General features: G+C 59.1%; 53 protein-coding genes (2 of these 53 only partly in view). 32 read left to right on the top strand and 21 right to left on the bottom strand.

All coding sequences use genetic code 11. The features are described 5' to 3' along the window. The 5 genes from HEP89_RS00505 to HEP89_RS00485 form a co-directional block, all read right to left on the bottom strand. Window positions 1-515, bottom strand: partial view of an N-acyl homoserine lactonase family protein gene (locus HEP89_RS00505; protein WP_062489630.1) — the 5' portion only. Its footprint begins 283 nt before the window's first position; the window shows 515 of its 798 coding nt (coding positions 1-515); the start codon lies at window positions 513-515; its stop codon lies beyond the left edge, outside the window. Next, the gene (locus tag HEP89_RS00500; protein ID WP_168691073.1) at window positions 512-802 is read right to left on the bottom strand and encodes a putative quinol monooxygenase; all 291 of its coding nucleotides are present in this window, start codon (window positions 800-802) and stop codon (window positions 512-514) included. Before HEP89_RS00500 ends, HEP89_RS00505 begins: the two co-directional genes overlap by 4 nt. A gap of 10 nt (window positions 803-812) precedes the next feature. Continuing rightward, a complete protein-coding gene (locus HEP89_RS00495; RefSeq protein ID WP_023000004.1) occupies window positions 813-2,096 on the bottom strand; it encodes a TRAP transporter large permease in 1,284 nt (427 codons plus the stop codon). Beyond that, window positions 2,093-2,623, bottom strand: coding sequence for a TRAP transporter small permease (locus tag HEP89_RS00490; RefSeq protein WP_062489626.1), 531 nt, complete (start codon window positions 2,621-2,623; stop codon window positions 2,093-2,095). Before HEP89_RS00490 ends, HEP89_RS00495 begins: the two co-directional genes overlap by 4 nt. A gap of 176 nt (window positions 2,624-2,799) precedes the next feature. Beyond that, complete coding sequence (locus HEP89_RS00485; protein WP_168691072.1) at window positions 2,800-3,813, bottom strand: TRAP transporter substrate-binding protein; 1,014 nt, start codon at window positions 3,811-3,813, stop codon at window positions 2,800-2,802. Window positions 3,814-4,004: 191 nt separating this feature from the next. Here HEP89_RS00485 and HEP89_RS00480 point away from each other — a divergent pair, with 191 nt between their 5' ends. After that, entirely contained in the window at window positions 4,005-5,063 is a 1,059-nt protein-coding gene (locus tag HEP89_RS00480; protein WP_168691071.1) for a Gfo/Idh/MocA family oxidoreductase, read from the top strand. After that, window positions 5,056-5,730, top strand: coding sequence for a GntR family transcriptional regulator (locus HEP89_RS00475; protein ID WP_168691070.1), 675 nt, complete (start codon window positions 5,056-5,058; stop codon window positions 5,728-5,730). The genes HEP89_RS00480 and HEP89_RS00475 overlap by 8 nt, the downstream gene beginning before the upstream one ends. 74 nt (window positions 5,731-5,804) lie before the next feature. Here the strand turns inward: HEP89_RS00475 and HEP89_RS00470 are convergent, their stop codons facing one another. Next, window positions 5,805-6,359, bottom strand: a complete 555-nt coding sequence (locus HEP89_RS00470; protein ID WP_055658489.1) for a DUF2585 domain-containing protein — start codon at window positions 6,357-6,359, stop codon at window positions 5,805-5,807. Window positions 6,360-6,537: 178 nt separating this feature from the next. Between HEP89_RS00470 and HEP89_RS00465 the strand changes: the two genes are divergently transcribed. Continuing rightward, window positions 6,538-8,139, top strand: coding sequence for a peptide chain release factor 3 (locus tag HEP89_RS00465; protein WP_031268973.1), 1,602 nt, complete (start codon window positions 6,538-6,540; stop codon window positions 8,137-8,139). Between the two features lie 449 nt (window positions 8,140-8,588). Next, complete coding sequence (locus HEP89_RS00460; protein ID WP_168691069.1) at window positions 8,589-10,058, top strand: diguanylate cyclase; 1,470 nt, start codon at window positions 8,589-8,591, stop codon at window positions 10,056-10,058. Between the two features lie 35 nt (window positions 10,059-10,093). Here the strand turns inward: HEP89_RS00460 and minE are convergent, their stop codons facing one another. The 3 genes from minE to minC are packed head-to-tail and all read right to left on the bottom strand — an operon-like array spanning window position 10,094 to window position 12,065. Then, window positions 10,094-10,354, bottom strand: coding sequence for a cell division topological specificity factor MinE (gene minE / locus HEP89_RS00455; protein ID WP_023000012.1), 261 nt, complete (start codon window positions 10,352-10,354; stop codon window positions 10,094-10,096). After that, window positions 10,351-11,172, bottom strand: a complete 822-nt coding sequence (gene minD / locus HEP89_RS00450; RefSeq protein WP_006939389.1) for a septum site-determining protein MinD — start codon at window positions 11,170-11,172, stop codon at window positions 10,351-10,353. Before minD ends, minE begins: the two co-directional genes overlap by 4 nt. A 56-nt stretch (window positions 11,173-11,228) precedes the next feature. Next, window positions 11,229-12,065 (bottom strand): septum site-determining protein MinC, encoded by an 837-nt coding sequence (minC, locus tag HEP89_RS00445; RefSeq protein ID WP_077290470.1) that lies wholly within the window; start codon window positions 12,063-12,065, stop codon window positions 11,229-11,231. Window positions 12,066-12,406: 341 nt separating this feature from the next. On the opposite strand from minC, the gene HEP89_RS00440 reads away from it, so the two are divergent. Next, a complete protein-coding gene (locus HEP89_RS00440) occupies window positions 12,407-12,739 on the top strand; it encodes a hypothetical protein (protein ID WP_139314017.1) in 333 nt (110 codons plus the stop codon). Window positions 12,740-12,773: 34 nt separating this feature from the next. Here HEP89_RS00440 and HEP89_RS00435 read toward each other — a convergent pair whose 3' ends face one another. Further along, window positions 12,774-15,296, bottom strand: coding sequence for an ATP-binding protein (locus HEP89_RS00435; RefSeq protein ID WP_077290469.1), 2,523 nt, complete (start codon window positions 15,294-15,296; stop codon window positions 12,774-12,776). Beyond that, window positions 15,293-16,045 carry a response regulator transcription factor gene (locus HEP89_RS00430; protein ID WP_023000016.1) on the bottom strand — a complete coding sequence of 251 codons (753 nt, stop codon included), beginning with the start codon at window positions 16,043-16,045 and terminating at the stop codon, window positions 15,293-15,295. The genes HEP89_RS00435 and HEP89_RS00430 overlap by 4 nt, the downstream gene beginning before the upstream one ends. Window positions 16,046-16,276: 231 nt before the next feature. Here HEP89_RS00430 and phnD point away from each other — a divergent pair, with 231 nt between their 5' ends. From phnD to HEP89_RS00405, 5 genes are all read left to right on the top strand, one after another. Beyond that, on the top strand, window positions 16,277-17,254 hold the full coding sequence (phnD, locus tag HEP89_RS00425; protein ID WP_208984471.1) for a phosphate/phosphite/phosphonate ABC transporter substrate-binding protein: 978 nt from the start codon (window positions 16,277-16,279) through the stop codon (window positions 17,252-17,254). A 65-nt stretch (window positions 17,255-17,319) separates the two neighbouring features. After that, on the top strand, window positions 17,320-18,093 hold the full coding sequence (phnC, locus tag HEP89_RS00420) for a phosphonate ABC transporter ATP-binding protein (RefSeq protein ID WP_006939395.1): 774 nt from the start codon (window positions 17,320-17,322) through the stop codon (window positions 18,091-18,093). Continuing rightward, window positions 18,090-18,884, top strand: coding sequence for a phosphonate ABC transporter, permease protein PhnE (gene phnE, locus HEP89_RS00415; RefSeq protein WP_023000018.1), 795 nt, complete (start codon window positions 18,090-18,092; stop codon window positions 18,882-18,884). The genes phnC and phnE (HEP89_RS00415) overlap by 4 nt, the downstream gene beginning before the upstream one ends. Then, complete coding sequence (gene phnE, locus HEP89_RS00410; protein WP_023000019.1) at window positions 18,884-19,681, top strand: phosphonate ABC transporter, permease protein PhnE; 798 nt, start codon at window positions 18,884-18,886, stop codon at window positions 19,679-19,681. Before phnE (HEP89_RS00415) ends, phnE (HEP89_RS00410) begins: the two co-directional genes overlap by 1 nt. Window positions 19,682-19,992: 311 nt before the next feature. Next, a complete protein-coding gene (locus HEP89_RS00405; RefSeq protein ID WP_023000020.1) occupies window positions 19,993-20,913 on the top strand; it encodes a DMT family transporter in 921 nt (306 codons plus the stop codon). Window positions 20,914-21,155: 242 nt separating this feature from the next. Here the strand turns inward: HEP89_RS00405 and HEP89_RS00400 are convergent, their stop codons facing one another. The 4 genes from HEP89_RS00400 to HEP89_RS00385 form a co-directional block, all read right to left on the bottom strand. Beyond that, the gene (locus HEP89_RS00400; protein ID WP_075284259.1) at window positions 21,156-22,304 is read right to left on the bottom strand and encodes an ABC transporter permease; all 1,149 of its coding nucleotides are present in this window, start codon (window positions 22,302-22,304) and stop codon (window positions 21,156-21,158) included. Beyond that, window positions 22,301-23,239: an ABC transporter ATP-binding protein gene (locus HEP89_RS00395; protein WP_209014355.1), complete on the bottom strand. Its 939-nt coding sequence runs from the start codon at window positions 23,237-23,239 to the stop codon at window positions 22,301-22,303. The genes HEP89_RS00400 and HEP89_RS00395 overlap by 4 nt, the downstream gene beginning before the upstream one ends. Continuing rightward, a complete protein-coding gene (locus tag HEP89_RS00390; protein ID WP_023000023.1) occupies window positions 23,236-24,192 on the bottom strand; it encodes an HlyD family efflux transporter periplasmic adaptor subunit in 957 nt (318 codons plus the stop codon). Before HEP89_RS00390 ends, HEP89_RS00395 begins: the two co-directional genes overlap by 4 nt. A gap of 263 nt (window positions 24,193-24,455) precedes the next feature. Further along, a complete protein-coding gene (locus tag HEP89_RS00385) occupies window positions 24,456-25,160 on the bottom strand; it encodes a ParA family protein (protein ID WP_035908315.1) in 705 nt (234 codons plus the stop codon). Window positions 25,161-25,747: 587 nt separating this feature from the next. Between HEP89_RS00385 and HEP89_RS00380 the strand changes: the two genes are divergently transcribed. Further along, window positions 25,748-26,656, top strand: coding sequence for a phospholipase (locus HEP89_RS00380; protein ID WP_075284264.1), 909 nt, complete (start codon window positions 25,748-25,750; stop codon window positions 26,654-26,656). A 225-nt stretch (window positions 26,657-26,881) separates the two neighbouring features. Then, window positions 26,882-28,516: a hypothetical protein gene (locus HEP89_RS00375; protein WP_168691068.1), complete on the top strand. Its 1,635-nt coding sequence runs from the start codon at window positions 26,882-26,884 to the stop codon at window positions 28,514-28,516. A gap of 91 nt (window positions 28,517-28,607) precedes the next feature. On the opposite strand, the gene HEP89_RS00370 is transcribed toward HEP89_RS00375, so the two are convergent. Then, window positions 28,608-29,513 carry a LysR family transcriptional regulator gene (locus tag HEP89_RS00370; RefSeq protein WP_077293136.1) on the bottom strand — a complete coding sequence of 302 codons (906 nt, stop codon included), beginning with the start codon at window positions 29,511-29,513 and terminating at the stop codon, window positions 28,608-28,610. A gap of 85 nt (window positions 29,514-29,598) precedes the next feature. Between HEP89_RS00370 and HEP89_RS00365 the strand changes: the two genes are divergently transcribed. The 3 genes from HEP89_RS00365 to HEP89_RS00355 all read left to right on the top strand — a co-directional run bounded on the left by HEP89_RS00365 (window position 29,599) and on the right by HEP89_RS00355 (window position 31,871). Then, on the top strand, window positions 29,599-29,745 hold the full coding sequence (locus HEP89_RS00365; RefSeq protein ID WP_023000028.1) for a hypothetical protein: 147 nt from the start codon (window positions 29,599-29,601) through the stop codon (window positions 29,743-29,745). Window positions 29,746-29,889: 144 nt separating this feature from the next. Next, window positions 29,890-30,555: a class I SAM-dependent methyltransferase gene (locus tag HEP89_RS00360; RefSeq protein ID WP_168691067.1), complete on the top strand. Its 666-nt coding sequence runs from the start codon at window positions 29,890-29,892 to the stop codon at window positions 30,553-30,555. 137 nt (window positions 30,556-30,692) lie between these two features. Next, window positions 30,693-31,871, top strand: coding sequence for an MFS transporter (locus HEP89_RS00355; RefSeq protein WP_209014353.1), 1,179 nt, complete (start codon window positions 30,693-30,695; stop codon window positions 31,869-31,871). Between the two features lie 21 nt (window positions 31,872-31,892). Here HEP89_RS00355 and HEP89_RS00350 read toward each other — a convergent pair whose 3' ends face one another. Beyond that, entirely contained in the window at window positions 31,893-32,816 is a 924-nt protein-coding gene (locus tag HEP89_RS00350; RefSeq protein ID WP_075284260.1) for a LysR substrate-binding domain-containing protein, read from the bottom strand. Window positions 32,817-33,067: 251 nt separating this feature from the next. Between HEP89_RS00350 and katG the strand changes: the two genes are divergently transcribed. The 10 genes from katG to HEP89_RS00300 all read left to right on the top strand — a co-directional run bounded on the left by katG (window position 33,068) and on the right by HEP89_RS00300 (window position 45,619). Beyond that, window positions 33,068-35,239 (top strand): catalase/peroxidase HPI, encoded by a 2,172-nt coding sequence (gene katG / locus HEP89_RS00345; protein WP_168691066.1) that lies wholly within the window; start codon window positions 33,068-33,070, stop codon window positions 35,237-35,239. Between the two features lie 275 nt (window positions 35,240-35,514). Then, the gene (gene fabI, locus HEP89_RS00340) at window positions 35,515-36,279 is read left to right on the top strand and encodes an enoyl-ACP reductase FabI (protein WP_168691065.1); all 765 of its coding nucleotides are present in this window, start codon (window positions 35,515-35,517) and stop codon (window positions 36,277-36,279) included. A 9-nt stretch (window positions 36,280-36,288) separates the two neighbouring features. Beyond that, a complete protein-coding gene (locus tag HEP89_RS00335) occupies window positions 36,289-38,928 on the top strand; it encodes a DUF3141 domain-containing protein (protein ID WP_168691064.1) in 2,640 nt (879 codons plus the stop codon). A 425-nt stretch (window positions 38,929-39,353) separates the two neighbouring features. Then, window positions 39,354-40,715, top strand: a complete 1,362-nt coding sequence (locus HEP89_RS00330) for a DUF2157 domain-containing protein (protein ID WP_209014351.1) — start codon at window positions 39,354-39,356, stop codon at window positions 40,713-40,715. After that, window positions 40,712-41,284 (top strand): GDYXXLXY domain-containing protein, encoded by a 573-nt coding sequence (locus HEP89_RS00325; RefSeq protein ID WP_209014340.1) that lies wholly within the window; start codon window positions 40,712-40,714, stop codon window positions 41,282-41,284. Before HEP89_RS00330 ends, HEP89_RS00325 begins: the two co-directional genes overlap by 4 nt. A 57-nt stretch (window positions 41,285-41,341) precedes the next feature. After that, complete coding sequence (locus HEP89_RS00320; RefSeq protein ID WP_168691063.1) at window positions 41,342-42,385, top strand: class I SAM-dependent methyltransferase; 1,044 nt, start codon at window positions 41,342-41,344, stop codon at window positions 42,383-42,385. A 1-nt stretch (window position 42,386) separates the two neighbouring features. After that, complete coding sequence (locus HEP89_RS00315; protein WP_055658527.1) at window positions 42,387-43,091, top strand: pseudouridine synthase; 705 nt, start codon at window positions 42,387-42,389, stop codon at window positions 43,089-43,091. Window positions 43,092-43,312: 221 nt separating this feature from the next. Further along, window positions 43,313-44,101 (top strand): DUF4394 domain-containing protein, encoded by a 789-nt coding sequence (locus HEP89_RS00310; RefSeq protein WP_168691062.1) that lies wholly within the window; start codon window positions 43,313-43,315, stop codon window positions 44,099-44,101. Between the two features lie 235 nt (window positions 44,102-44,336). Further along, a complete protein-coding gene (locus HEP89_RS00305; RefSeq protein WP_168691100.1) occupies window positions 44,337-44,885 on the top strand; it encodes a sigma-70 family RNA polymerase sigma factor in 549 nt (182 codons plus the stop codon). After that, window positions 44,882-45,619 carry an anti-sigma factor gene (locus tag HEP89_RS00300; RefSeq protein ID WP_055658531.1) on the top strand — a complete coding sequence of 246 codons (738 nt, stop codon included), beginning with the start codon at window positions 44,882-44,884 and terminating at the stop codon, window positions 45,617-45,619. The genes HEP89_RS00305 and HEP89_RS00300 overlap by 4 nt, the downstream gene beginning before the upstream one ends. An 81-nt stretch (window positions 45,620-45,700) precedes the next feature. Here the strand turns inward: HEP89_RS00300 and HEP89_RS00295 are convergent, their stop codons facing one another. Then, window positions 45,701-46,819 carry a TauD/TfdA family dioxygenase gene (locus HEP89_RS00295; protein WP_168691061.1) on the bottom strand — a complete coding sequence of 373 codons (1,119 nt, stop codon included), beginning with the start codon at window positions 46,817-46,819 and terminating at the stop codon, window positions 45,701-45,703. A gap of 255 nt (window positions 46,820-47,074) precedes the next feature. Further along, on the bottom strand, window positions 47,075-47,638 hold the full coding sequence (locus HEP89_RS00290; protein ID WP_031268980.1) for an HdeD family acid-resistance protein: 564 nt from the start codon (window positions 47,636-47,638) through the stop codon (window positions 47,075-47,077). Window positions 47,639-47,763: 125 nt separating this feature from the next. Between HEP89_RS00290 and HEP89_RS00285 the strand changes: the two genes are divergently transcribed. From HEP89_RS00285 to HEP89_RS00270, 4 genes are all read left to right on the top strand, one after another. Next, on the top strand, window positions 47,764-48,201 hold the full coding sequence (locus tag HEP89_RS00285; RefSeq protein WP_209014338.1) for a MarR family winged helix-turn-helix transcriptional regulator: 438 nt from the start codon (window positions 47,764-47,766) through the stop codon (window positions 48,199-48,201). A 100-nt stretch (window positions 48,202-48,301) separates the two neighbouring features. Continuing rightward, window positions 48,302-49,564 carry a beta-ketoacyl-ACP synthase II gene (fabF, locus tag HEP89_RS00280; RefSeq protein WP_168691060.1) on the top strand — a complete coding sequence of 421 codons (1,263 nt, stop codon included), beginning with the start codon at window positions 48,302-48,304 and terminating at the stop codon, window positions 49,562-49,564. Between the two features lie 92 nt (window positions 49,565-49,656). Beyond that, window positions 49,657-50,214 carry an XRE family transcriptional regulator gene (locus HEP89_RS00275; RefSeq protein ID WP_168691059.1) on the top strand — a complete coding sequence of 186 codons (558 nt, stop codon included), beginning with the start codon at window positions 49,657-49,659 and terminating at the stop codon, window positions 50,212-50,214. Then, window positions 50,211-50,783, top strand: a complete 573-nt coding sequence (locus HEP89_RS00270) for a GNAT family N-acetyltransferase (protein ID WP_168691058.1) — start codon at window positions 50,211-50,213, stop codon at window positions 50,781-50,783. The genes HEP89_RS00275 and HEP89_RS00270 overlap by 4 nt, the downstream gene beginning before the upstream one ends. 126 nt (window positions 50,784-50,909) lie before the next feature. Here the strand turns inward: HEP89_RS00270 and HEP89_RS00265 are convergent, their stop codons facing one another. Together HEP89_RS00265 and HEP89_RS00260 are read right to left on the bottom strand one after the other, a co-directional pair. Beyond that, entirely contained in the window at window positions 50,910-51,572 is a 663-nt protein-coding gene (locus HEP89_RS00265) for an FAD-binding oxidoreductase (protein WP_023000048.1), read from the bottom strand. Window positions 51,573-51,790: 218 nt separating this feature from the next. Next, entirely contained in the window at window positions 51,791-53,602 is a 1,812-nt protein-coding gene (locus tag HEP89_RS00260; protein ID WP_168691057.1) for an ATP-binding cassette domain-containing protein, read from the bottom strand. 203 nt (window positions 53,603-53,805) lie between these two features. Here HEP89_RS00260 and HEP89_RS00255 point away from each other — a divergent pair, with 203 nt between their 5' ends. From HEP89_RS00255 to oppB, 3 genes are all read left to right on the top strand, one after another. Next, window positions 53,806-54,288: a BA14K family protein gene (locus HEP89_RS00255; RefSeq protein WP_055658545.1), complete on the top strand. Its 483-nt coding sequence runs from the start codon at window positions 53,806-53,808 to the stop codon at window positions 54,286-54,288. A gap of 222 nt (window positions 54,289-54,510) precedes the next feature. Next, on the top strand, window positions 54,511-56,097 hold the full coding sequence (locus tag HEP89_RS00250; RefSeq protein WP_062489583.1) for a peptide ABC transporter substrate-binding protein: 1,587 nt from the start codon (window positions 54,511-54,513) through the stop codon (window positions 56,095-56,097). A 108-nt stretch (window positions 56,098-56,205) separates the two neighbouring features. Next, window positions 56,206-56,614, top strand: the start of a protein-coding gene (gene oppB / locus HEP89_RS00245) for an oligopeptide ABC transporter permease OppB (RefSeq protein ID WP_031268981.1). Its footprint extends 515 nt past the window's final position; 409 of the gene's 924 nt are visible here — the first part of the coding sequence; it begins with the start codon at window positions 56,206-56,208; its stop codon lies beyond the right edge, outside the window.

The following is a 56,614-nucleotide window of genomic DNA, read 5'->3' as shown; positions in this document are numbered from 1 at the left end:
CTGTGCCCGCCAATGCGATGAACTGTAAGTCCTTCCCGGACTTCGCCATCTCCTTCATGAAAGATTACCCGGCCAGAGTAGAGCCTTTGCACAGCTTCACAGACATGGTCCGCGGTGTAGGGAGCCTTCATCGCGCCCTGGCACATGCAGGGACCTGTGGCGAAAGCCATTTCCGCTGCCTGCAGATGGATGGTGGCATTGGGAAAATGCTTCAAGCCGCCCGCGTGGTCATAATGCAGATGGGTGACGATGATGGTCGTCACAGCCTCAGGTTCTATGCCGAGAGGGGCCAGGGCCTCTACCGGATTGAGCCGGACAGGACGGCCGCGCCGCGCGCCTTCCTCGCCGTCGTAACCTGTGTCGACCAGAATGATCTCGTCCTGCCGCCGCAGCACCCAGATGAAGTAATCCATCTCGTGTGGCTGGTCGTGGTTGTCGTCGAACAGGAAACTGTCCTTGCGCGTGCGCGCATTCCTGTCGGCATATTTGACCGCGAAAACCTGCCAGGGGCTCATGAGGCCACCTTCGCGTAGGTTCGGACCGTTTTCTGCGCGATCATCCCGGCAACCTTTGCATCGAACGACTTGAAGTGAGGGGTTTGCAGGTGCGCCTGAAAGGCGTCGGCATCGTCATAAAGTTCATAGAGAAACACATCGCCGGGGCGATCAGGGTCGGTGCAGACGTCGAATTGCCTGCATCCGGGTTCGTCCTTCAGGGACGCTTCGGCGTTTGCGATCATGAGCGGCAGAAAATCCTCCACCGTCTCGGCCTTGATCTGAAACACCACCGTTACGGCATACATGTTGTTCTCCTCAGCGGAACAGGTTCACCATACCCATCGACAGGAAGGGTATGTAAGTCACGGCGAGCAGGGCGGCGATTGCGGCTATGTAGAGCGGTGCCATGTTGCGGGCGATCGACAAAACACCGACGCCGGATATCCGCGAGGCAACATAAAGCGTTGCGCCAACCGGAGGTGTGAACAGGCCGACGGCCACATTGCAGGTCATGATCACACCCAGATGGACCGGATCGACACCGAAGGCTTGTGCGGTCGGCAGGAACAGCGGTGCCGTCAGCAGGATTGCAGGAACCGGATCGAGAACGAGGCCGAGGACCAGAAGCACGACGTTGACCAGCAACAGGAACATCCAGGGTCCGGTTGAAAACGCCTGCACGAAACCAACCAGGATCTGGGGCATCTGTTCAAGCGTGATCAGCCAGCCAAGGACTGTCGTTGCACCGATCACGACCATCACCACCGCGCTGGTGACAAAGCTGTCGATAAGAAGACGCGGCAGATCGCGGAGTTTGAAGTCCCGGTAGACAACAGTTGTGACGAACAGGCCGTAGACGACGGCAAGGGCCGCGGCTTCCGTAGGTGTTACCCAGCCGGTGAAAATGCCGCCGAGGATCACGATCGGCATGAACAGGGCAGGGGCGGTACCGATGAAGGAACTGGTCAATTCCTTGAAGGTCGTGGTGCGCCCACCGGGGTCGCACTTGGTGGTCTTGCCGACATAATAGCAAACCGCCATGAACAGGGCGCCGAACAGAATGCCGGGAACCATGCCACCGAGAAAGAGATCGGCAACCGAAACGTTGCCGACAAAGCCGTAGATCAGCATCGGAATGGATGGTGGGATGATGATGCCGATCGTCCCGGCTGCAGCCACCAGACCGGCGGCGAAGGCGGTGTTGTAGCCCTCGCGGGACATGTTCTTGATCATGACCGAACCGATGGCTGCACTGTCGGCAATGGCCGAACCCGAAATGCCGCCGAAAATCATGGATGCGCCGACGACGACCATGCCGAGCCCGCCTGCCATGAAGCCGAAGGCAGCCCTTGCAAAGCCGATGATGCGCAGGCCGACACCTCCGCGGCTCATCATTTCCCCGGCGACGATAAAGAGCGGGATCGCAAGGAAGTGGTTCGGCTCCACCCCGCCGATAAAATTCAGGAACAGTGCCTGCAAGGGATAGCCGAGATCAAAGACGATGATCGGCAGGACAGCGGTGATCAGAATTGCCCAGACCAGCGGAATGCCGATGAAAACGGAGGTCAGGAAGACCGCAACAACGAAGATCAGGATCATGAGAGGGCCTCGCCGCCATCTGAGTGTGCTGCATGAGGAACGACAGGATTTTTGAGGTCGTAGACCATGTTGAAGAGATGGAAGATCAGGGTCAGTGTCATGCCGGCTGGCATGGACGCGTAGAGCAGACCGACAGGCCAGTAGAGAACGGTTGTCTTCTGTGCCCAGGTATGGATCGAGATATTGACACCGGTGTAGATCAGGCTGAGCAGCAGGACGACGATGATCACGTCAATTGCGATCGACAAGACACGTTGACCCGTCAGCGGCACCAGTTTCTCGACAACTTCGGTAACGCGCATGTGTGCGCCCCGGGCAACCGCTGCCGCACAGCCGATGAAGGTGCTCCAGAGCAGCAGGAAGCTGGTCACTTCCAGCGACCATGCGAGGTCGAAGCCGGCGAAGCCGCGAAGCCAGGCGTTGCAGAACACCAGGGTGACGATCGAAAAGCCGCCGAGCGCCAGGCATATATCGACCAGGTGACTGAGCCAGCGAAGCGCAGCCGGATAGTGATCTCGGTAATCCAAGGGTCGTCTCTTTTTGAAAAGGGCCGGAACCGCCGCGTGACGTGCGGTTCCGGCAGTTGAGCCCCGGAGCACCCTGCGTTCTTTCGAACGCCGTTCGGCGCTCCGACCCACAAGAAACGATCAACTGTTCTACGGGCAACCGGCTCGATCACCCGTGCGTTGATCTCGTTGCCTGATCAGTTCTGGGCCGGGAGTTTTTCGCGGATCGCTGCAGCATCTGACAGGATCTGGTCGACCGCTTCCTCGCCGTAGACATCCTTGGCCTTTGCGTAGACCGATTGCACCGCCTCGCGGAACGGCGCGATATCGGGAACGTTGACCGTGGCGCCGGATTCCTGCATTTCCGTGAGTTGGCTTTCGACCGAACTCTTGACGAGGTTTCGGCTGAAGGCTGCGGAATCGGCTGCAGCTTTCATCACGGCTTCCTTGTCTTCGTCGGAAAAGGATTGCCAGGTCTTTTCGGCCACCGTCAGGGGCAGAGGGCTGTAGACGTGGCGTGTCAGCGTGATGTAGGGCGCAACTTCATAGAACCGCAGTGACTTGATGGTGTCGACCGGGTTCTCCTGGCCGTTGACGATGCCCTGCTGAATGGAAATGTAGACGTCGGTAATCGGCATGACGACCGTCTGGAAGCCGATGGCTTCCATCGACCAGCGGATCATGTCGTTCGGGAAGACGCGCATTTTCATGGACTTGGCGTCTTCTGGCGAATTCAGCGGTTCGTTGGTGGTGAAGCTGCGGAACCCGGCTTCCCAAGTCGACAGTACCCGGAAACCCTTTTCCGGCAGCTTGGCGAATTCTCCCTGCAGCCATTCGGAATTGTCATAGAGTTCCCAACCCTGCTCGTAGGTGTCGACCAGGAACGGCATGGCCGTGAGGTTCAGCGTCGGCATGTGCGTGGCGTAGCTGCCCGTGGCCGAGACCGTGAAGTCGATGCCGCCAAGCTGCAGCAGTTCAATGGCTTTCGGATCGTTTGCGAGCGATCCGGACGGGAAGATCTGAACTTCGTAACGGCCGTCCGTATATTCCGCGACCTTCTCCGCAAACAGTTCCGCAGCCTGCTGACGGGATCCGCCAGGGTTGTCCGTATGGCTGAATCGCAAGGTTTCGACAGCCTGCGCGCCGCTCATGCCCATTGTGAGAATTGCCGCGCTCATCAGCAGGCGGCTCAAGGATTTCTTGTCAAGCATTTCAATCTCCTCCCACGGCCGCTCCAAGGCCGTATCAATTTACACATTCGATTGCGTATACGCTAACCAATCCCTTGTCAACGGCGCTAATGTCGACTATCAAAAATCCAATGATGGAATTGCCGCTTCGAAACAGGGAAAGCCCTCGGGTCTTCTGCCGATTTCAGGAGTGTGCGGGAGGACGAAAAAAGATGAACGACGGCTCTGCAAAAGACCTGGGCGTCTCGGACACGTTACGCGTTGCCTGTCTTGGAGCGGGCTACTTTGCCCAGTTTCACTATGATGCCTGGCGCAGGGTCGAACGGGTTCGGCTGGTCGGTTCCTGTGATCAGGATCCCGCGAAGGCGAAGGCCACTGGACTGACTGCCTTCAGTGATCTGGAGTGCATGCTGAAGATGGCGAAACCCGATCTGCTGGACATCATCACGCCACCGCCGACGCATTTCAGCGCCATCGAGCTTGCAATCAGGAAGGGGGTGAAGACGATCATCTGTCAGAAACCGTTCTGTACCTCGCTCGAGGAAGCCCGGAAGGCAACCGAGCTGGCAGAAGAAGCCGGCGTGATTATCGTCATCCATGAAAACTTCCGTTTTCAGCCCTGGTACCGGACAATCCGACAGGCTCTGGAACGGCAACTGCTTGGCGATTTGCTGCAGGTAACTTTCCGGCTACGCACAGGGGACGGGCAGGGGCCGAAGGCCTACCTGGACCGGCAGCCATATTTTCAGGAAATGCCCAGGTTGCTGATCCATGAAACCGGCGTTCACTGGATCGATACGTTTCGCTACCTGATCGGCGAGCCCGAGGCGGTCTATGCGGATCTTCGCAGGCTCAACCCGGCCATCAAGGGAGAGGACGCCGGCTATTTCATTTTCGACTATTCAAACGGGGTGAGAGCGCTCTTCGACGGCAACAGGCTTCTGGACCACGCCGCCGAAAATTGCAGAACCACACTCGGTGAAGCTTTGTTGGAGGGCACCCGGGGAACGCTGACATTGAAAGGCGACGGCTCGGTGCGCTTGCGCCATTTCGGCGACAAGGACGAAACTCTTCTGCTGGTGGCACAGGATTGGCCTGGCTTTGGCGGCGATTGCGTCAAGAATCTGATAAGCCATGTTGTAGACGGTCTCCTGGATGGAAAGCCGCTGGAAAACGAGGCGCGGAGCTACCTGAAGGTGATTGCAATCGAACAGGCCATCTATGAGGCGGATCGCAAGGGGCAGAAAATCCGGGAGTTTGACTGTGCTTGAGGCTCCGAAACAAAAGACCATCACCACGCAGGCCATGGAACAGATCCGCCAGCTCATTTTCGACGGTGAACTGGCGGCAGGCTCCGATCATCTCGAAAGCGAACTTGCCGACCGGCTTGGCATGTCCCGCACACCGGTGCGCGAGGCAACCTTGATGCTGGCCCAGCAAGGCCTTCTGGAGGTGCGACCACGCAAGGGTGTTCGCATCGCCACCTTGTCGTTGAAGGACATGGAGGAAATCTACGCCATCCTGACCGAACTGGAGAGCCTTGCTGCCGAAGAAGCCGCTGAACAAGGCTATTCGGAAACGGATCTTGTGGATCTCAAGCAGGCGATCGAGGCCATGGAAGATGCATTGGAGCGTGAGGACCGGGAAGCCTGGGCGATAGCCGATGATGCCTTCCACACGGAACTTGTCCGCCTCGGTGGCAACTCGCGTGTCCAGTCCATCGTCTCGATGATGTCCAATCAGGTGCGCCGGGCACGCGCCATGACGCTTTACATTCGCCCGCTGCCGGTCAAGTCCAACGAAGACCACCGGGCTGTCTTCGACGCGATCCGCAAGGGCGACGCCCAGGCAGCACGCCAGCGCCATCATCTTCATCGTCAGGATGCCCGCGAAGTGCTGATCGAGCTTCTGAAAAAGCACAAGCTGTTTCAGCTCTGAGCTTCACTCGGATGTATTTCTCTCGTCAGGCTCAACGATAACGGCGTAGGAGGGGTGGAAACGGGTGGCTGTGCCTACCCGCCTTGCCAGACCTTGATCGCCTCGACCGGGTAGACCAGCATCAGAACGTTCAGCGTCAGATTGTCCTTTATCACCCAGAGCGCAAGCAATTCGAAGGCAATCCCGACCAGGATCGTGACCCAGACCGGCATGCGCCAGGCAAAAAAGAAGCCGGCGAGCATCCAGAGAATATCGAAGACGGAATTCAGGACACTGTCACCGGTGTAACCAACGGCAATGGTCGCTTCGCGGTACCTGTCGATGATCCAGGGGCTGTTCTCGACGATTTCCCAGGCTGCTTCGATGAAGATCGCTCCGAGCGCGCGCTCACCGACGGAACTGCGTCTGAAGACCAGCCACAGGAACAGATAGAACAGGAAGCCGTGGATGATATGCGAGGGCGTGTACCAGTCGGCGATATGTTGCGAGGAACCGGCGACATCGCTGGCCGGTGTCCACAACAGGACATAGCCGCAATCACAGATCGGGATCCGCCCCATGGCCAGGAGAATGGCCGCTGTGGCGGCAATCATCACCAGGCCGACGATCAGACATTTGCTTCGGCTCATGGGGTCTCCTTGGACTGTCGGGGCAAATCGGCGATTCTCTACTGGAAATCTTCAAGAATTCTCTCTATGACCTTCCGCCAACGAAACATCAATCCGTCCGGCTCTGAGTGGAAGGTTGCGCCCCGGTTTTCCCGGCGTGTTTGCGCGGCCCCGCCGGATTTGGGATCAGGAGATCTTCATGACTGGCCTAAACGGCACGGCGCCTTATCAGTCCCGGCGCACCTTCGCGATCATTTCACACCCGGATGCCGGTAAGACGACCCTGACTGAAAAGCTGCTGCTTTCAGGCGGCGCGATCCGGGCAGCCGGTCAGGTGCGTGCTCGCGGCGAGCGCCGCCGCGCAAGGTCCGACTGGATGAAGATCGAGCAGGAACGCGGCATTTCCGTCTCGTCTTCCGTCATGACCTTCGAGCGCAAGGGCATCGTCTACAATCTGCTCGATACTCCGGGTCACGAGGACTTCTCCGAAGACACCTATCGCACGCTGACTGCCGTCGATGCGGCCATCATGGTGATCGACGCTGCAAAGGGTATCGAAACCCAGACACGCAAGCTGTTCGAAGTCTGCCGCCTGCGCGACATCCCGATCATCACCTTCGTCAACAAGATCGACCGTGAAGGCCGGCATGCGCTGGAGATTCTGGACGAGGTACAGGAGGCGCTGGCTCTCGACGTCTCTCCGCAGACATGGCCCGTCGGGATGGGCTCGGACTTCTTCGGTGTCTATGACTGGCAGAAGAAGAAATTCCACACGTCCGACGGCGAGCGCGGTGGTGCCTTTACCCAGACCAAGGACGTTTCCGGTCTTGATGACGAGGTCCTGACCGGCACCGTGTTCGACCGGATCATGGATGAACTGACCGAGAACGTCGAACTGGGCGCCGAAGGCTACGCCGAATTCGACAAGGAAAGCTTCCTGGAAGGGCACCTGACGCCGGTTTTCTTCGGCTCGGCGCTGCGCGACTACGGCATCGAGGAAGTGCTCGATTTCATCGCCGACTTCGCCCCGCCGCCGCATTCGCAGCCGGCGACAGGCGGGCGCACAATCATGCCGCAGGAAGACAAGGTCACGGGCTTCGTCTTCAAGGTGCAGGCAAACATGGACCCCAAGCACCGCGACCGCATTGCCTTCGTGCGCCTGTGCTCCGGCACCTTCAAGCGTGGCATGAAGCTGAAGCACGTGCGCGCCGACAAGCAGATTGCCGTTTCCGCACCGATCTTCTTCTTTGCCGAGGAACGGGAAATCGCCGACCTTGCCTATCCGGGCGACGTCATCGGTGTTCCCAACCATGGCCAGTTGCGTGTTGGCGACACATTGACCGAGGGCGAGAACATCCACGTCACCGGCCTGCCGGCCTTCGCACCGGAAATCCTGCGCCGTGTACGCCTGTCCGACACCATGCGCGTCAAACAGATGCGCCAGGGCCTTCAGGACCTGGCAGAAGAAGGTCTGGTGCAGATCTTCAAACCGGATCTCGGCTCCAACTGGATCGTCGGCGTGGTCGGCGCACTGCAGCTTGATGTCGTGGTGGATCGGCTGAAGGCGGAGTATGGCACTGAAATCGGCTTCGAAGCAGTGCCTTACACCACCGCCCGCTGGATCGAAACCGACAGCCAGACCCTGCAGAAGATGCTGGAAGGCCACCGCATGTCGATCGCCAACGACCGTGACGACAAGCCGGTGTTCCTGTTCAAGAACGCCTGGGAAATCGGTCACGTAACCGAAAAGTTCCCGGACGTGAAATTCCGAGAAACCCGCGAGATCGTCTACGAGGCGTAACCGGAAAACCCGGCTCCAGCTTTTCTCCGTTCACTGAACCTCAGTGTTATTGAGCTGGGGCGACCTCAGGGGCTGAGAGGAATGAGCATGGGAGCCGGACCACCTGGCTGGCCTCAACCTTTATCCGGCTCTTCGCCGCGCCCGACGAACTGTGCGCTGTCCACGGGGGGCTATGTTATCTCGCTTGGGTTTTTCACAAGAAACGATTTCGAGTTTCAGAAGTTGGCTCGTGACTAATGCGTATTCATGAAAGTTGTTTTGAGGATAATTTATTGTAATTTTTAACGGTGATTGTCATTCAGGTCGAGTATTTGTGAAATATTTGGCTAAGTATTGATTTTAAATAATATTTCTTGTGTTGATAGAGCTGAAAGGCTTCTCTAGGATACTTGCAGCTGCCGGAATATAGGTATTCCAGCTGGAATGCAGCTAAGAGAGCGAATAAGCAAGTGCGATACGAGCCTGTCGGGCATGGTTCGCCGCCGCTTCAAAAGGTCAAGGGCGAAGCGCAAGCGGTAGAAATCCGCCGTCTGTCCAAGCCGTTCTGGATAACCGTGATCATCAGCGCGGTGAGCCTGATGGCATTTGTGTCGTTCCTTTCCTGGACCCTTGACCGCAATTCCATCCGATCTTCAGAACATATTTTCACGGCCATGCTTGGCGATCGCTCCGATCATCTGGCGGACATCACGCTTGAGTACGGCTATTGGAACGACGCGGTCGAAAACCTTGTCGAATCCTTTGACATGACCTGGATACGGGAAACCTTTGTCGACTACATGCAGGAAGAACTGCAGATCGACGGGATCCACCTGCTGGATGGCAACAACCAGCCCAAGGTTCATGTGGTGGAAGGCAAGGTCGCCAATACGGACTTGCGGGTTCGCTATGGGCCTTCGATGAGCGTTCTGATTGCCGATGCCCGAAATACGCCGCAGGATGAGGCGCCGGTTCCGGCAACAGGTCTGGTTGGGAACCTTGAGACGCTTTACCTCGCCAGCGCTGTTTTGCTGACGTCCTACACAGAGGACAGCGACACCAGTACCGATCATGTGCTGGTCTTCGCACGGCCTATCAATGCCTCAGTCCTGGCGGATATGGCGGAGAAATATCACTTGCCCGGTCTTGGGTTGGCGCAAATACCCCCGGCCTTCTGGCAGGCTGGATACGACATTGAGACCGTGGACAGGCGGCACCTCGGGTTTTTCGTTTGGAACCCGGAACTGGCCGGATTTCGGATGTTGCCTCTTCTGGCCCTTGGGGTGCTGGCGGTCTATCTCGGCATGTACTTGTCAGCGCGCATGTTCTTCCACCGTGCAACAGATACAGTCCGGGCGCTTGCGGAAGCCAAACACCAGGCGGACAAGGTCAAGGAACTGCTGGCCAATCAGGTCAGGAGCGACCCTCTGACGGGGTTGGGCAACAGGCGATTGCTGGATGAAAAGCTGGCGCTCCTGCAGGACGTCAAGCCGTTGGCGGACGGTCACGCGCTGCTCTATGTCGACCTTGATCGGTTCAAGGAAATAAACGACACCTACGGCCATGAAACAGGGGATCTGGTGCTTTTGCATGTCGCGGAAGCTTTGACCGGCCTTGTCAATGCGGACGACACGGTGGTCAGGCTGGGCGGGGATGAGTTCGTCATTGTGTTCGGCAGGGCACGGCGCGAGCGGGTGCTTTCGGCAAGCCGGGCAATCGTGGAACAACTCAGCCGGCCAGTGAACCTTGACGGCGCCACCTATACGTTCGGGGCCAGTGTCGGCGTCGCTTTTTCGCACAAGCCTTCGGAACTGCTTCGCCAGGCGGATGTTGCACTTTATTCGGCGAAACGGCGGGGCAGGGCACAGGTCGCGGTCTATTCTTCCGACCTGCTGGATTTCCGGCATGTCCCCATTCAGTCGGCAGCTCAGCCAGGCTGATAGGAAAAGACCGGCCAGAAGGCCGGTCTTGAACGTCAGGAGGCTTTCGCTGGCGGCAATTCGATATCGATGCCGAGCGTGGTGACGTCACCGGTCCTGTCCATTTCGAGACGGACGGAGTCCGGGTCGATCGCAACGCGCTTTGCCACGACGGCCAGGATGTCTTCCCGCAGACTTGAGATCAGGACCGCGTCGGAGCCGTCGTCGGCCCGTTCGTGCGCCAGCAGAATTTGCAGCCGGTTCTTGGCAACAGAGGCACTTTCACCTCTTTTGCCAAAGAGGCTCAGGATGTTCATGCGGCCCTCCCCTTGAAGAACTTGCCGAACAGGCCCTTCTTTTCCTCAGGGATCGTGACCGGGATATTTTCACCCAGCAGACGGCGCACGGCCTCGGTATAGGCCTTGGCAGCAGGCGAATTTTCGTCCGACAGCGTGATCGGCAGACCGACGTTCGACGCTTTCAGCACGTCCTTGCTTTCCGGCACGACGCCGATGAGCGGCACGGAGAGAATGTCGACGACATCGTCGGTTGCCAGCATGTCACCAGTCTTGGCACGCTCGGTGTCGTAACGGGTGATCATCAGGTGCTTCGGCATCCGGCCGCCGTCTTCGGCGATCTTTGTCTTCGCGTCGAGCAGGCCGATGATCCGGTCGCAGTCGCGTACGGACGACACTTCCGGGTTGGACACGATGATGGCCTCATCCGCATGGCGCATCGCCAGCGTCGCGCCGCGTTCGATGCCCGCAGGGCTGTCGCAGATCACCCAGTCGAAATACATCCGCAATTCGCTGATGACGCTGGCAACGCCCTCTTCGGTCAATGCATCCTTGTCCCGGGTCTGGGAGGCCGGCAGCAGGTAGAGGTTGTTCAGCTTCTTGTCGCGCACCAGCGCCTGTTTGATCGAAGCTTCGCCGCGCACCACGTTGACGAGGTCGAACACGACCCGCCGTTCCGCACCCATGATCAGGTCGAGGTTGCGCAGCCCGACGTCGAAGTCGATGGCGCAGACCTGGTAGCCTTCTTTGGCAAGCGCCGAGGCGATAGCTGCGGTGGTGGTGGTTTTGCCCACGCCGCCCTTGCCTGACGTGACCACAACGACAGTAGCGTTGCTCATGGTGTTCGTCCTGTTTTTGTTGTCAGTCCGGCGGCCTTCTGCAGCCGGCCCTGTGGTTAGTTCAGCTCTTCAAAGACGAGGGTTTCGTTTTCGAAGCGGATCTGCGCAGGTGCGTTGCGCAGGGCGCCATCGAAATCGTCCGCGACCTTGTAGAGCCCGTTGATGGAAACCAGCTCCGCATCCAGCTTGGAACAGAAGATACGGGCGCTGTCTTTCCCTGCGACACCGGCCAATGCACGTCCGCGCAGGGCGCCGTAAACGTGTATCGAGCCACCGGCGATTATTTCGGCGCCGGAACTCACGGAGCCGATGACAGTGACGTCGCCTTCCGGATGCAGGATGCTCTGGCCCGAGCGCACCGGTTCGGTAATCACGATGGAAGATCCGCTTGCGATGCTGGCCGGCGAGGTTTCCCACGCTTCCGGTTCGACATCGCTGTCACCGTTTGCCTTGCTCTCCTTGGCTTTGGGCTCAGCGGCTGTCTTCTTGGACTTTGCAGTTGTGTTCCTGGTCGAGCCATCTGCGTCCTTGGCGTCCGGCTTTTCGGTTTCAGAACCGTTTCCAGCCGCGGCCGAAGCGTTTGCAGGGGTCGGGACATCCACGTCGGACGCCAGACGGCCACCGGAAAAGCTCGGCGGCATGCCGGCTTTCAGGCGTGTTCCGGCGACACCGTCGATTCCCATCACCCGGATCGAGCGTTCGGCAAGTTCGGCAAGAAGCTGTTCCAGCTCTTCAATCGGAATCTTGGTTCCCCGAACGTCCAGAATAATGGGCCGGTCGATGAAAAATCCCGGTGAGCGTTCGATGATCCGGTCGATTTCACGGAACCAGTCCGCGAAGGGCGGCTCCGGGCTCAGAACGATGGCAATGAAGGATTTTCCCTTGAACTTCATCAAAGAGTCCGGCGGCACAATTGGTCAGGTTGATTTGGTCGGATAAACCTATCATTAACCGAACCGGACAATCGGGCAGGCGACCGTTTTCCACCGATATCAATTTTCATCAGATATTTCAGATAATTGGCTCTTCCACCCAGTGCGCTGGTCAATTGCAATGGCTCCCTCTTGCCAAAAATACCAAGAGAACCGCCAAGAATCGCAGCATTGCGTTGCTGTCCGCCTGCTTTGCCGGCGCATTGGTTAACTCAATTCCCGTAAAGAACTGGATTTTTGCCATATTGCAGTGCAAAATGTAGGTTCTGGTGTTTGGGGCGCAGAGCGTCTTGGGGAAAAGAATGAGTAACTTCAGTGATATGATGACATATCTCGGTCTCGATACGAGTGAGGCTGCGATGGTGCTCAATGTATCTGAAGATGAAATTCTTCGCTGGTGCAATACGAGCGAGGCTCCTCCTATCCATATCTGGCAGGGCCTTGTGCGCATGCTCGACGAAATCCGCCTGTCGGCCGAGGAAGCCGCCAAATCGGCCGATCTCGATCATCTGGATGCAACGGACCTCAACCGGATCAACCTGATGGTGCCTGGCGGAACCACGTCGGATCTTGCAGGCCCGAAGCGGGCCGCAACTGCGCTCGCGGTCGCGACACTGGCACGGGTCTTCGTTTGATCTGAACCGAGCCTTCGGTTCGGTTCGCGCCTGCTCAGGCAGGTGCGTTGAGCTGCATACCGATCTTTTCGGCCAGGGCTTCCGCATCCACCGGCTTGGGCAGCTTCGAAAAACGTTCCGGAAATCTGTCTGAAAACTGGTCGTCCTGTGGCAGATGCCCCGAAACGGCAACGACCCGGCAATCGGGGTGCGTATCGAGAGCTTTCGCCACAAGGTCCCAGCCCGAGTGACCATTGTCGAGCTGCAAGTCCGTCACCACGATCGAATAGGCCATGTCGCGGCCAATCCTGACCTTGGCATCCTCAAAACAATGCTCTGTCGTCACCTTGTACCCGAACCTTGTCATGAGGTCCGATATCGCAGCTGCCGACCTCCGGTCGTCATCAACCACAAGAGCGTGCCCGATCCCGTTCCCGGCCACGGTCTCGACAGAATGGGAGGTTTGTCCACGAGGCTGCTGGGGAAAGGTCAACGTTACGCAGGTTCCGTGTCCCGGCTGCGATGCAATGTGGATGGTGCCGCCTGACTGGTGCGCGAACCCGTGCACCATGGACAGCCCTAGGCCCGTGCCTTCACCGTTCGCGCGGGCGCTGAAGAAAGGCTCTGCGGCCTGGCGCAACGTATCTGCATCCATGCCGCAGCCATCATCCTGCACCGAGAGCGAGATCGTCCCGTCTGTCTGCCGCGTCACGGCAATTTCGATATGTCCTTCGTCTTCGATGGCCTGACCTGCATTGACGCACAGGTTCAAGATGGCGCTTTCCAGCTGGCCGGGGTCGATCCGCGCATGCATCGGGCCTTCGTCGCACCTGATCGTCAACGTTACGGTTTCGGGCAGGGCCATCGACAACAGGTCTTCCATGCCTTCCGCAATCACGGCGATATCGGTTTCGATGGGGGCGAGGTGTTGTTTGCGGGCGAAGGCCAGAAGCCTCTCGATCAGCGAAACACCGAGTTCGACGGCGTCATTGATCCTTGCTTTCAGCACGGAGGCCTTGGGGCTAAGCTCGCCCTCCAGCATGTGAAGATTTCCGGAGATCGTGGACAGAATGTTGCCGAAGTCATGGGCAACTTCGCCTGTCACCTTGCCGAGGCTTTCCACTCGCCGGATTTCTTCCAGCCGTTCGTCGATCCTTTTGCGTTCCGTCGTTTCGGAAAACAGCCAAACCGAGCCGCCGTCAGGCAATGCCGACTGGCGCACTTCCAGCACCCGGCCGGTGGTGTCGGCGTATTCGCCAAATCCAGCGCGGTCGTTTTCATTGGCGCGGCGCTCGAACGGTGACTTTTCCAGAAGTTCCGGCAAAGTCATGCGTTTGCCGCGGCCAGCCCTTTCAAGGCGCAACAACTCCCGGACACGATCATTTTCGGCCAGGATCTGCCCGGTTGGCGACAGGACCGCGACACCGTCGCTTATGTTCTGGAAAACGGTGATGAAAAGCTCGTTTCGACGCCAGACTTCCCTGGTTTTCCGTTCCAGGCGCAGGGCGTTGGACCGGAACTTGCGGAAGGCTTCGGACAACTGCCCGATTTCGTCCGACGAGCTTGCCTTCTTGGGGAGCCGAGCCTTCAGGTCTCCAGCCGCCAGCCGCCGCATGACTGCGGTAATCTGGTGCAGGTTGCGAACCACGTAGCGGGAGACAAACAGGGCGGAGCCGATGGCAACAATCAGGCTGATGCCGGTCAGGACAAGAATGACGGCCTTTGCAAAGGTAATGCTGGTCGTTGTCTTGTCGCGTGAAACGCGAAGCCGCAGCTTTGTGTCCGTCACCTTCTGAAGGGCGTAGGCGTTCACCTGCGCGAGCTCGGTGCGAATGCGGAAGAGCGCGTTTTCGGCATCGAGCTTGGCGGCGAGGCTGGCATAACGCAGCGAGAACAGGTCGCCCCGCCGCATCACGGCGTCATCGACCTCGGCCAAGGCGGCGCGTACGGCGGCAGGGGCATTGGAAGCAATGTCCTGACGGATACGCCGGAAGCTGCTTTGCTGCTCGCCGACCTTGATCAGCTCCTGACTGCGCAAGGCACCAATGGCCGCCATGACCAGTTGCTGCAGGGCTGACCAGTTCTGACGGTCCTCAGGCGATTGGTCCCGAGATTGTGCGAGCCTCCTGAAGCGTTTTTGAAGGCGCTCCAGATCCTGATCGATCAATGCGAGCTCTGCAGCGTTCCTGCCTTGTGGAACCATTGCGCGGGCCAGATCGGTGATCGCGACCCGGATGCGGGCAAGAGGCCTGATGAGGTCGGGATCGCCACCACCCAGTGTCTCGATGTGATCAAGCGTTGCGAGAATTCGTTCGGCCTCGCTTTCCAGCTGGAAGCTGGGGCTGAGTGTCATCAGAAAGGGCGCGGAGGCGGCCAGTTTCGACGCGTTGCCGGAAAGTTCCAGGGCGTCGGAAACGTCGCTCAAGGTCTGGTCGTGAAATGTGCCGAGCTGCTCTTCGGCGCTGTTGAGAGTGATGAGGGCAATGGCCCCGACAACCATGACCACGACAAGAAGCAGGCCGATGGAGGAAAGCAGCAGCGAGCGGATACTGGGCTGGCGGAGCCGGGACGTGCTCATGGTCCGTCCGCCTGCAGGACGAAGATATATCCCTGTGCGCGGCGGGTCTGCAGATGAACGGGCTTGGACGGGACATTCTCGATCTTGCGGCGCAGCCTCAGGATCAGGACATCGATGGTCCGGTCGACATAGCGCTGCATGTCGCTGCCGATCTCGCGCATCAGGTCCGTACGGGGAATGATCCGGTCCGGGTTCTTCACGAAATATTCTAGGAGGACATATTCCGCATTGGTCAGCGGGATCTCGTCGCCGTTACCGTCAAGCAGTTCCCTGCGTTTCAGGTTCACCCTCTTGTCGCCGAAGATGATCTCCTGATCCTTGCCGGCTTTCGCAGCTGAAACGCCATGCCCGTAGCGTCGCAGAACCGCGCGGATGCGGGCGACGAGTTCGCGCGGATTGAACGGCTTCATCAGGTAGTCGTCAGCGCCTGTCTCAAGGCCGATGATCTTGTCGATCTCGTCGCCCACACCGGTCAGCATGACGATTGGAAGCTCGCTGGTTTCGCGAATGTGAATGGCAAGGGTCAGACCGGATTCGCCCTTGAGGCGCAGGTCAATCAGCGCGAGGTCGAAATCCTGGGGACTGCCAGCCGCCTTGAAGCCGTCGCTGTCCTGAAACGCAACCGGTTCGAACCCGCTTGCCTCCATGAGAGCAGACAGGGTTTCGCGCACATCCGCGTCATCATCGATGATGGCAATCACCGGTCTTGTCGCGCTTGCATCCATGCCGTCGCTCTCTTGCACCTTCATGAGCTGTCTAACACAAGGACCAGGTTGCGAGACCAGAATCTCGTTACAATTGTTTCACCCGCCCATGGGTGGTTGTAACACTGTTAACAAAATAGGGCTGTCCAACAGCTTCTGTTAACACTTCGCCGCTCGTTTTCCCTCGCCACATCCCGCTAGGCTGAAGTCGATCTTTCAAGAGCCTTGCGGTGCGATGCGCTGTGAGGTGCGAGTGATCTGTAATGGGAGGAAAATATGAGAAATATGCTGGCCCGGCTCGGTTCCGTGGCTTTTGTGACCGGTTTTGCCCTTTCGTCCGCTTATGCAGCTGAATGCGCGAACCAGGGTGCACTTGATAGCATCTATTGCGATGCCAACGGCGATCTTGTCGCCGATGCCCCGTCCGATCCGGCCAAACTGAGCAACCCGGACACGCTCGTCTTCGCCTATACACCGGTTGAAGATCCGGCCGTTTACGCCGACATCTGGGCACCTTTCATCGAGCATCTGGAAACCGTTACCGGCAAGGACGTGCAGTTCTTCGCCGTACAGTCGAATTCGGCTGAAGTGGAAGCCATGCGGTCCGGCCGTCTGCATATCGCGGGCTTCTCGACCGGCCCGACGCCTTTTGCCGTCAATCTCGCCGGTGCCGTGCCGTTTGCGATCATGGGCAGCGAAGACGGTCAGTTCGGCTACCGCCTTCAGATCTACACCCAGGCCGACAGCGATATCAAAACGCCTGCCGATATGAAGGGCAAGCGCATCGCGCACACGTCTCCGACGTCCAACTCGGGCAACCAGGCGCCGCGGGCCCTGTTCCCGGACCTCGGTGTCGTGCCGGATCAGGACTATGAAGTCATCTATTCCGGATCCCATGACCAGTCGATGCTGGGTGTCGTTGCCGGCGACTATGACGCCGCACCGGTCGCCTCCGAAGTTGTTGACCGCATGGCGGAACGTGGCCTTTACGATCCGGAGGAAGTGCGCATTGTCTGGGAAAGCGATCCGTTCCCGACAACCTCCTTCAACTATGCCCACGACCTGGACCCGGCCCTCGTTGAAAAAATCAAGGAAGCGTTCTTCAGCTTCGACTTCAAGGGCAACAAACTGGGTGAGGAATTCGAGGGCGTAAGCAAGTTCGTCCCCATCACCTACAAGGATCAGTGGGCTGTCATCCGGCAGATCCAGGCCAGCAACGGTGTTGAATACACGCCGCAAGGTCTTGCCAAGTAAGACAACTGGCTTTGACGGCCCGCCGTGAGTTGAACTCCGGCGGGCCGGTTCAATCGAGGTAAAACATGCTAAAGATAACAAGCCTTGTGAAACGTTACGGGGCCGGGGATCCTGTGCTCAAAGACCTGGACCTCGAGGTTCCCGGTGAAGAGGTCGTCTCCGTGATCGGCTCTTCGGGGGCAGGCAAGAGTACTCTGCTTCGCTGCATCAACCGGCTGGTCGAGCCGACCTCCGGCAAGATCTTCCTGAATGGCACCGATTTCACCAGCCTGGGCAAGCGCGAGCTGCGCGTCGGCCGCCGCCGCATCGGCATGGTGTTCCAGAGCTTCAATCTGGTTGACCGCCTGACCGTGATGGAAAATGTCCAGAGCGGGCGCCTCGGTTACATCTCGACCTGGGCAGCGCTTTCGAGACGTTACCCCAAGGAAGACATCCGCAGGGCCTATGAGCTCATGGAGCGGGTCGGGATCGCCCATTACGCCAACAAGCGCGCGGACGAACTTTCAGGCGGCGAACGCCAGCGTGTCGGCGTTATCCGGGCGCTGATGCAGCAACCTGAAATCCTTCTGGCCGACGAACCGACAGCTTCTCTCGACCCGAAGACCTCGGAACAGATCATGACGCTGCTGCGGGACCTCGCACGCGAACTGAAGCTTCCGGTGATCATCAACATTCACAACGTCAATGAAGCCAAGGAATTCAGCGACCGTATCGTCGGCATGCGCTATGGGCGGATCATTTTCGACGATCTGCCGGATGCCCTGACGAAGGACGCGATGCACGAGATCTACGCCGGTGTTCCTCACGAAGACCGGCAGATGGAAGGCGCTGCGGCATGAGTACGGCGAGGGATACCTGGCGCAAGCAGCCCTTCATCGCCAACCCGCTATTGCGCTACGGCCTTTATGTCGCAATAGCGGTCTATATCGTGACCACCTTTGCGACGCTGCCGATCGACTGGGACCGTATGATGCAAGGCTTGAGCCGTGCAGGGCGGATCTTCGGCGGGGCCTTCCCGCCCAGCTTCCAGCGCAGCGAGTTGCTCATCGACGGGTTTATGGAAAGCCTGAAGATCGCGATCCTTGCAACTGTCGGCGGCATCCTGCTGTCGATCCCGATCGCTTTCATGGCGGCCAGGAATATCGCACCGCTCCCGATCTATTATTTTGGCCGGGCGGTCATCATCATCGCACGAAGCTTCCATCCGGTAATTGTCGCCATCATCTTCGTGAAAGCGGTTGGTTTCGGTCCCTTCGCGGGTGTCCTGACGCTGATCGTCTACTCCATCGGCTTTGTTGCCAAGCTGCTGGCGGAAAAGATCGAGGAAATCGATCCGGGGCCCGTCGAAGCCATGAAGGCAGCGGGCGCACCGTTCCTGTCCACACTGGTTTACGCGGTGTTCCCGCAGATCATGCAGCGCCAGATCGGACTCGGCATCTATCAGCTCGACAGTAACCTGAGAGCCTCGGCGGTCGTCGGTATCGTTGGCGCAGGTGGCATCGGCGCCACCCTGGCGAATGCATTCGGGCGCTACGACTACGACTTCGCCCTGGCCATCACCATGGTCATCGTGGGTGCCATCCTGATTTCCGAAGCCGTCAGCGGTGCAATCAGAAAGCGGATCGCATAATGGAACAGGTACAGCTCCAAGACTGGGCGCGTTATACGCCGGCCCAACGGTTTCAGCGCTACGGCTACTTTGCCCTGACCGCACTCGTCGTTGCCTGGGCCCTCGGCAGCGTCAACATCATCTGGGCGTGGGTGTGGGACGCGCCGACCCAGATGGGCGATCTTTTCAGCCGCATGGTGCCTCCAGACCCGACCCACCTCGACCAGATTCTGAGTGCGTTGTGGGAGACGGTAAACCTTGCCACAATCGCCACGGCTATGGCGGTCGTGCTGGCTCTGCCGGTGGCCTATATCGCCGCGCAGAACACCACGCCGAACGCACTGACGCTGTGGCTCGGCCGGTTCATCCTGGTCTCGTCGCGTTCGGTGAACACGATCATCTGGGCCCTCTTGTTCGTGGCAATCTTCGGCCCGGGTGTTGTTGCCGGCATCGTTGCAATCATGTTCCGTTCCATCGGCTTCCTGGGCAAACTTCTGGGCGAAGCCATCGAGGAAATCGATCCGAAACCGGTCGAGGCGCTGAAGGCGTGCGGCGCAAGCCATTTCAAGGTGGTGCTCTATGCCATCGTCCCCCAGGTCATGCCGACCTTCTTTGCGGTGACTATCCTGCGCTGGGACATCAACCTGCGGGAATCAACGGTTCTCGGGCTGGTCGGGGCAGGGGGCATTGGTGTGATCCTGCAAGGGGCCATCGATACCTTCAACTGGCAGGAAGTCTCCATGGTGCTCCTGGCCATCATCGCCCTGGTGGTAGTGGGAGAGGTCGTATCGTCCTACCTGCGGCGCAAGATCCTCTGAAAAGAGCCGGAACCGGTTGCCAGGATTGAAAAGCCGGTTTGGCAAACTGAAAAAGATGGCGCGGCAGCGGGAAACCTCTGCCGCGCCATTTGCTTTGTGGAAACTCTTCGTCATTTGGTCCGAAACCCGTCTGAAACGAAGCGGCCTTTCTTGAACTTTTCTTCGTTTCAGTGATGATCGAAACAAGACATTGCCACCAACCGCTGATTTGCCATCACCGCTCGGCTGACGAAACAAGACGTCACGTCCGGAACCAGCCCAGCAACCGTCCGGTTTCTGCGGGCGGCCATCACACCATTAAGGCCCGGCCTATGACTGAATCGCTCAAGGGACTTGCCGCCGCGCTTCTCGCATTTGCCCTGTTTTCCACGCATGACGCCATCATCAAGGAACTCGGTGGCAGCTATCCGGTCTTTCAGATCATCTTCTTCACGATGCTTTTTGCCTTCGTGCCGATGTCGATGATGATGCTGGCAGACAAGGCGGTCGACAATTTCCGTCCAAGACACCCCTGGCTGGTGCTGTCGCGGGCAGGCCTGGCCATTATCGCCATGTCCTGCGGGTTCTACGCCTTTACGGCGCTGCCGCTGGCCGAGGTCTATGCATTGCTGTTTGCCATGCCGCTTCTGATCACCGCCTTGTCCGTACCGCTGCTTGGTGAGACCGTGCGGGCGCAGCGCTGGGCTGCCGTGATCGTCGGTTTGATCGGCGTTCTAATCGTTTTACGTCCCGGCGTGACGGAGTTGACCCTAGGCCATGCAGCTGCCCTGACAGCGGCCTTCGCCAATTCGCTTTCCACCATTCTGGTGCGTAAACTCGGCGGCAAGGAACGTCCGGCCGTCCTGATCCTCTACCCGATGATCCTGTCCATGATGGCCATGTCGATGACGCTGCCGGTCTTCTATGTGCCGGTGGAGCTTCTCGACCTCGGACTTATGGCGGCGATCGGCTTTCTCTCGGTCATTGCCCAGTTCCTGACGATCTCGGCCTACAAGGCCGCGCCGGCCGCGGTCGTGGCACCGCTGCAATACAGCCAGATCCTCTGGGCAAGCCTGTTCGGCATGCTGTTCTTTTCCGAAACACCGGATTTCTACGTCGGCCTCGGTTCTGCAGTCATTATTGCCTCGGGTATCTTCGTCGTGTGGCGTGAGAGCCGGGAGAATGTCTCTGTACAGACCCCGGTCCTGAAAACCGCCAACCCGCGTTTCGATACGGGCCCGCAGCCGAAGTAGGGGGCGAGGGAGACTGGCTCCCAACTGGCGGCTATCCGGACGTCCCAAAATACGACAGCCTCATCCTGAGGAAGCACGTGAGCGCTGTCTCGAAGGATGGGCCACTTGCTCCTGAGTATGCCGCCCATCCTTCGAGACGCGCAGAAATGCGCTCCTCAGGATGAGGTCGCGAGGGAGGCGGGGGAAGGAAACCGGGTCACCACAGCAGTTGGCTAAGCAACCGGCCTCAGGCCAAACATTCCTCAGTCCAGCCGTTTCTTGAAGCGGAAAGCGGCGACGATCATGCCCAGAACGAAGAACCCGCACATCCAGAGCACGTCGCGGTGCAGCTCCAGCAGTCCGGCGTCCCGCAGGACGAACCCTCTGATCATGCGCATGAAATGGGTCGCCGGAAACGCCTCGGCAATATACTGCGCGATCACCGGCATGCCTTCGTAGGGAAACATGAAGCCGGACAGCAGGATGGACGGCAGCAGCACGAACACCGTCATCTGGGTTGCCTGCAACTGGCTCTGGGCGATGGTCGACAGTACCAGGCCCAGTGACAGACTGGCTCCGATGAAGAGCAATGTGCCAACAAAGAGATCGAATATCTTGTCGCCGAAAGGCACGTTGAACAGCAGGTGACCGAGCCCGAGGATGATCATCGTCTGCAATAGGCCGATGAAGATGTAGGGAATGATCTTGCCGATCATCAGCTCGATCGGCCGCACCGGCGTGTTGATCAGCATTTCCATGTTGCCGCGCTCGCGTTCGCGCACGATTGCCGCGGATGTGAACATGATCATGGTCATGGTCAGGATGATGCCGACCAGGCCGGGCACGATGTTGATGGCGGTACGCTGTTCCGGGTTGAAGAACAGGGCCACCTCGAAGGTCGGCGTCGACCGGTTCGGGGCCTGACGGTTCAATTCGGCCAGCGGCATGTTACGCAGCGACTTGATGGCACCTGCGATCATGGTGTCGGAGCCGTCGACGATCCACTGGGCAACAGGGCGGCTGGTTTCCTCGTCGGTGGAAGGCGGCGTGCCCAGGTTGGCGGCGGGCGAGCGGGCGACCCTCTGGGAGAGGTCGTCCGGCAGAATGAAGGCGGCGCGCACGCGCGCGGCCTTGATCGCGGTTTCCGCTTCCTCGATGCTGGTCAGGCGTTCGGTCACCTTTACGACACGGGTCGCTTCCACCATCTGGATCAGGATCCGGCTCAGCCCGGTCTGGCTGTGATCGACGACAGCAACGGGAATATCACGAATGTTGGTGTTGATGGCGTAGCCGAACAGGATCAGCTGGATCAACGGGATCATGATGACCATGCCGAAGGTCATCCGATCCCGGCGCAGCTGGCTGAGTTCCTTGAAGAAGATGGCCGATATCCGTGAAAGGGGTCTGATCATTGTCGGCCTTCTCCCGTTGCCGTCACGAAGACATCTTCCAGGTTCGGGCGCACCTTTTCTATCAACGTGGCACCGTTGGTCTCGTCCTTGGTTTTCAGGAATGCTTCGGGATCGGCAATGTCGTCCCGCACCAGAACACGCAGGCGTGCACCCAGCTGCGCGGCGGTGATGATGCCCTCCGTTCCCAGCAGTTTCCGGCGGATCTCGCGCAGGTTCGGGCCTTCGATTTCCACGACATTGGCCCCCATTGCCGCCATCAGGTCCTTCGGTGCCCCGTCAGCACGTTTCTGGCCTGCTTCCATGATTGCAATCTTGTGGCAGCGTTCCGCCTCGTCCATGAAATGCGTTGTCACGACAATGGACGTTCCGCCATCGACCAGGTCGAACAGCTGTTCCCAGAAATGTCGGCGCGACTCCGGATCCACGGCCGAGGTCGGTTCGTCCAGAAACAGAAGCTGCGGTTCGTGCAGAACCGCGGTTGCCAGCGCCAGGCGCTGGCGTTGACCGCCAGACATCTTGCCTGCGAACCGATCACCCAGCTCGCTCAATTCATATCGCTCCATGACCTCGGCAATGCGCTGCTTCTTCCGCTTCGATGGCAGGCCGTAGATCGTTGCCATGAAGTTGAGGTTTTCCAGAACCGTCAGATCGCCGTAAAGCGAAAAGGCCTGGGTCATATAGCCGATCTTGTATTTAAGGGTCTCGGCATCCTTGGGGACGGAAAGCCCCAGCACTTGGACGGTGCCTTCGGTCGGTGTGAGAAGTCCCGTCAGCATGCGCATGGCCGTGGTCTTGCCGCAGCCGTTGGGGCCGAGAAAGCCATAGATCATGCCGCGCTCGATGGTCAGGTCCAGCCCGTCGACCGCCCGGAACCCCTTGAAGCTTTTCACCAGGCCCTCGGCCCGGATCACGATGTCGCCGTCGTTTGAACTCACGGCAGAACAACCTGGGCCGGAACGCCATTCGGCAGGTCGTTGGCGCTGTCAGGCAACTGCACTTCGGCGACATACATCAACCGGGCGCGCTCGGATTGATTGAGCGCGTAATAGGGCGTGAAGGAAGCTTCGGAACTGATCCAGCGCACAGTGCCTTCGATCGGCTTGTCGAGGCCGTCAATTCGCACCTCCAGCTTGTCGCCCTGCTTGACCTTCACCCGGTGCGGTTCGGGAACATAGACGCGGGCATAGGGTGCATCGCCGGCCAGCATCACAACGACCGGACTGCCGACCGTCACCCGTTCCCCAAGGTTCCAGGGAAGGTTGTCGAGCGTGCCATCACGCGAGGCGGTGATGGTCAGATCGGACAGGATCTTTTCCTGGGTGGCGAGGCTTGCCTGGGCGGCTTCCAGTTCGGCCTTAGCTATGTCAAGGTCTTCCGGTCTTGTGCCGGCGACAAGCTCCTTCAGTTGTTCCTGCGCACTTTTCAGGGTCGCGTCGGCTGCATCGCGCGCAGCCTTGGCACTGTCGAGCTGTGCCTGGCTTGTGGTGCCGCGTCCGGTCAGGTCGTCGTAGCGCCCGAACGAAGCCTGTGCATCTTCCAGCTCCGCTTTCGCACCCGCTACGGCGGCGCGAGCCTTGGCAATCTCCTCGTCGCGGGCGCCGTTTTCAAGCTTCACGAGATTGGCCTTGGCCTTCTGCACCTCCGCCTTCGCCTGGGCGACGATGGCCTGTTGTTCGGCCGGGTCCAGTTGAGCCAACACGGTGCCCTTCTTGACGAAGGTTCCTTGTGGCACAGGCAGCTCGACCAGAACCTCGTTGGCTGTTGCGGTCAGTGCGACCCTGTCTCGCTCGAGGTTTCCAAGGGCAACATTCCCGTCTTCACCGTAACAACCGGCAGCAAACAGGCACACGGTGGCTGCGAGGACACTGCGCAGACGGGGTGTAGACATGAATTCCTCCCTATGGATCAAGGGTATGCGGCAAGAAGGGTATCGTCTTGCCGCCACCATAGCCTGCTTCGCGGGCCTGTGCCATGGCTGGTTGAGGCCGGTTCGGACCTGCCGTCTTCGGGGCAATGCCGGGCGTCAACGCCGGGCATCAACACCGGGCATGCCAAGCAGGAGGGTGCAGGTCCGGTCTTCTGCAAACGATACGAAAAAGGCCGCGGTTTGAGCCGCAGCCTTTCTTGCAAAAACGACAGGAACGAACGCCGTCAACTCGCCCGCTTGAACACGTTGTACCAGCGCTTCCTGGGAACGGTGATAGCCCGTTCGAGGATTTCCGCGGCATAAAGCGAAGCGTTTTCCCGGGCCTTGCCGACACCGGAGACCAGCGACGTGTCGAGGCCGGAGAGGCCGCCGCCGAATTCGAAGAGATCGCGGAACGCGGCGCGTTCCACAATCGGGGTCATAAGAACGTCGATATTCTGGGCGGAAAGGAAGTCCTGGACCGCCTTCATGGCACGCGTTGTCACCGCGGCGTTGGTACGGGTCAGAACCACGCAATGCTTGATGTCGTGGCGGACGATCTTTTCCAGCTTCTTGATCAGGGTCAGGATCTTGGCGCCACCGCGCGCATCCATCGAAGACCCCTGGATCGGCACGACCACAAGGTCGGACACTGAAAGTGCGTTGGCGACGATGAGGTTTTCGGTTCCTTCAAGATCGACAATCACATAGTCGGACGTTTCGGCGGCAAGTGTGATCTGCTCTGTAATGGAGGCCGGCGAAATTTCGCTGACGACGTTGATGCCCGGGCTCTTGCGTGGCAGCTCATACCACTTCGAGATCCATTTCTGCGGGTCCGCATCAAAGATGGTGACACGCTTTCCCCGTGCTGCGACTTCTGTCGCCAGCAGCAGAGCCGCCGTGGTTTTTCCGGCGCCGCCCTTTGCGTTTGCGAAGGAAATGACTGGCATCTGGCTTCTCCTGACCTTGCCGAGCATTGTCTGGAGCAACTTGCGTCTGCGAGTGCATGCCGAAAGCTGCCCCAACACCTTGAAGGCGATCTGTCAGCGGGTTCCCGAGTGTTTTGTTGCAAATCCGCTTGTGTCGCCGATGACCCATTGCAGGCCTATCTGTCTGGCAGTCTTGGATTTTTATGGTTACCAAATCCTTAAATTCGCAATTTGCAGCAGACTTATTCAACAAACGTTAGGATTTGTGGATAAAGACCAGCAAAACGCCTTGGCACTATTTGCAAGGGTCTGGCGAAAAGCTGCGTTTAGCCGCAATGGGCAGCCTCGATGACGCGAATTCGGCAACAGCAACGCCTCGTGCGTTTTCTGTCCGGGGTGGAGAGAAATCCTGCCGGATTTTGGATCGCCACCGATTGCATGCGCCTTGGGTGCCGCGTAGGTTGTCGGTGCGGAAGGGGTGCCTGAATCGGTGGTCTGCCGCTGTTGATCGGTCTCATGGTATTCGGGGCACTTGTCCGCGTTGATTTGAACGCCAGATGCTTTGGGGTCAGAATTATGTCTTTGATCCGCGCCTTGAAGGACGCCACATGCTGCACCGATTTCTCAACTCCCGCCCGGCCTGCTTGATCCGGAACCTTCTGCTTTGCGGGGTGTTGGCATATGCGGGCACGGCAGGGGCGGCGTGGGCTGAGGCCCTGAAGCCTTACAAGGATGGGCTGTTCAGATACAAGAAGGTCTCCGAAACGCTCTATGATGGCGATTTTATCGTCGTTGAATATTCCAAGCAGCGAGACCTGCGCGATCGCGACGAAGTCGACGAACGCCGGGTCTACGGCAACTACGTCTCCTACAAACCGAAGCGGGGCCGTGGCAGCGGAGAACTGAAAGCCAACGGCCGGGTTGTCGAATTCATGGGCACCGGCAATTGGAAGGGCGGTGCCAATGCCATCGTGATCTACATTCACGGGCAGGGCGGCAACCGCTTTCAGGGCATGAACGACGTTTCGTTCGGTGGCAACTTCAACCGCGTTCAGAACCTGATGGTCAGGAACGGCGGCGCCTACCTGACCGTCGACATAAAGAACTTCGACAATCGCGGCACGGCGGATGTGGCAGCCCTGATCCAGTATCAGAAGCAGCTGTCACCCCGTGCCAAGGTCGTGGTTGCCTGCGGTTCCATGGGCGGCATCATCTGCTGGAACCTGGTAAAGAACGCCAATTATGCCAGCATGCTTTCCGGCATCCTGCTGCTTGGCTCTCCGAAGGATCCCAACTTCCTGTCTTCAGGTGCACTCGGGCGCAACGTGCCGATCTATATGGGGCAGGGGACGCTCGACCAGGTCTACAATTGGGAAGATCAGGCGAACTTCTTCAAGCAGATCAAGACCAGGGCTCCGAACTATCCGATCAAGTTCACGCTGTTCGATACAGGCACCCACGGCACCCCCATCCGCATGACCGACTGGCGCCTGATACTCAACTGGATGCTGGGTTAGGTGAAGGCCCGGCACTGTTGGGGATCAAAACTGGCTCGTGTGAATTGGTCTGCACGGCACCTGAGCATACTTGAAGCGCTTTTGCGGTTGCCCTTACGTCACTTTTAATTTCAAATTACCCTCTGGGCACCAATGCCTATCATCTGGAAGACGGCTCGAAACCGCCGTTTTCGGCGTGCCAGCCTCGATCCTCGGGTTGGTGTCGCGTATCAGGGGGGATGTATCATGTCAGAGTATTTTGATCTCGGCCGCTATACGCGTGTCGTGACGTCAATACCGGAAGCGCAAGTCTGGTTTGACCGCGGTCTGGTCTGGCTATTTGCCTATAATCACGAAGAGGCGATTGTCTGTTTCGAAAAGGCGGTGGCGGCCGACCCGGCCTGTGCGTTGGCTCACTGGGGCATCGCTTACGGTATCGGTCCGAATTACAACAAGGCCTGGGAAATCTTCACGCCTGAGGAAAAGGGGCCTGCGCTGGCACGAGCACATGCAGCGCTGGCCACCGCAAAGGCACTGAAGGAGGCCAGACCGGTGGAGCGTGCGCTGATCGAGGCCCTAGCGTCGCGTTATCCCACAGATCCGGAAATCGAAGACTACCAGCCATTCAACGATGGCTTCGCGGAAGCGATGAAACCCGTTTACGAAGCCAACAGGGAAGATCTGGATGTCGCGTGCATCTATGCAGAGGCCTTGATGAACCGCACGCCCTGGCAATTGTGGGATTTCCACACGGGCGTGCCGAACCCTGAAGGTTCCACCACCGAGGCCGTGGCTGTTCTGGAACATGCATTTGAGAGGTTGCCAGGCGCCTGGGATCATCCTGGGCTCTTGCACATGTACATTCACCTGATGGAAATGTCGCCGCACCCGGAAAGGGCTTTGCGCCATGGCGACAGGCTGAAGGATCTGGTTCCGGATGCCGGGCATCTTGTGCACATGGGAACGCATATCGATGTCTTGTGCGGCGACTATCAGAATGTGCTCTACCGAAATCTTGCAGCAGCCAAGGTCGACGACAAGTTCAAGGCTTACGCTGGTCCGGCGAATTTCTATGCGCTGTACCGGATCCACAATCTGCATTTCGCATTCTACGGCGCCATGTTTCTTGGCAGGAAAGGCGCCGCGGTGGAGGCTGTCGAGCGATTGCGCGGCGAGGTGCCCGACGAAGTTGTTCGATCGTATCCGGACGTGTTCGAAACCTTCGTGGCCGCCGCACCGCATGTCTACATCCGGTTCGGAATGTGGCCTGAAATCCTTGAGCTCGATCAGCCGGCGGACAAGGAGCTCTATGTCACCACCAACGCGTTGATCTACTACGCGAAGGCCATCGCCCTGGCCAACCTCGGCCGTCATGACGAAGCCCAGTCCGCCATGGCGGATTTCACCGCGGCTTATGCGCAGGTGCCCGATAGCCGGATGCTCTTCAACAACACCGCAAGGGATGTCCTCGCCGTTGCAGAGGAAATGATGAAAGGAGAGGTGGCCTTCAAGGCTGGACGGAAGGACGAAGGACTTGCCCATCTTCGCACTGCCGTCGACCTGGACGACGGGCTTCAATACGAGGAGCCGTGGTCCTGGCCGCAGCCAACGCGCCATGCCTTGGGCGCGCTCCTGATGGAAGCCGGCAAATATGAGGAAGCCGAGGCGGTCTACCGCGCGGATCTCGGATTGGACGGCAAGCTGCCGCGCCCGAGCCAGCATCCACGCAATGTCTGGGCATTGCACGGATTGCATGAATGTCTGGTAAGGCGCTCGGAGAAGGTGGAGCTGCCGCACGTCAAGCTTCTGCTCGACCAGGCCATCGCGCGTGCGGACATTCCGATCCGGGCAAGCTGCCTCTGCCGGGCGAAGGCCGCGTAAAGAAGAGTTCAGGCAGATCAACGCCTGGTTTTGGATGTCGCTAAAAAATGACCGGATACCTGCGCCACATGGCTGGGACCGGAGCGGGCGTCTATATCTTGGCGAGCTTGGCCTTCAGCAAACCTTCCGCCAGATGATCGAACACTACGCGGATCCTCTGGCTGGTGTGAAGTTCGCGGTGGGTGACCAGCCAGATTGGAAACGAAACCGGTTCGATATCGGAAAAGGCGGGAACGATCTCGGGGAATCGTGCAGCGATTTCATCCGCCATGATGGCCAGACCGAGGCCCTGGCGGACGAATTCCCAGGCGACCACACCGCTGGGGGAGCCAAGGCGAATATTGGCCTCGGTCACCTTCAGACCGAAGGCGCGCAGGTAGCCGACCAGCTCTTCGTTGTTGTCGAAGCCGATAAAATCGAGATCTGGCGCATCGTCCCTCGTCAGGGGGCGGCCGAATTGTTCAACCAGTGATCTGGCGCCGAAGATGCGGGCCGGGGCCGCGCGCAGCTTGCGGGCATAAAGGTCTGGATGGTCCGGTTCGACATGTCGAATGGCAATATCGGCTTCGCGTCGGCGCAAGTCGCTCAGGCTGTTGGTACAAAGCACTTTCACTTCGACGCCCGGTGCCTTTTTGCGCAGCTCACGCAAAATATCGGGCAAGAGATGAGCTGCCATCAGATCCGTCGTGGAAACGGTGACCAGTCCTTCGACTTGCTGTGATTTGCCGGATGCCGCAAGGGATATCCGGCTGGCCGCGTCGCCCATGGCGCGCACATGATCAGCCAGTTCGATCCCGGCTTCCGTGAGGATCAGGCTCTTCGACACACGCTCGAACAGTGTCACGCCAAGTGTCTGCTCAAGCGCTGCCACCTGCCGGCTGAGCGTGGGTTGGGTCAGTCCGAGTGCCCGGGCAGCTGCGGAGAGAGACCCTTCCTCTGCCGTTACCAGGAACGCACGGGCCTGGTTCCAGTCGAATGTGATGGTCTGCCAGTTCATGCAAATATGTATATCAACTAGCCAGAATTCGGCAATTCTCATTCATTTCTGAAGCAAGTAGATTTCTTGTCGAAAGGAGACGCCAATGAGCCCGTCATCTTTGATGATCCAATTGGCAAACATCGTTCTTTCGGTTCTGGAGTTCCTGGCTTCACCCACTGGCGGCCGCGATATCGGCCGCGACATTCTTCATCAGATCGGTCTGCGCGGCGGCCGCAAGAAGAAGAAATAGCGGGTACGGGAATTTCAAGCAGCCTGTGCTTCGAAGCTGTTTCGAAGCACGGATAACTGTGTGCCGGCCGTCATATTTGCAGTCGGACCAGGTACGATCGGTTACTGCCGTTCCCGCTTATCTGTTAGAAATGGACTATTCGCCATGGCGACAACATGGACCAATGAAATGCCGTCATCTGCCGGTTTCTGGAGCAAGGCTGCGCGCAAATATGCTGCGTCTCCAATCCGCAACCAGGAAGCTTACGAAAAGACGCTGGAGCGTACGACGGAACATCTGGGGCCGCAGGACAGTGTTCTGGAACTGGGCTGCGGCACAGGGTCGACGGCGCTTTTGTTGGCCGGCAATGTCAGGTCTTATCTTGCGACCGATTTCGCCAGCGGCATGATCGAGATTGCACAGGCGAAATTGAAAGTTGGGCCGGATACCGAAGATCATCCGCAAGGGTTGGAGTTTGCCGTTGCCGATGTCTTCAGCGACAAGGTCGAGCCGGGGGAAAACGGGTACGATGCCATCCTTGCCTACAACTTCCTGCATCTGGTGGAAAACGCCGAGGATACCCTGTCCCGCATTCATCATCTCCTGAAACCGGGTGGGCTTTACATTTCCAAGACCGTTTGCCTGAAAAGGCGCGCGTGGCTGTTTGCTCCCCTCGTCAAGGTGATGCAACTGGTTGGCAAGGCACCTTTTGTCCGTTTCTTTTCCTTCGACACACTGGAAGACAGCATCCGGTCGGCAGGGTTCGAAATCATCGAGACAGGAACCTATCCTGCACCCTACAGCCGCTTTGTCGTGGCAAGGAAGCTCTGACAGGGGGCGCAGAAAAAGAAGCGTCCCGGATATTTCTTAAATCGATTGAATTGGCCGGTTGCGGCGACTTGCAGATAAGGGGTGTTGAGTGCTAGGTGTGATCTGTCTCGCCATACTTGCTCCCTCGAAAGCTGCAAATGCTCGTCCGCGACCGCGCCTTTTTCGCGTCCATGTTCCTGACGGTTCTGGCCGACCAGATCCTCCTGTTTCTGGTGCCGCTGGTGATCTTCCAGATAACCGGCGATGTCGCCTGGTCCGGCCTTGCCTTCTTCTTCGAAACCTTGCCGCGCTATCTGACATTTCCAGTCGCAGGCATTCTGTGTGACCGGTTCTCGCCGATCCTGCTGCTGCGTATCAGCCGCATCCTGCGGGCTCTGGCCTGTATTGTCGGTATTGCAGGTCAGCTCGCATTTGGTGGAGTCTGGTGGCTGATCGGGCTTTCTGCCGTCGTCGGCATTTTCACGACGCAGGGAATGCTGGCGCTGGAAATGGTGCTTGTACGTGCCTTCTCCGACCAGCGTTTCGAAAAAGTGGCGAGTTACGGACAGCTCGCCTCGCAAATGGGCGTCGTGCTCGGTCCGTTGGTCGCCGCCTACCTCATGGCGTTCTGGCCCTGGCAGGCAGTGGTCGTGCTGGCAACGGTCCTGTTTGTGTTGGCCGATCTTGCGTTTTACTTCTGGCCCGGTCAGGCGCGAATGGAAGACGCTCCAGGCAAGCGTGTTTCGCGCCATCCCGTGGCGGACCTCAATCACGCGCTCAAGCTGGTCTGGACATTGCCGGGCCTGACGCGGGCAATCCTGCAGGCCGCCGGCGTCAACCTGATCATTGGCGCGACGTTGGCAACGGCTGCCGCCATGATGACGGGCTTTTTCAGCCAAAGCGAACAGGTCTACGCCTGGCTTCAGGTCGGCGGAGCCCTGGCGACACTTGCCGTCCTGACGCTGACCGCACATGTCGCGCTCAGCCTGAAAACCCTCGGCGTTACGGCTTACGGGTTGATCTGCGCGGGGGCCGTGCTGACAGGCCTTGGAGCCCATCCGCTAATCTATGCGGCAGGTTTCCTGCTGATCGCCGGGTTCGACAAGATGTTCAACATCTATGTACGCACCTTGCGCAAGGAGATCATACCGCCGGAGGAATTCGGCAAGACAACCGGCGTGATCATCTGCCTCAACAATCTGTCGCAGCCGCTGGCTGGCCTCATCGTCGCCATCTTCGCAGCTGGAGACGATGCAAGGGCCGTCCTGCTTGGCCTTGCGGGCGCAATGGCAGTGCTGGGCGTCATGACATTCCGGCACGCCGCCACGCAGTCGTAACACGTGGCGCGAGGTTGCAGATCAGCTGATAGCCGGCTGGTCTCGCAAGGCCGTCAGTCCTTCTGCTGACCTTCTGACGATATCAGCGATCTCGGTGAGCTGGCCTGCCAGCGGGCTCCTTCTACGCCAGACCATGCCGATTGTCCGGGTCGGTTCGGGGGCTTCAAAACGCGAGATTGCCACCGATGCGGATCGGGTCTCCACGGGAACGGCCATTTCCGGAATCAGGGTGACACCCATCCCCGCACTGACCATCTGGACCAGTGTTGAAAGAGAACTTGCGTCCAGCACTTCGCGCGGCGGGCCGGATTGCAGGTTGCAGAAGGACAGGGCCTGATCGCGAAAACAATGGCCTTCCTCCAACAAAAGCAACCGCATCTCGCGCAGGCTGTCGGCGCTCGGCATTGGTGCGTTGGCTTCCCGCGCCGAGCGCACCAGCACGAAGCGCTCGCTGAAAAGGGCCGTTTCGGCAAGCGTGCCTTCGGAAACCGGCAAGGCCACAATCGCCGTGTCGAGGCGGCCTTCGTCCAGCTCGTCGATCAGGTTCGGCGTCACTGTCTCGCGTACATGAATGTCCAGCTCCGGATAGCTCCTGGTCAATGCTCCGACAACGCTCGGCAGAAGATAGGGGGCGACAGTCGGAATGACGCCGATGCGCAGCCGCCCGACAAGCCTTTCGCGTGATGCCCTGGCAAGGTCACCCAGCTCCTCGGTGGCCCGCAGGATGTCGCGGGCACGCTCGGCGGCAACTTCACCAAAATGTGTCAGGCGGATTTGTCTGGCCCCGCGTTCGAACAAGCTCGCGCCGAGCACTTCCTCCATTTCCTTGATCTGCATGGACAGCGCCGGCTGCGAAATGGCGCAGGCCTCGGCTGCCTTGCCGAAATGACCGTGCCGGGCGAGGGCCTCGAAATAGCGCAACTGTTTGAGGGTGATATTGATCATAAGAATAACTTATCGAACTTATCAGAAAATTCAACTTCCTCTGATCGATTGCCTTTGCTAGCGTCAATCTGCACAGACGAGATCAGGTGGCATGCAAACACCCCTTGCGATGCCGGTTGATTTTTGTGCGCGGAGATTTTGGGAGATTTGAGGAAACCGATCTGTCCCGGGCTCATACGGGCCTTGCGGATATCACGGGCGTCTCACGCGGCCCGAATAATCGAACGTTTCAGATGACAGTGGAGAGAGTTATGGACGCTAAGGTGGAAAAGACAGGCGGTTGCCCTGTAATGCACGGCGGCAACACGGCGATGGACAAGCCGGTAACGAAATGGTGGCCGGATGCGTTGAACCTCGACATCCTGCACCAGCGCGGTGCGCGCACCAATCCGATGGACCCCGACTTCGACTATCGTGAAGCCGTGAAGGGTCTCGACCACGAGGCAGTCAAGGCCGACGTCCGTGCGCTCATGACCGAAAGCCAGGATTGGTGGCCGGCTGACTGGGGTCACTACGGCGGTCTGATGATCCGCCTGGCATGGCATTCCGCCGGTTCCTACCGCATGCAGGACGGCCGCGGCGGCGCGGGCTCCGGCAATATCCGGTTCGCTCCGCTGAACTCCTGGCCGGACAACGCCAGCCTGGACAAGGCCCGCCGTCTGCTGTGGCCCGTCAAGAAGAAATATGGCAACGCGCTTTCCTGGGCCGACCTGATCATTCTGGCCGGTAACATGGCTTACGAATCCATGGGTTTCAAAACCTTCGGTTTCGGTTTTGGCCGCGAAGACATCTGGGGTCCGGAAACCGATGTCTACTGGGGCTCGGAAAAGGAATGGCTCGCACCGGTCGAGAACCGTTTTGAAAACGCCGATGATGCGACCTCCCTGGAGAACCCGCTTGCGGCGATCCACATGGGCCTGATCTACGTCAACCCGGAAGGCGTGAATGGCCAGCCGGACCCGGTGAGAACCGCAGCGCATGTTCGCGAAACCTTCAAGCGCATGGCGATGAATGACGAGGAAACCGCGGCCTTGACTTGTGGCGGCCACACCGTCGGCAAGGCCCACGGCAACCGGTCTGCCGAAGGAATTGGTGTCGAGCCGGAAGCCGCCGGCGTCGAGTCGCAGGGCTTCGGCTGGGCGAACACCGAACAGGCTGGCAAGGCTTCCAATGCGTTCACCTCCGGTATCGAAGGTGCCTGGACGCAATTCCCGATCCAGTTTGACATGGGCTACTTCGATTACCTGTTCAACTACGACTGGGAACTGCGCAAGTCCCCGGCTGGTGCCTGGCAGTGGGAACCGGTCAACATGCCGGAAGACAAGAAGCCGGTTGATGCATCTGATCCGTCGATCCGCCGGAACCCGATGATGACCGATGCCGACATGGGCATGAAGATGGACCCGGTCTACAACGAGATCTGCCGGAAGTTCATGGCTGACGAAGCCTATTTCCGCGATTGCTTTGCCCGCGCCTGGTTCAAGCTGACCCACCGCGACATGGGCCCGAAGGTCAACTACCTTGGTCCGGACGTTCCGGCTGAAGACCTGATCTGGCAGGACCCGATCCCGGCTGGTTCCACCTCCTACGATGTGGACGCCGTGAAAGCGAAAATCGCTGCCAGCGGCCTGACCGCTGCAGAGATGATCGCAACCGCATGGGACAGCGCCCGGACCTTCCGTGGGTCCGACAAGCGTGGTGGTGCCAATGGGGCACGCATCCGTCTCGCGCCGCAGAAGGACTGGGAAGGCAATGAACCGGCACGCCTCGCCAAGGTTCTGGCCAAGCTCGAGCCGATTGCTGCCGAAACCGGTGCTTCGGTTGCCGATGTCATTGTTCTGGCCGGCAATCTCGGTGTGGAACAGGCAATCAAGGCAGTTGGCTTCAACGTCTCTGTTCCGTTCGCTCCGGGCCGTGGTGACGCAACCGACGAACAGACGGATGCAGAGTCCTTTGAAGTTCTGGAGCCGCTCGCTGACGGCTTCCGCAACTGGCAGAAGAAGAAATACGTTGTCAGCCCGGAAGAGATGATGCTCGACCGTGCACAGCTCTTGGGCCTGACCGCGCGTGAAATGACTGTCCTGGTGGGCGGCCTGCGTGTGCTGGGGACCAACTACGGTGGTTCCAAGCATGGTGTCTTCACCGACCGTGAAGGTGCCCTGACCACGGACTTCTTCGTCAACCTGACCGACATGGCCAACAGCTGGCATCCGGTTGCTGACGGTACCTACGAAGTGCGCGACCGTCAGCTGGGCACGTTGAAGTGGACCGCAACCAGCGCAGACCTGGTCTTCGGCTCCAATTCCATCCTGCGGGCCTATGCGGAAGTCTACGCTCAGGACGACAACAACGAGAAGTTCGTGAAGGACTTCGTTGAAGCCTGGACCAAGGTCATGAACGCAGACCGGTTCGACCTGATCTAAGAACGGTATCTGCAATTTGAGACAGATGGCGGCGCCTCGGGGTTTCCCGCGGCGCCGTTTTCTTTGGGCGGGCTTTCCGTCCGGAGCTGATTTTGCGCTGCAGCAGATCATTTTCATCAGCACTAACCCTTATCTCCTTGAAAAGGTCATTGTTCCGTCACAAGGTTTATGTTGCACTGCGAAGCAGTTTCAGGTTGCGCTTGAGACAGCAAAGTGTGGTGGTCGGCCGGTTTCCCTCCGTCCTGGCTGCCCAAGGTTTCGGGAGCTGTGCGCATATGTTTGATTTGACGGGCCACAAGGCCCTTGTTGTCGGGGTCGCCAACGATCAGTCCATTGCCTATGGCTGCGCCAAGGCCTTCCGTGCGCAGGGAGCAGATCTGGCGATCACTTATCTGAATGAGCGGGCCGAAGCCTACGTGCGGCCTCTGGCCGAACAGCTCGATGCGGAAATCATTGCCCCGCTCGACGTGCGCGATACAGAGCAGATGGACGCGCTGTTTTCCGAGATTGAGGCCAAATGGGGCCGTCTCGACACTTTGCTCCATTCCATCGCCTTCTCCAAAAAGGAAGACCTGCATGGTCGTGTGATCGATAGTTCCGCGGACGGCTTTTCGCTGGCCATGGACGTTTCCGTCCACTCCTTCCTGCGGCTTATCAAAAGGGCCGAGCCGCTCATGCCCCATGGCGGTACCTGCATGACAGTCTCTTTCATGGGCGCACAGAAGGTCGTCGAGAACTATGGCGTCATGGGCCCGGTCAAGGCCGCGCTGGAAGCGGCCACCCGCTACGCGGCAGCTGAGCTCGGATCGAAGGGGATCTCGGTCCATGCGCTGTCGCCAGGTCCGCTCAAGACCCGTGCCGCATCGGGCATTGCCGAATTCGACGCATTACTGAACGACGCGGCTGAACGCGCGCCGACACACCAACTGGCCACGATCGACGATGTCGGGGCCTATGCCGCCTTTCTTGCCAGCCGGGAGGCGTTCAACGTCACCGGGGCAGTGCACCCGATCGACGGTGGCTACAGCATTCTTGGATAGGAGGTCCTGATGAAGGACATTTTTGACGCGCTTGAAAAAGGCCAGAACGAATTTCTGGAATCGCTGCATGATGCCACCGCCTGGGGCCCCTCGGAGCGTTTTACGGCACTGCAGGCCCAGGCGACAGAGCTGTCCAACCTGGCCGAACTGATGGGCAGGGGGCTGACCAAGCACCTGACCCGGATCTCGGACGATCACAAGACCCGTTGGCAGTCGAATATTTCCGAGTTCGGCAAAGCCGTGGAAGCCATGGGCGGTGCGCAGGAAAAAGGGTCATTATACGAGGCCTGGGAAGACTATTGGAAGGATGCGGCCCAGCGCATGGTCCTCACAATGGACACGCTTCGTCAGCGCGGTGACATCTTCCTGGATCACGAAGAGGCCGGCTGTCCACCTGTCCTGATCTATGACTATGAAGTGGTTCTGGATGGTGCCGATCTGCCGCGCCCCAGCTGTTACATGCTGCTGAAAATCATTCCGCCCGCAGATCTGCCGTGCCGTGATCCGAAACCCTGGAAACGGCCCTATATCATCATCGATCCACGGGCCGGACACGGAGCCGGGATCGGCGGTTTCAAACCGGACAGTCAAGTGGGCGTTGCCCTGCATGACGGTCACCCGGTCTACTTCGTTGCCTTCAAGCGGATGCCGGAGAAAGGCCAGACACTGGCGGACGTGACCCATGCCGAGGCGGCCTTCGTGCGCAAGGTCATGGAGCTTCACCCCGAAGCTCCGAACCCGGTGGTGACGGGGAATTGCCAGGGCGGCTGGGCGACGCTGCTGCTGGCTGCCATGAACCCGGATCTGACCGGGCCGGTCATCCTCAATGGGGCGCCTGTGTCCACATGGTCCGGCCGGGTCGGTGAAAACCCGATGCGCTACAATGCCGGCGTCCTGGGTGGGACCTGGAACGCGATGTATTACTCCGACCTTGGTCACGGCATCTTCGATGGCGCCGACATCGTGCAGAACTTCGAACTGCTCAATCCGGCCCGGAACTACTTCGGCAAGTACTACGATCTCTATGCCAAGGTCGACACCGAGCCAAAGCGTTTCCTGGAGTTCGAACGCTGGTGGGGCGGGTATTTCCTGCTGAACGAAGCGGAGATGAAGTGGATTGTCGAGCAGCTCTTCGTCGGCAACCGTCTTTCCAAGAACGAGGCACAGCTCGAGCCTGGCCGAAACGTCGACATCAAGCATATTCGCGCGCCGATCATCGTTTTCGCCAGCTATGGCGACAACATCACACCGCCGCAGCAGGCCCTCAACTGGATCATCGACACTTACACGGATGAGAGGGAAATCGCCATTCGTGGCCAGCGGATCATCTATATGATCCACGAACAGGTTGGCCATCTCGGCATTTTCGTGTCCTCCAAGATTGCGAAGAAGGAGCACACGGAAGTCACCTCGACACTGAAGACAATCGAGGCGCTGGCGCCAGGCCTCTACGAAATGACCATCGACGACTATGAAGGCCCGCTGCTGGAGCGGGAATTCACGGTCAGCTTCCATGAGCGCAAGATGGAAGACCTGACGAAGATCGATGATGGCCGGGACGATGAAATACCCTTTGCCGCTGTTGCCCGTGCATCCGAGCAGCAGGCCGAATTCTACGATGTTTGCGTACGGCCTTTCGTGCAGGCTTTCGTCACCGAGCAGAGCGCAGATCTGCGTCGCAAGAGCCATCCGCTCAGAATGCAGCGTGCGCTGTTCTCCAGCCTCAATCCGGCTCTCGGCTGGTTGCCTGGCATTGCCGAACGTGCAAGGAACGAAAGGTCTCCGGCCGCTGCAGGCAATCCGTTTGTCGAACTGGAAAAGGTCAATGCAGCCCTGATCGAGCAGTCCATGGACCTTTTCCGGGATTTGCGCGACACAGCCTATGAGAACCTCTTCTATTCCATCTGGGGTACGCCCTACATGCGCTGGTTCGGCCGGACCAAGCAACCGGGCCGGACGCTGAAGCGCAAGGACGAGTTGCGCAGCTTGCCGCCGGTCCAGGCAGCCCTGATGCATATCGAGGAAGGCGGTTTCTGCGAAGCGGTGATCCGTATGCTGATCCTGCTTGCCGATAGCCGGGGCAATGTTCGCCGCGACCGTCTGGAACGCTCAGCCCGTGTCCTGACACAGGACGAACCGTTCAAATCGCTCAATGCGGACGAACGCAGTTTCATTCTTCAGGAACAGACGCTGATCGTCGAATTTGCCCCCGAACTGGCAATCGAAACCTTGCCAAAGCTTCTGAAAACCCCGGAAGAGAGGGAACTTGCGGCCAAGGTTGTGCGGTTCATTCCCGGCGCAATAGACGAAATGACGCCGCATACACTGGAAACGCTGCAGCAGTTCCACAAGGTGCTGGGCCTGCCGCCTGTTTCGGGAGACATCACGGAAGATCCCCTTGCCGTGACCGATGTAGTCGTCGAGCCGGGCAAGGAAGACGCCCGAGCGGCACAGGAAGAGGCGGCGAGCAAGGCCCCTGCGAAGTCGGCGCCAACGCGGACAGCTCCCGTTAGGGCGGCTTCGGCTGCGGCAGTGCCGAGCAAATCGTCTCCTCGCAAGACTGCAACGCGAAAGGCAGCGGCGCGTAAGACGACGGCTCCACGCAAATCACGCAGCAGCGCGAAAAAACCGCAGGAACGGGCTGAATAATAATAGGGGGCGTCCGGGCCTCTCGGACGCCCCCACAGAGCCCCCCTGGAATTATTTTTGGAGTTTGGCTCTGATCTGAAACGGTGTTTCGCTTAGCAGGCTAAGACATGTTTCCGGCGATCCGGCACAGGTGGCGCCGATGTCCAGCCGCCGGATTTGTCCGTTAAGCATAGCAAGATCGGTGCTGCTCACAAGTGCCGGAACGCTGCTTCCGGCAGGAATTTGAGCTGCCGAATTTCGAACTCTGTTTTTAATGCATTTTTCGCTACGCTCCAGCGTGATGGCGAAAGACAAACTTCCTATTCGCCACTCGAGTGCCTACTTCTTGTCCGAAGCAGAGCCGCTCGCGGTTCGGAATCCCGTGTACTTGGGTGAGGGAAAACCCTGCTGCGAGAGAGAAATGAAGAGAAAACTGGCGGAGCCGCATGTTCGACTGGGCCTATAAGAAACGCTTGAAGGACGACCTGGAACTTTGGGTCGAGAAGGGCTGGGTGAGTTCTGCCGGTGCAACGGCCATATTGAAGGAGCAGGATCAGGACGACGGTCGTTCACGCCTGCCCATGGCCCTTGCCGGAATTGGAATGGTCTGCGTGGCTTTGGCGCTGCTGGCATTCATTGCAGCAAACTGGGGAGCTATCCCGAAGTCCGTGAAGCTCGTCGGCATTGCACTGCTTGTCGTTGCGAGCAACGGTCTTGCGGCCTTTGCTGCAACAAGAGGGTGCAAGGGTGTCGCGGATCTTGCCACTGGCTTTGCCACGCTGGTTTTTCTCGGTGGCATGGCGCTGGTCGGACAGATCTTCCACTTGCCCGCCGACTGGCCCGGTGGCGCTTTCCTTGTCTGTCTCGGTGCATTGGCTGCCGCGTGGCTCACCGGTTCGAAAACATCCCTGATCGTCGCTGCCGGTGCTGCCATAACCTGGCAGGTCATGCGGTCCGAATTCGGTTCGGCACCGCTGATGGAAGATCTGATCGGGCTTCTCCTTCTTGTCGCGGTGTTTGCACATCCGGTCGTTCATCCCGCACGGCTTTCGCGCTGGGCCGCGATTTCGCTGCTCTGGGTAACCTATGGCCGCTGGTTTGGCGAAACAGCGGAACTGATGAGCTCCAGCGATGATTTCATCACTGCAATGTTCCTAGCTGGAACCGGTGGTATGGCGGCCGCGATGATGTTGCTCGATCCCGTTGCCGATCTTTTCGTGAAGTGGTCAAGCGACCGGCCGACGCGCAGTCATGGGCATTGGCTGATGGCAAGGTCCCTTCAGGATGTCGGTATTCTGGTCTTGTCGGTGCTGGTCGTCCTGGCGCTCGTGTTTGTTCCTGAGGTCGCGGATGAACCGTCCTTGGGCGGCCTTGCAACGCTCCCTGCCATGGTGCCGTTGGCCGTCGCTCTGGCTCTCCTGGTGACAGGCCTGCTGCTATCCTACAAGACCGTGAAGTCGGGGGCGCTCTTCGGGGCAACCGGCCTGGCGCTCGTGGCCGTGCTGATGCCGGTTCTGACAGCCAACGTTCTCGTTCTGGCAGCCTTTGTTCTGGCCGCACTGATCGGTCTGTGCGCGCTGGGGACATGGTATAACAACAGGTTCTGGATGCTTTGTGCCTATTTCGGCCTGACTGCGGTCGCGCTCTGGCTGCTTCAGGTCACCATCGGCAGTTTGCTGGGGCAGTCGCTGTTCTTCCTGGTGGCGGGAGTTCTGCTGCTGGGAATGGCCCTTTGGCTGGCGCGTCTGATGAGGCGCGGTGGCCGGACGCCGGAACAAGGTGACGTCACCGGGGAGGTTCAGGAATGACCACGGCAACTGCAACTCCCGTTTCAAAACCGCAGTCCCGCGCCCAATGGCTGCTTTGGGGACTTCTGGCCCTGATCCAGCTTGGCCTCATCTCAATCCCGTTGTTCGACCGGCTGGACGTGCAACACAGCGGAACCGCTGTTTCGCTTGCCGTGGTGCCGGTTGACCCGAGAGACCTGCTCCGTGGCGACTATGTAGTGATCAATCTTGCGATCGGCACCATTTCAAGGACGGTGCCCGGTGCTGACAAGGTCCTGTCGGGAGACAGCATCTTCGTCGGTCTGAAGTCAGAAGGAACGGGTGCTGCGGTGCCGGTTCTGATCGCGAAGGAAAGAGCTGACGCCGGTGATCAGGCGATCGCCGGTACCGTTCGCTCCGTTCTTGGTGACGAAATCCGGGTGGACTACGGTATCGATGCCTTCTTCCTACCCGAGGGCGAGGGACTTGAAATCGAACGCATGGACACATCGCGCATTCTTCTTGAAATCTCGTTGACCGAAGACGGCCGGTCGCTGCCCGTAAACCTGCTGGTGGACGGAAAAGCTTTCCGGTCTGATGCGATCTTTTGACCTTCGGCCATTCTGGCGGTATGAGCGCGTCAGCTGAAACCCGTCTGAAAGACCGCCATGTCCGATCCCGCGCTCGATACACTCGTCTTGCCTCTTGAAACCGGGGCTGTCGAGCTTGCCGACAAGAGTCGCGTCCTGTTCCTGCGCGCAAGGACAGGGCGTTCGCTTGCAGCGCTTGTGGACGCAGATCTTGTTTGCGAACAGAGTTTCGCACCAGACCGGGATGCGCTGCAAAAGGCAGGGCTGAAGGTAGACGCGGAGACGGAAGACAAAAGCTTCGACGCTGTTCTCGTTCTTCCCGGTCGTCAACGGCAGGAAGCAAGGGCACAGCTTGCCCGTGCGGTTTCAAAGACACGGCCGGGCGGAACCGTGATTGCCTGCGCGCCCAACACCGAAGGTGCCAAGACGCTGGAAAGCGATCTTCAGGAGCTTCTGGGCAGCGCCGAGAAAATGACCAAGAACAAGTGCCGGGTTGTCTGGAGTGAACTTTCCGATGACAGCCTGAACACCGCACTTCTCGCCGAATGGCTGGTACTCGATGCGCCGCGGACCGTGCTTGACGGCGCATTCGTCAGCCGGCCGGGCATCTTCGCCTGGGACAGGATCGACCCGGCCTCCAGACTTCTGGCAGATCTTGTGCCGGCAACGCTGAAGGGCAGAGGCGCTGATCTTGGAGCGGGCTTCGGTTATCTGACACGTGCCGTTTTCGAGAAGGCTCCGAAGGTCACTTCGATGGATCTCTACGAGGCGGAAAAGCGTGCGCTGGATCTGGCCGAACAGAACCTGGCTGCCTTCAAGGGGCTCAGAACGATGAACGGCATCTGGTCGGATGTGACCCAGGGCATCGAAGGACCTTACGACTTCATCGTCTCCAACCCGCCGTTCCACCAGGCCGGCAAGGCAGATCGTGCCGACGTCGGTCAGGGCTTCATTCGCGCCGCTGCCCGCGGACTGCGGCCGGGTGGCGAGTTCTTCATGGTCGCGAACCGGCATCTTCCCTACGAGCACACGCTGGGCGAAGTCTTCGCCGATGTGAAACAGCTCGCCGACGAAGGTGGCTACAAGGTGATCCGGGCCGTCAAAGGCAAGGGAGGTCGGTAAGATGCGTCTTGTAAAACTCCTTGCCAATCTCGGCTATGGCAGCCGGAAGGAAATGCAGGTCGCCATCCGCAACGGGTGGCTCACAGACCGCGAGGGCAGCCGTTTGAAGGCGGATGCCAAGACCGCTCACGAGGACATCCTCTTCGACGATGAGCCGCTCGACCCCGCACACGGGGTGGTGATCCTGATGAACAAGCCGCTTGGCTACACCTGCTCCATCAAGGATCAGGGCCGGCTGGTCTATGACCTGTTGCCGGACAGGTTCCGCATGCGCAAGCCGGTTCTGTCCACCATCGGTCGGCTGGACAAGGAAACGTCCGGTGCCTTGCTGTTTACCGACGACGGCACATTCCTGCATCGCGTCATCTCGCCGAAGTCCGAAGTTCCCAAGATCTACGAAGTGACACTCGACCGCCCGATGAAGGGCGACGAAGGCGCGCTGTTTGCCTCCGGCGACATGATGCTGGAAAGTGAAGACAAGCCGCTGAAGCCGGCGGAGCTTCAGGTTCTGGACGAAACCCATGCCCGGCTGACCCTGCATGAAGGCCGGTATCACCAGGTACGCCGCATGTTTGCGGCAACGGGCAATCACGTCACCGATCTGACTCGCAGTCACATCGGCGGCCTCGGTCTGGAAGGTCTCGAAGAGGGCAAATGGAAAGTGCTGTCCGAAGAAGAAAAGACACGCATTTTCGAAGGCGGATGAGGTCACGGTTTCCTGTTTCTGCTGCGAACCAGGATTTTTTTGTGATGAGAGGTTTCTCTCTTAAGTTCAATAATTTCAGGCACTTATATTTCATCTGATCGCCAATTTCTGAAAAATTCCAAAAAAGATCTCCCCTAGCTGCATCCAAAATTCGATCTGCCGTGTTTCCGGGAAGTGAGGCCAATCCGATGCCTCCTGCCTTTGAAAGACGGAGATCTGAAATGCCCCTTATTGCACGTAGCCTTCTGACAGCATCCGCCCTTGTTCTTGCCGCTGGCGCTGCTCACGCGACCCCTGCGATCGGTCTTGCCGGTGAAAAGACCCTGGTGGTCATCGACAGCAATTCCGGAAAGGTCACCGACACGATGGAAGTTTCCGGTGTCGACAGCCTGCTCGGCATTGACCTGCGGCCGGCAACGGGGCAGCTGATCGGCGTCAGTGGCGCTCATGAAATCGTCGAGATTGATCCGAAGACCGGTGCGGCAACGGTGATTTCCAAGATGGACAAGATGCTGCCGCTGAAAGACGGGAAGCCTGTCATCGTCGACTTCAACCCCAAGGCCAACAAGTTGCGCTTCATGACCGGTGTGACCAACCACCGGGTTGATATCGAAAGCGGCAAGGTGACCGTCGATGGCAGCCTGGCCTTTGAGGAAAAGGACATGCATGCGGGTGAGGCGCCGAACATCGTTGCTGCCGCCTACATCAACTCCTATGGCCAGCCGGAAACGACTGCGATGTATGACATCGACGCGACCATTGGTGCCGTCATCCGTCAGACTTCGCCGAACGATGGCACCCTTGCGGCCGTTGGCAAACTGGGTGTGGACGCTGCCGAAACCTACGCCTTTGATGTTGCTACCGACGCGGAAGGCAACAACAAGGCCTGGCTGGCAACCGGCACGTGGCTGCACACCGTTTCGCTGGAAACCGGCAAGGTGACCGACAGCTGGGAACTGGGTGGCCTGGAATGGCCGCTGCGCGACATCACGTTCATGACCGCGATGTAAGCCCCATCCAAAACACATACTGACAGAGCATCTTCAGCCCGCTGAATGAACAAGGATGCTCTGGGCTTTGCGGCCCCGTCCCACCTGGTTCGCAAAGCCGATTGCCGGAGCAGCCTGGACCACCCACCCCAGGCTGCTCCGGTCCCTTACCGGTACGACTGGTCCGGCAACGCTTCTGATGCGTAGCACTCAGGAGCCCTGGTGAGATTGAACAAGTGAGACCAACGTGCTGGATATGCCGGAAAGCGTAAGCGAAGTGGATCACGCGGCCCTTCTGGCCGCCTGTGCACGCAAGGACCGGCAGGCCCTGCGACAGATCCTGGAACTGGAAGGCCCCAAGATGCTGGGCATTGCCAAGCGCATGTTGCGCCGGCAGGACCTTGCTGAAGATGCGCTCCAGGATGCGTTGGTCCTGATCTGGCGCAAGGCCTCCCAATTTGATCCTGCGAAGGGATCCGGACGCGCGTGGATCTACGCGGTCCTGCGGAACAGGACCTTGAACATGCTTCGTGACGGGGCCCGGGAAGCGGCAACCGATGACGACAAGCTGGAACGCCAGATCGACGGCAGCGAACTGAACGATGCGTGGGAAATGCTGGGCCATGACAGCGAGTTGCGCCGTTGTCTCGGACGACTGGAAACGGAAAAGCGCAGTGCCGTGCTGATGTCCTATATCTGGGGCTACACCCATGGTGAAATTGCCGGCCGGCTGTCGGCCCCCCTTGGAACGGTAAAGGCGTGGGTGCGCCGTGGCCTGACTTCCTTGCGGGAGTGCATGTCATGAGAACGGCTCGCCGAAATCTTGCTGAACTTGCCGACGAATTCGTCATTGGCCTGTGCGACCCAGAAGAACAGCGCGAAGTGGAAGATCGCCTGATGAAGGAGCCGGAATTGGCCGTTCTCGTGGAACTTGCCCGTCAGCGGTTCGCCGCTCTGGACGCCGCGACGCCCCGTGAAGCCGTGCCGGAGAGCCTTTGGCATCGCGTTGAAAGGCGTCTGGACGCGGTGGAAGAGAGTATGGCCGCTCCCGAGACGAAAGACAGTCGTGTTGAAGCGCCGGTGGATCTCAAGTCCGAGAGAGAAAAGCGCAGCAGGCCAATGATGTGGACGGCGGCAGCCAGCCTGGCGGCGAGCCTCGTACTTGCCATCGCGCTTGTCTGGAACCTCATGACGACGGTTGAACCGCAGGTAATTGCCGTGCTTGTCAACGATGCCGGGCAGCCTGTTGCGATGATCGAAGGGGCTGAGAACAACGCGACACAGGTCACGCTTCTGGGGCAGACCGATGTCCCGGCAGGCACGATCCTTCAGCTCTGGACCAAACCGGATCCGGATGGGCCGCCGGTTTCCCTGGGCATCTTCGATGAGCCTAAACAAACGATCCTGCAAGCTGCCGGGTTGCCGGTTCCCAAGCCAGACCAGCTTTATGAGATCACCTTCGAACAGCCGGGAGGCTCTCCAACCGGGTTGCCGACCGGCCCCATCCTCGGCAAGGGTCTTGCCAGGGAGCCTCGCTGATCATCGGTGTGAAAAGCACCGGAACGTGTAAAGAACTGGAGAGCGCCCGGACATGTTCGGGCGCTCTTGACTATGAGACCCTTAATTTCTTTTTCGGCTGAGGACTCGTATGCGGCTGTCGAATTCGCCGCGGTCGACATAACAGCCGCGCAGATGGCGGAACCCGGTGCCAGGGTCAAAAGCGGCTCGGCCATGCAGGACCCGCCGATTGTCAAAGATCACCATCTCTCCGCCTTTCAGCCGTGTGGTGATGACGTAATTCCTTGATCGGGTCATCTGCATCAAGGTGCGATACGCCCCGTAATAAGCTTCCATTCGATCGGCCGGCAGATCGAAGATCCCGGCGAGATGGGCGTTGAAATGGAGCTCCTGCACGCGTGCGAACAGGTCGAGTTCGATCACCGTGTGATGGCGGCGGATGTCGTAGTCCTCGTCGTGAAAGCGAAAGGGCACCGGCGTCTCGGCAAGGAGCCGGAAGGCCTCCGGATCGAGCCGGGCGAGATCGTCCGCAATCGCGAAGCCGTCACAAAAGGTCGAGCCGCCACCTTCTGCTTCATTGGCAAGACAATGCAGGAACTGGAAGCCTGGTGGCAATTCCTGATTGGCCAGGTCCGTATGCAAAGGAAGGGCATGGGACGTATAGGCCAGGTTGTTCGGGTTCGGCTTGGAAATGACCTCAAATGTCGTGCCGAAATTGGTCTCCCGAAGAAAACCGATCCTGCGGGCGACATCGACACCTGCCTCCACGTCGTCAGCCATGCCGTCGACAAGAGCAAGACCGGTTTTCTTGGCTTCGATCAGGAAAGCGAGAAGGAGATCGTCGTTGACCATCAAGTCGGCGGCCGCCGCGCGCGGAAGGCTTTCCGGGACAAGATCACCGCGCCACAGCGCAGGTTCGATCTCGGCTGGATCGGCAAGTCCGACCCCTGGCCGGTGATCGAACAGCCAGTCGGCCCTGTAGCGGCTGACATGGCCGTCGCCGGACCAGGTAAGAATAATGTCATCCGCATCCTGTTCGGCCTTCGCGATGGAAATATCCATCGCAATGCCGGTCAGGTCGAACTGGCGTTCCTGCGTTTGCGGATGAAACCCGCTCGGGCAGTTGTCGCGAAGCCAGATGAAGGGAAAGTCGGCGCTGGTGCCATCGGTCCAGGCGACAGAAAGCATGCGGTCTTCACCGCGCAAGGTCACGTTCGTCATTTCGAAAATCCGTTGATGTCTTGGAGAGTCGGGACACCGGCAAGAGCCGGCAAACATCAACGGTCGGGGGGGGCGGCCACCACCAATAGGCCTTGTTATGCGGATTGCCGCCATTGCGGCCGAGAACAGAAACCATCCACGGAACAGCCTGAACGCAGGCGATGCCTGCTGTTGAACCTGAAAAACGCTATATCAAAAAAAGCACCCGGCAAATGAAATTCTGCCGGGTGCCAGTCATCTCAAATAATTTCAGGTTCAGTTCTTGGATGCCTTGGCTGCAAGGGCAATGGCGATGTAGCTCCAGCCGTTGATCAGCACGGAAATGCCGGCCAGAAGGCCAAGCGCCCAGGCGGCCGAACTCGGCAGCTCCAGCCAGATCATGGCGCCAGCCACAAGGGATACGAGCCCTGCGATCAGCACCCAGACCCAGCCGTCATGCGGCTTCAGTTTGAAGGCCAGCAGGATCTGGCTGATGCCCTGCGCCACGAAGATGGCGGCAATCACCAGTGTCAGCGCGATGGTTCCCGCGAGCGGGTTCACATAAATCACGATCCCGCCGATGACGGCGATAATGCCGGTGATCAGGTTCCAGAGGAAACTGGCGGTACCATGGGTCTTGAAGGAATTGTAGATCTGAACCAGGCCGCCGACGAATAGCACGGCCGCGATCAGGATCGTCACGGCAATCGACGTTGCCAGGGGAGCGGCGATCAGGATTATGCCACCTATGACCAGCGCAATGCCGAGCGCCAGAAACCAGCCCCAGTTGTCCTGGATCTTTCTTCTCATATTCTCTACGGCCTGAACAGCATCTGTCATTTTGACCTCCTCACGCTCCGGTTGCCGTTGTTGACCGTAACCCCTTTGCAAATAAACGCAATATCCTGATGACAAAATGCCCGGGAAGGGGATCGTCCGACTGTGACTTGACTTTTGATGTGTATATGCACACAAAAGCCCGCATGGAAGAAGACGATTTCTCGCTCTGCGTTCTCGACAACGCGCGCAAGGCCGCACGTGCCGTCAGCCGGCACTATGACAAGCTGGCGCGGCAGGTTGGCATGACGGCCGGACAGTTCTCTGTTCTTGTCTCGATCCGCAAATACGAAGGCGTGACGACGGCAGCACTGGCCAAGCGGCTGTCCATGGAACGTACGACGCTGGTCCGCAATGTCGCTCTTCTGGAGCGCAAGGGGCTGGTCGCATCGCAACCCGTCCGGGACGGCCGCAGCAAACAGTATCGGCTGACCCCGAAGGGTGCGGAGCTTCTTGATACTGCCGTCCCGTTGTGGCGGCAGGCCCAGGCAGACGTGAAGGGACATCTCGGCAGCGATGAATTTCTGCGTGCCATCGACACCCTGAAACGGCTTTCGGAGCTATAGCCGGGCAAAAAGGATTTCCATTTCGGGCGGACTGGCAAACCGCCTCGACACATCTTAACTGCCGGGGCGGGGGCGCTGGCAAACCAATGTGAGGTAAGACATGCGACGTGTGGTCGTGACGGGACTGGGGATCGTTTCCCCGCTGGGCACCGGGGTAGATGCCTTCTGGAACCGGGTGAAAGACGGGCGCAACGGCATTCGCCAGATCACCCACTTCGATGCAGGCGAGCTGGCTTGCCAGATTGCAGGCGAGGTTCCTTCCAAAGCAGAAGACGAGCATGGCTTTGATGTCGATGCAGTGATGGATCCGCGCGAACAGCGCCGCTCTGACCGGTTCATCCATTTTGCCATGGGGGCGGTTCAGGAAGCGCTGGCCCATGCGGGTTGGGAGCCGAAGTCCGACAGGGACAAGGAACGCACAGGCACGATCATCGCGACCGGGGTTGGCGGGTTTCCGGCCATGACCGCCGGTACGCGGCTGGTGGACGAAAAAGGCCCTCGCCGCGCGTCGCCTTTTCTGGTGCCATCGTTCCTGGCCAACCTGGCTGCCGGGCAGGTCTCCATCCGACATGGCCTCAAGGGGCCGATCGGCGCACCGGTGACTGCCTGTGCGGCCAGCCTTCAGGCCCTGGGCGATGCCGCCCGTATTATCCGTTCGGGAGAAGCCGACGTGATGGTGGCAGGCGGGTCAGAAGCCTGTATCGACAAGGTTTCCTACGCCGGGTTCTGTGCCGCGAAGGCCATGTCCTCCAAACGCAATGGCGACCCGGCCCATGCGTCCCGGCCATTTGACCAGGACCGTGACGGCTTCATCATGGGCGAAGGCGCTGGCATCCTGATCCTGGAAGACCGTGACCACGCGACAGCCCGCGGTGCGACGATCCTGGCCGAGTTGGCCGGTTACGGCACCAGTGCCGACGCCTATCACGTTACCGCGTCTTCGCCGGACGGTGAGGGCGGTCTGCGGGCAATGCGGCAGGCCTTGTCGACGGCCAATCTCTCGCCCGGTGAAATCGGTTACGTCAATGCGCACTCCACATCGACGCCCGTCGGCGATGCTGCCGAAATTGCTGCATTGACAACGCTTTTCGAAAACCGTGGCAAGGACCTTGCGGTGTCGTCGTCAAAGTCGATGTTCGGCCACCTGCTGGGGGCCGCGGGAGCCGTGGAGGCAATCGCCTGCGTCAAGGCCCTGATGAGCGGTCTGCTGCCGCCTTCCCGCAATCTGGAAGCGGCCGACGAGGCCATGAGCCGGTTCGAAATGATCCCCGGCAAGGCCATTGCTCGTGACGTCAACCACATCCTCACCAATGGCTTTGGTTTCGGCGGTGTGAACGCCAGCGCGGTGTTCTCGAAGGTGTGAAACTAAACGACCGTCAGACACTGCTCATTCTTTGAGCTTTGTAAAATGAGAAATCCCATATATGAGAAAATTCTCATTTATGGGATTTTTTGATGTCGAACCTTGATCAAGATCTTGCCCGGCGGCTCACCGAGCTGCGACGGGCCAGAAACTGGCCACTGGAAGATATGGCCGAACGCACCGGTATCAGCCGGGCCACCCTGTCGCGGATCGAGCGCGGGGATACCAGCCCGACCGCAAGCGTTCTCGGAAAACTTGCCGCGGCATTCGGCCTCTCAATGGCCGAACTATTCGGAGCAGCCTCCGCTACGATCGAGCGCCTTGTCCCGCGGGACGCGCAGGCCGTCTGGACGGACCCGGAGACAGGCTATGTCCGCCGCACTTTAACGCCGGCAGCAAGCGGGTATCGCGGGGCCATGATCGAAGGTTGCATTCCCCCAGGTGCCACCGTTGCCTATGCCGCTCCGCCGGTTCCGGATCTGGAGCATCAACTTGTGCTTCTGGAGGGGAGCCTGCGGATGGTCATCGGCCCGGATGCCTACGACCTGGAACCTGGTGATGCCCTGCGGTTTCGTCTCAACGCCCCCAACAGTTACCACGCGTCTGGAACGGTTCCGGCACGCTATTTCCTGACGGTGATCACGCCATGACACTTCCCGTTACCGAGACCGGTCCTCTGCAAGTCCAGCCGTTCACGCCTGAAGCCCCCGTCGGTCTGTTGACCGCAGATGAGGTGCGCAGGTCGCTTCCCGCCCTGGGGCAGATTTTGAAAGCATGTGTCGAAGATGGTGCAGGGATCGGCTTCCTGTTGCCGATGCCGCAGGACAAGGCGGAAGCCTTCTGGGCGAGCAAGCTGCCCGCCATCGAAAGTGGGGAGGCTTTTCTGCTTGCCGCGCGTCAAGGGGCGGACATCGCGGGAGTGGTGATGCTTGTGAAGGCAGGAGCCGACAACCAGCCCCATCGGGCGGACGTCGCCAAGCTGATGGTTCATCCGGAACATCGGCGCAAGGGACTTGCCAGAAAGCTCATGTCGGCCATCGATGGCCTTGCACGTTCCGAGAACCGCTGGATGCTGGTGCTGGATACGGTCACCGGAGATCGGGCGGAAAAGCTCTACCCGACTTGCGGATACCAGAAGGTCGGCGTCATTCCGGACTACGCCTGTAACAGCCACGGCCATCTGGACGCGACAACCGTGTTCTTCAAGGATTTACGGTGAGGGGAAGCGATTTGCTCCGCTGTACAGGCGGCGGAGGCCCGAGGCCCGGGTCTCCGCTGGGCTTTGCCTGGTTTGCCAGTCGCGCCAGGGTGGCTCAGCTGAGGGAGCAGACCCACCACGCCTGCGCTAGTCGCTGAATTCCACGGAGTCCGCCTTGACGCCAAGTTCCTCGAGCACTTCCTGAACCGCCTCCATCATGGGCGGCGGTCCGCAAAGGTAGAAGCGGCGGTCCAGATCAGGCACGAATTCCTTGATCATGTCCGCGTCGATCATGCCGTGGTGGCTGCCGGCCGTGTCTTCGTCTGACAGAACGTGATCGATCTTCAGGCCGTCCATAGCCTCAAGTTCCTTGCGGTAGATAATGTCCTCCGAGGTCTTGTTGGCAAAGATCAGCTGGTTGCCGTTCAGCTTTCCCTTCTTCTCCAGGTCCCGGAATATCGCAAGGAACGGCGTGATGCCGGCGCCGCCGGCAATGAACACGCCCGGCTCGTCATAGCGGAAGGTCTTGAACGGATCGGCGATCAGCACGTGGTCGCCCTCCTTCAGCTTGTGAAGGCGCTCCGTAACCCCGTCATGATCGGGGTATCCCTTGATGGTGAATTCGAGAGTTCGCTCTTCGGGCAAGGACGTCATCGTGAAGGGGCGAGTCTCGTCCCGCCATCCGTCTTCATCGAGCGCAATCTCTGTCGCGTCACCGACCTTGAAGTCGAACCCTTCAGGCTCGACAAGACGGAAGCGTTTCACATCGTGAGTGACCTGGTCGATCTTGAGAATGGTCGCCTTGTGCATCTGTGCGTCTCCTTATTGCTCGAAAAGGAAACGCGACAGGTGGCGGCAGGTTCCGCCAGAACACGGTGTCCCGGCTGGGTGCCATAGGGCCTGATTTGGTGCAATGTGCCCGGCGGGCGCTCAGTGCTCGTGGACCACGTAATTGTGGTGCCGGAGTGCAGAGCAGGGCGGTCCCTGAGTTGAATCAATTTCTGAAGTTGATGTGCCGAACAGCTTGCCTAACCCGCCTCGTTCAGCATTTCCAGCTCCAGCCACTGCTCTTCCGCAGCATCCTTTTCATTTGTGAGATCAGTTATTTGCTGGGATATCTTGGCAAATTTGTCAGGGTTCTTCACGTAGAGCTGCGGGTCGTTCATTTCCGCCTGAAGCGTTTCGAGACGTGCTTCAAGTTTCTCGATCGTGTCCGGCAAGGTTTTCAGAAGATGCTGCTGGGTGAAGCTCAGTTTTGATTTTGCCTGAGGCTTTTGCGGCGAAGCCTCTGGAGCGGAAGGCTTTTCCTTCTTCACGGGCGCTGCCTTGTCGGCCTTGCGGGCGGTCACGCCTTCGCCGCGCTGTGCCAGCATGTCGGTGTAGCCACCGGCATATTCACGCCACAGGCCGTCGCCCTCCGAGACGATCACGGAGGTTGCCACCCGGTCGAGAAAATCGCGGTCGTGCGAGACGATCAGGGCCGTGCCGGGATAGTCGGCCAGCAGTTCCTGCAGCAGGTCGAGCGTTTCAAGGTCGAGGTCGTTGGTCGGTTCGTCGAGCACCATCAGGTTCGACTTGTTGGCCAGTGCCCGGGCGAGCATGGCGCGGGCGCGTTCACCGCCCGACAGCACACCCACCGGCGTACGGGCCTGTTCCGGCGAGAACAGGAAGTCCTTCATGTAGGACATGACATGCTTGGTCTCGTCGCCGATCACCACCGTATCGCCACGCCCGCCGGTCAGGACCGAGGACAGCGTGTCGTTGAGGTTCAGGTTCTCGCGCTTCTGGTCGAGTGTGACCATTTCCAGGTTGGTGCCGAGCCGTGTCGTGCCCGTGTCCGGTGCCAGTTCGCTGGTCAGCATCTTCAGAAGCGTCGTCTTGCCGGCGCCGTTCGGGCCGACAAAACCGATCCTGTCACCGCGCTGGATGCGGGTCGAGAAGTCCTTGACGATGGCACGGTCGCCATAGGTCTTGGAAATGCCTTTGGCTTCGATCACCAGCTTGCCCGAAACTTCGGCATCCGTGGCAGCAAGCTTGGCGGTGCCTTGAGGCCCGCGATGTTCCCGCTTCTGTTTGCGAAGGTCGGCAAGCTCGCGCACGCGCCGCATATTGCGCTTGCGCCGGGCGGTGACACCGTAGGTCATCCAGTGCTCTTCGCGCTTGATCTTCTGTGCCAGTTTCTGCTGGTCAACCTCTTCCTGCTCGAACACCTCGTCGCGCCAGGCTTCGAAGTGGGCAAAGCCCTTGTCGAGCCGGCGGGCGACGCCGCGGTCGATCCAGACAGTGGTGCGCGACAGGTTTTCCAGGAAGCGGCGGTCGTGGGAAATCAGCACCAGGGCGGACTTCAGGCTCTTGAGCTCCTGTTCCAGCCATTCGATGGCGGGAAGGTCCAGGTGGTTGGTTGGCTCGTCGAGCAGCAGAATATCCGGCTCGGGGGCAAGCGTGCGGGCGAGGGCAGCTCGGCGGGCTTCGCCGCCGGAAAGGGACTTCGGGTCTTCCGTGCCGGTGAGGCCGAGGACTTCCAGAAGATAAGCGCCGCGATAGGGATCGTCGCCCTCGGTCAGGCCTTCGTTGACATACTCCAGCGTGGAGGCATAGGCGGAAAGGTCCGGATCCTGCGGGAGATAGCGCACCGTGCGGCCGGGCTGGAAGAAGCGTTCGCCCTTGTCCATCTCCACCATGCCGGCAGCAATCTTCAAAAGGGTCGATTTGCCAGAGCCGTTGCGGCCGACAAGGCACATGCGCTCGCCTTCGGAAACGGAAAGCTCGGCACCGGTAAGAAGTGGCGTGCCGCCAAAGGTCAGATGAACGTCGCGAAGTGTCAGCAGCGGTGGAGCCATGAGGGTCTTGTTTTCCCGGTCGGAATGTCGGATCGGCGCCCGGTTTACTGGCCGCGCGTGAACCGCGCAAGCGGCCCGGAAAGAACGCCCAGCATTTTTGATCGGGATCGGAGAGATTTTGGTGCCCGAATGCGTTATTCTGGGCAGCGTGTGGACAGGGGCGACCAACAGGCGCGGGGCGTGCGCCGACAGGAGAGAGCATCATGTCTGACCTGAACCTGGCGAAACGCGAAAGGGGCTCTCTTGCCCGCAAGCGGTTTCGGATCTGTCTTGCCGCTGTCGCCATGTGTCTGGCCGGGGCAGTCGCCGGCTTGACCGGCACATCGCCCGCACGTGCCGACGGGATCTATTTCAATGGTGTCGGTATCGGCTTCGGTTTTGGCAATCGTGGTTATCGCGGCGGTGCCTTCTACGCACCTTATGGTCTTTACGGCCCGCCTTACCGTCCCTATGGCGCACCTTACTATTACCACCCCTACGACATGCGGGCCTATCCCTACCGGTCGCGGGTCTATGTGAACCCGCCGCGCTATCGTGGACAACCGCAGCGTGTCCCCTATACCAAGACCGGACTGGCTCCTTTTACCCCTCAGTGGACGGCCTATTGCGCGCGGAAATTCAAGTCTTTCAACCCTGATACGGGCATGTATCTGGCTCATAGTGGAAAATATCGATTTTGCCGCTAGGATTGAAACATAATTGCGCGTGTTGAGGTCAAATTATTTGACCGCCGAGTAAAACAACGGAAAAATTTTCCGGTTTCGTTTAAAAACAAGCAAAAACATCGCCTTTTTGCGACTAAGGACGAAATGTGCCGTTGGGGGATGCTTGATTGCTCGCAAAGAGCGTGGAATCTTGTGACCCATCGTTCCATTTGCTTCAACTATAACCCAAGAGGGGAGAGCGATATGTTCAAGTCCATGCGTGTGACAGCGCTTGCGGCTGCCTTGATGGCTGCTACATCTATTACTGCGGTTGCAGAGGTGGTCTACCACCGCGGCAACACTGCCGACCCGGAAACCCTGGATCAGCACAAGACCTCCACAACCTATGAAGCGCATATCCTGCGTGATCTTTACGAGGGCCTGGTTGCCTATGGCGCCGATGGCCAGATCATTCCGGGCGTGGCTTCGGAGTGGAAGGTTTCCGACGACGGCAAGACCTACACCTTCATGCTGCGCGATGATGCCAAGTGGTCCAATGGGGATCCGGTTGTTGCCGGCGATTTCGTCTTTTCGCTTCAGCGCATCATGAACCCGGAAACAGGCGCGAAATACGCCAACGTTTTGTATCCGATCCTGAACGCCGAAAAGGTCAACAAGGGCGAAGCCAAGCCGGAAGAACTCGGCGTGAAGGCGCTTGACGATCACACGCTCGAGATCGCTCTGGAGTCCCCGACGCCGTATTTCATTGACCTTCTGGGCCACCAGACCGGCCTTCCGGTCCATCCGGCTTCCGTTGAAAAATTCGGCTCCGATTTCGTGAAAGCCGAAAACATCGTCACCAACGGTGCCTTCACCCTCGCAGAATTCGTGCCGAACGCACATGTGAAAGCGGTCAAGAACCCGCATTTCCATGACGCAGATCAGGTGAAGATCGACACTGTCTTCTTCTATCCGACCGAAGACCGTGGCGCGGCTCTGCGCCGGTTCCAGGCCGGTGAGCTGCACACCAACAACGATGCGCCGACTGAGCAGGTCGCCTTCATGCGTGAGAACCTGGGCGACCAGTTCCACGTGGCGCCGTATCTGGGCACCTACTATTACGCCCTGAATCACGAAGACGAAGTCCTGAAGAACCCGGACGTCCGTCAGGCTCTGTCCATGGCGATTGACCGTGAGTTCCTGGCCGACGAAATCTGGGGCTCCACCATGGTGGCCGGCTATTCCTTCGTGCCGCCGGGCATCGGCAACTACGGTGAACCGGCCTATGCCGACTACAAGGACATGTCCCAGATCGACCGCGAAGAAAAAGCGATCGAACTTCTGACCAATGCCGGTTTCGGCCCGGACAATCCTGTCGAACTGACGATCAACTACAACACGTCCGAAAACCACAAGAACACGGCAGTCGCGATTGCCGACATGTGGAAACCTCTCGGCGTCAACGTCAAGCTGATCAACACCGACACCAAGACGCATTACGCCATGCTGCGTGACCGTCAGGACTTCGACGTCGCCCGCGCCGGCTGGATCGGCGACTACTCCGACCCGCAGAACTTCCTGTTCATGGTCGAGAGCGACAACGACGGCTTCAACTACGCCCGCTACAACAATCCTGAGTATGATGCACTCATGGACGAAGCGGCCGTCACGGTGGATCTGGAGAAGCGTGCGGACATCCTGAAGAAGGCTGAAGAGCTCTTCATGCGGGACCTGCCGTTCATTCCGATGATGTACTACGGTTCCATGAACCTGGTCTCCGACAAGATGGCAGGATTTGAGGACAACCTCCTCAACATCCATCCGTCCCGCTGGATGAGCATCTCCGAATAACCTGACAACATCGAGACCGGCAGGGCTTCCCTGCCGGTTCTTGCAAGGCGGCATCAATCAATCAAGATTGACCGAAAGACCGCCGTTTAACAAACAGAGGCAAAGCCTATGCTCCGATATGTCCTCGGACGATTGCTCGGCGCAATCCCGACGCTTTTTCTGATTGTCACGATTTCCTTTTTCCTCATCCGCATCGCGCCGGGTGGACCGTTCGATCTGGAACGTCCCCTGGAAGCAAAGGTGATGGAAAACCTGAACAAGATCTACCATCTCAACGAGCCCCTGTGGAACCAGTACCTGCTGTACCTGCAGAGCGTGGCCCGTCTGGATTTCGGTCCGAGTTTCTACTTCCGCGACTTCTCGATCAATGAACTGTTTGCGGAAAGTCTTCCCATCTCCATCCAGCTGGGCTTGTCCGCGCTCTGCCTGGCTCTGGTGGTCGGCGGTTTCCTGGGCGTGGCAGCGGCGCTGCGCCAGAACAAACCGGCAGACTATTCGATCATGGCTGCGGCAACGC

The sequence above is a fragment of the Labrenzia sp. 5N genome, from assembly GCF_012395805.1.
Classification (GTDB): domain Bacteria; phylum Pseudomonadota; class Alphaproteobacteria; order Rhizobiales; family Stappiaceae; genus Roseibium; species Roseibium algicola.
Note: the sequence above shows the minus strand (reverse complement) of the source record. Positions and strands in the feature narration are given on the sequence as shown.

Excerpts from the sequence above, each read along its gene's own strand:
- HEP89_RS00500 (WP_168691073.1), bottom strand. The coding sequence starts at position 802 with ATGTATGCCGTAACGGTGGTGTTTCAGATCAAGGCCGAGACGGTGGAG.
- HEP89_RS00495 (WP_023000004.1), bottom strand. The coding sequence starts at position 2,096 with ATGATCCTGATCTTCGTTGTTGCGGTCTTCCTGACCTCCGTTTTCATC.
- HEP89_RS00485 (WP_168691072.1), bottom strand. The coding sequence starts at position 3,813 with ATGCTTGACAAGAAATCCTTGAGCCGCCTGCTGATGAGCGCGGCAATT.
- HEP89_RS00480 (WP_168691071.1), top strand. The coding sequence starts at position 4,005 with ATGAACGACGGCTCTGCAAAAGACCTGGGCGTCTCGGACACGTTACGC.
- HEP89_RS00470 (WP_055658489.1), bottom strand. The coding sequence starts at position 6,359 with ATGAGCCGAAGCAAATGTCTGATCGTCGGCCTGGTGATGATTGCCGCC.
- HEP89_RS00465 (WP_031268973.1), top strand. The coding sequence starts at position 6,538 with ATGACTGGCCTAAACGGCACGGCGCCTTATCAGTCCCGGCGCACCTTC.
- minE (WP_023000012.1), bottom strand. The coding sequence starts at position 10,354 with ATGAACATCCTGAGCCTCTTTGGCAAAAGAGGTGAAAGTGCCTCTGTT.
- minD (WP_006939389.1), bottom strand. The coding sequence starts at position 11,172 with ATGAGCAACGCTACTGTCGTTGTGGTCACGTCAGGCAAGGGCGGCGTG.
- minC (WP_077290470.1), bottom strand. The coding sequence starts at position 12,065 with ATGAAGTTCAAGGGAAAATCCTTCATTGCCATCGTTCTGAGCCCGGAG.
- HEP89_RS00440 (WP_139314017.1), top strand. The coding sequence starts at position 12,407 with ATGAGTAACTTCAGTGATATGATGACATATCTCGGTCTCGATACGAGT.
- HEP89_RS00435 (WP_077290469.1), bottom strand. The coding sequence starts at position 15,296 with ATGAGCACGTCCCGGCTCCGCCAGCCCAGTATCCGCTCGCTGCTGCTT.
- HEP89_RS00430 (WP_023000016.1), bottom strand. The coding sequence starts at position 16,045 with ATGAAGGTGCAAGAGAGCGACGGCATGGATGCAAGCGCGACAAGACCG.
- phnD (WP_208984471.1), top strand. The coding sequence starts at position 16,277 with ATGAGAAATATGCTGGCCCGGCTCGGTTCCGTGGCTTTTGTGACCGGT.
- phnC (WP_006939395.1), top strand. The coding sequence starts at position 17,320 with ATGCTAAAGATAACAAGCCTTGTGAAACGTTACGGGGCCGGGGATCCT.
- phnE (WP_023000018.1), top strand. The coding sequence starts at position 18,090 with ATGAGTACGGCGAGGGATACCTGGCGCAAGCAGCCCTTCATCGCCAAC.
- phnE (WP_023000019.1), top strand. The coding sequence starts at position 18,884 with ATGGAACAGGTACAGCTCCAAGACTGGGCGCGTTATACGCCGGCCCAA.
- HEP89_RS00405 (WP_023000020.1), top strand. The coding sequence starts at position 19,993 with ATGACTGAATCGCTCAAGGGACTTGCCGCCGCGCTTCTCGCATTTGCC.
- HEP89_RS00400 (WP_075284259.1), bottom strand. The coding sequence starts at position 22,304 with ATGATCAGACCCCTTTCACGGATATCGGCCATCTTCTTCAAGGAACTC.
- HEP89_RS00390 (WP_023000023.1), bottom strand. The coding sequence starts at position 24,192 with ATGTCTACACCCCGTCTGCGCAGTGTCCTCGCAGCCACCGTGTGCCTG.
- HEP89_RS00385 (WP_035908315.1), bottom strand. The coding sequence starts at position 25,160 with ATGCCAGTCATTTCCTTCGCAAACGCAAAGGGCGGCGCCGGAAAAACC.
- HEP89_RS00380 (WP_075284264.1), top strand. The coding sequence starts at position 25,748 with ATGCTGCACCGATTTCTCAACTCCCGCCCGGCCTGCTTGATCCGGAAC.
- HEP89_RS00375 (WP_168691068.1), top strand. The coding sequence starts at position 26,882 with ATGTCAGAGTATTTTGATCTCGGCCGCTATACGCGTGTCGTGACGTCA.
- HEP89_RS00370 (WP_077293136.1), bottom strand. The coding sequence starts at position 29,513 with ATGAACTGGCAGACCATCACATTCGACTGGAACCAGGCCCGTGCGTTC.
- HEP89_RS00365 (WP_023000028.1), top strand. The coding sequence starts at position 29,599 with ATGAGCCCGTCATCTTTGATGATCCAATTGGCAAACATCGTTCTTTCG.
- HEP89_RS00360 (WP_168691067.1), top strand. The coding sequence starts at position 29,890 with ATGGCGACAACATGGACCAATGAAATGCCGTCATCTGCCGGTTTCTGG.
- HEP89_RS00355 (WP_209014353.1), top strand. The coding sequence starts at position 30,693 with ATGCTCGTCCGCGACCGCGCCTTTTTCGCGTCCATGTTCCTGACGGTT.
- HEP89_RS00350 (WP_075284260.1), bottom strand. The coding sequence starts at position 32,816 with ATGATCAATATCACCCTCAAACAGTTGCGCTATTTCGAGGCCCTCGCC.
- katG (WP_168691066.1), top strand. The coding sequence starts at position 33,068 with ATGGACGCTAAGGTGGAAAAGACAGGCGGTTGCCCTGTAATGCACGGC.
- fabI (WP_168691065.1), top strand. The coding sequence starts at position 35,515 with ATGTTTGATTTGACGGGCCACAAGGCCCTTGTTGTCGGGGTCGCCAAC.
- HEP89_RS00335 (WP_168691064.1), top strand. The coding sequence starts at position 36,289 with ATGAAGGACATTTTTGACGCGCTTGAAAAAGGCCAGAACGAATTTCTG.
- HEP89_RS00330 (WP_209014351.1), top strand. The coding sequence starts at position 39,354 with ATGTTCGACTGGGCCTATAAGAAACGCTTGAAGGACGACCTGGAACTT.
- HEP89_RS00325 (WP_209014340.1), top strand. The coding sequence starts at position 40,712 with ATGACCACGGCAACTGCAACTCCCGTTTCAAAACCGCAGTCCCGCGCC.
- HEP89_RS00320 (WP_168691063.1), top strand. The coding sequence starts at position 41,342 with ATGTCCGATCCCGCGCTCGATACACTCGTCTTGCCTCTTGAAACCGGG.
- HEP89_RS00315 (WP_055658527.1), top strand. The coding sequence starts at position 42,387 with ATGCGTCTTGTAAAACTCCTTGCCAATCTCGGCTATGGCAGCCGGAAG.
- HEP89_RS00310 (WP_168691062.1), top strand. The coding sequence starts at position 43,313 with ATGCCCCTTATTGCACGTAGCCTTCTGACAGCATCCGCCCTTGTTCTT.
- HEP89_RS00305 (WP_168691100.1), top strand. The coding sequence starts at position 44,337 with ATGCCGGAAAGCGTAAGCGAAGTGGATCACGCGGCCCTTCTGGCCGCC.
- HEP89_RS00300 (WP_055658531.1), top strand. The coding sequence starts at position 44,882 with ATGAGAACGGCTCGCCGAAATCTTGCTGAACTTGCCGACGAATTCGTC.
- HEP89_RS00295 (WP_168691061.1), bottom strand. The coding sequence starts at position 46,819 with ATGACGAACGTGACCTTGCGCGGTGAAGACCGCATGCTTTCTGTCGCC.
- HEP89_RS00290 (WP_031268980.1), bottom strand. The coding sequence starts at position 47,638 with ATGACAGATGCTGTTCAGGCCGTAGAGAATATGAGAAGAAAGATCCAG.
- HEP89_RS00285 (WP_209014338.1), top strand. The coding sequence starts at position 47,764 with ATGCACACAAAAGCCCGCATGGAAGAAGACGATTTCTCGCTCTGCGTT.
- fabF (WP_168691060.1), top strand. The coding sequence starts at position 48,302 with ATGCGACGTGTGGTCGTGACGGGACTGGGGATCGTTTCCCCGCTGGGC.
- HEP89_RS00275 (WP_168691059.1), top strand. The coding sequence starts at position 49,657 with ATGTCGAACCTTGATCAAGATCTTGCCCGGCGGCTCACCGAGCTGCGA.
- HEP89_RS00270 (WP_168691058.1), top strand. The coding sequence starts at position 50,211 with ATGACACTTCCCGTTACCGAGACCGGTCCTCTGCAAGTCCAGCCGTTC.
- HEP89_RS00265 (WP_023000048.1), bottom strand. The coding sequence starts at position 51,572 with ATGCACAAGGCGACCATTCTCAAGATCGACCAGGTCACTCACGATGTG.
- HEP89_RS00260 (WP_168691057.1), bottom strand. The coding sequence starts at position 53,602 with ATGGCTCCACCGCTGCTGACACTTCGCGACGTTCATCTGACCTTTGGC.
- HEP89_RS00255 (WP_055658545.1), top strand. The coding sequence starts at position 53,806 with ATGTCTGACCTGAACCTGGCGAAACGCGAAAGGGGCTCTCTTGCCCGC.
- HEP89_RS00250 (WP_062489583.1), top strand. The coding sequence starts at position 54,511 with ATGTTCAAGTCCATGCGTGTGACAGCGCTTGCGGCTGCCTTGATGGCT.